Origin of the sequence: Calidifontibacillus erzurumensis, from assembly GCF_013303125.1 — a bacterium.
Taxonomy (GTDB): Bacteria; Bacillota; Bacilli; order Bacillales; family Bacillaceae_J; genus Calidifontibacillus; species Calidifontibacillus erzurumensis.
The window spans coordinates 230686-288356 of sequence record NZ_JABTTE010000002.1; the positions used below are offsets into that span (position 1 = coordinate 230686).

Here is a 57671-nt window from a genome sequence, read left to right on the forward strand (position 1 = left end):
TCCAGGAATGAGAATTGGGATTCCAGGTGGATACACCATAATAAATTCAGCGCTAATTCTTCCGATGGATTCTTCTATCGGCACAACTTCTGTCTCCGCGTAAAATGCATCCCGAGGTGACAAAGCTAGACGTGGAATAGCTGGAACATGCACTTCAATCGCTTTTGTCTCTTTTGACGAAGACCTTCGACTTTCTGATAGGTCTCTTAATGCCTTGACTAAAATTTCAGTTTCTCTTTCAGTATCTCCTATTGTAATAATGCAAAGAATGTTATAAAGATCTGAAAGTTCAACTTCAATATTGTAATTTTCTCGCAGCCAAATTTCCGCTTCATAACCGGTCATACCTAAATCTTTAACAGAAATTATTAGTTTAGTAGGATCATAATCGTACGTCGCTTTCGTTCCAAGAATTTCTTTGCCAGCACAATAAAGATATGGTATTTCATTAATTTGCTTTCTTGTTGATTCAGCAAGACGAATCGCTTTATCGATCAGTTCCTTTCCTCTTGTTGCAAGCTGCCTGCGAGCACAATCGAGAGATGCTAATAATATATAGGAAGTTGATGTAGTTGTTAGCATGCTAATGATTGTTTGAACATGCTTGGCCGAAATCAAACCTTCCTTCACATTCAAAATGGAGCTTTGTGTCATGGAGCCGCCAAGTTTATGAACGCTTGTTGCTGCCATATCTGCACCAGCTTGCATGGCTGACATTGGCAAATCTTCGTGAAAATGAATATGAACACCGTGCGCTTCATCCACTAATACTGGAACATTATAAGAATGGGCGATGTCAACAATTTCTTTTAAATTAGCAGCAATGCCAAAATAAGTAGGATTAATGACTAATAGACCTTTGGCATCTGGATGAGCTTTAATCGCTTTTCGAACTGCATCTGTTGTGATGCCATGGGATATTCCCAAATTTTTATCAATGACTGGATGGATAAAAATAGGGGTCGCACCAGAGAAAATGATGGCTGACATAATTGATTTATGCACATTTCTAGGTACGATAATTTTGTCTCCCGGCTTACACACAGACATGATCATTGTCATAATTGCACCGCTTGTCCCTTGGACGGAAAAGAAAGTATGGTCTGCACCGAATGCTTCAGCTGCAAGTTTTTGTGCCTTTTGAATAATTCCATGCGGATGATGCAAATCATCTAAAGGTCCGATATTGATTAAGTCAATTGACAGTGCATTATTACCGATAAACTCTCTAAATTCAGGGTCAATTCCAGTTCCTTTTTTGTGACCTGGAATATGAAATTGAATGGGATTTTTTTTGGCATGTTCTAATAGTCCTGTAAAAAGGGGAGTTTCATTTTGATTCAAGTTAGACACCTCAATACGTTCAAGTTACATAAAACAAATAAATTTTATCAAATGCAATAAAATTTTCAAGAACAATTATTTTCCTCTATGTATCTTTTAAGAAATGGTAAGAAATACAATTCATGAAAGGAATTTTTATATACATATAGAACAATTAAAGAGAAAATTGTTATAGTTGAATTTTAAAGGGGGCCAATAAGTTGAACTGGAAAACAAAAATAACAGAAATGTTAGAAATTCAATACCCAATTATCCAAGGTGGGCTTGCATATTTGGCGTATTCTGAATTAGCTGCTGCTGTATCGAATGCCGGCGGTTTAGGGCAAATTACGGCAATGTCTCTTGAAACTCCAGATGATTTAAGAGAAGAAATCAAAAAAGTTAGAAAAATTACAGATAAACCTTTTGGAGTAAATTTTGCAATTGGCCAACATGGAAGAAGATTTGATCATATGCTTCAAGTAGCTATTGATGAAAAGGTCCCTGTCATCACGATGACGGGTGGGAATCCTGCACCAATGTTTGATATGTTAAAAGGTGTATCAGTCAAAAAGCTTGTATTAGTTGCTGCACGAAGGCAGGCAGAGAAAGCAGAAGAATTAGGAGCGGATGCTGTTATCGTTGTCGGTCAAGAAGGTGGGGGGCATCTTGGCAAAAATGATACGGGAACATTTGTATTGGTACCGCAAGTCGTTGATGCAGTGTCCATTCCAGTTGTTGCTTCAGGCGGAATCGGCGATGGCCGCGGTTTAATGGCAGCCTTAGCATTAGGTGCAGAAGGAATTGAAATGGGAACTAGATTTATTGCAACGAAAGAATGTGTACATGCCCATGAAAATTACAAAAGAAAGCTTGTTGAAGGAACGGAAAATGATACAATCGTTATTAAGCGTTCAATTGGCGCTCCGGCAAGAGCAATAGCGAGTGAGTTCACTGACAAAATTCTTGAACTTGAACAAAAATTCGGTGATTATGAGCATTTAAAAGATTATATTAGCGGTGAAGCTAACAAACGGTATATCTATGAAGGAAATGAAAAAGAAGGCTTCGGCTGGGCAGGTCAAGTGATGGGATTAATAAAAGATATTCCAACAGTGGACGAACTATTTAAACGGATGATAGCAGAAGCTGAATCAATTCGAAAAGTCTGGGCACAATGAGAAAAAGTAGAATTTTAAAAGCGTGGTGAAATCATTGCAGCAATATAGTTATCCTTTATCGGAAGACTGGTCTAAACAGGAAGTGATTGATGTTATTTATTTTTTTCAATGTATTGAAGAAGCGTATGAAAAAGGTATTATTCGTGAAAAACTGCTTGCCGCATATAGGCGTTTTAAAGAAATTGTGCCTTCCAAAGGGGAAGAAAAACAATTGTGCGGAAAGTTCGATAAGGCGACAGGATACTCTTGTTACCATACAATAAAAGAAGCTAGAGAAAAAAATGACGGACAAAAAATTAAAATGGAAGTTTAAGAAGGAGTGAAAAAGTGAGTTTACCAAGTTTTACAAAAGATGATTTTCAAATTTTTACTGTACCAGGCCTAGAACAAAGAATGGAATTGATCCGTTCTCATATTCAGCCGAAATTTCAAGCAATTGGTTCCAATCTTGTTAGTGAGCTCGAAATGAAATTGGGAAATGATATGTATTTACATATTGCCAAACATGCAAGAAGGACGGTTAATCCGCCAAATGATACGTGGCTTGCAATTGCCCATGATAAACGAGGATACAAAAAGCATCCTCATTTTCAAGTAGGCTTATTTGATGATCATGTCTTTGTGTGGCTTGCTTTTATTTATGAATTACCTAATAAAAAACAAATTGGTCAAGCTCTCTTAGATCAAATTCAATTAATTAAAGAACTTCCTGAAGACTATGTTATTTCTGTTGATCATACACAAAAGGATGCATTTCCGGTTACAAATGCAGATGAGATGGTTAAAGCTTTGGAACGTTTCCGAGATATTAAAAAAGGTGAATTTTTAATTGGAAAACTATTTTCTACTGATGACCCTATCTTACAAAATGGGGATGAATTTATAAACACGGTAAAAAATATATTTTTTACACTACTACCAATATATAAAGTTTCGATGTCTGCTTAAAGTAGAAATGAATATGAATTATTTATTCACTTAAAAGATTGCCGCTTGCGAAAAACAAGCGGCTTTTTGAACTTCATAAAAAATTTCTTTTATGTTCAGATTCATATTCGATTCTTCCCTATTCTGTACTAAAAAACAGCTTCTGAATTTAGAAAAACCTTCCTACTCAATCCCTACAATTATGTAGACGTTATCCTTCACAATATTAAATTTGATAATAAGGAATGGTTCTATTGTCCCACGATCACCACTTGCAAATGATTCTAGTAAGATCCAAAAAGGAATCGGCATAGGTGAATCCATTAATTTTGTTCCAAATCATTGTAGAAATTCATACTATATATCAAGAAAAAAAGTATTCATAAGAAATCGGCAATCATGAATAGTCAATAATTTTTCGAAAAGGGGTGTTGCGTGGTGAAGCAAGTGGTTAGGGTTTTAAAAAGAAATGAAGCGGAAAAAAGACTGCCAGTGTTAAAGTTAGAGATTGATTATGAATTGGCAACACTATATGATGCGATGATGGCGAATGATGAGGCACAAATTAGAAAATCAAAACTAATATTGGAACAATTCCGGCAAGAATTGCTCCGTTTACAAGCATAGACATTTTTTGACGAACCTAAAAATGGTTCGTTTTTTATGGACTGATCTGTGAAAGATTATACATATCGTAAAATTTCCTATATAATGAGAATTAATGGTAAATTCGATTTAGGAGGCAACAGTTTTGCAAAAACGCAATTTTGAACATCTTTTTAAATTTGCACGTGATTTGACAGTAGATGCTGGGGAACAAATTCGAACGTCTTTTCAGAAAGAGATAACGGTCGACTTTAAAGAAAATAGATCTGATCTTGTTACGAATATGGACAAGCAAATAGAAAGATTTTTCATAAAAAATATTCAAAAATCTTATCCGGATCATCGCATATTAGGTGAGGAAGGGTTTGGGGATAAAATTACTTCTCTCGATGGTACGATTTGGATTATCGATCCGATTGACGGAACGATGAATTTTGTTCATATGCAGCGCCATTTTGCCATTTCCGTAGCGATTTATCATAATGGTGAAGGAATTATCGGTTTGATTTATGATGTTGCTCAAAAAGACCTTTATTATGCAGTAAAAGGTCAAGGCGCTTTTTTGAATGATCGGAAGCTTCCGGCTTTGGGGTCAATTGACGTAGGAGATGCGGTAATTGGAGTCAATTCTGCTTGGGTTTTTGAAAAAAAACGGATTAAAGAAGGCATTATTCCGCACCTTATTAATAATTTAAGAGGGACTCGGTCATTCGGTTCCGCTGCTATTGAATTGGCTTATACTGCTTCAGGGAAAATTGATGGTTATATTTCATTGCGCCTATCACCATGGGATTATGCTGCTGGAAAGATCTTAATTGAAGAAGTGGGAGGAAAAATAAGTACGATCAACGGGGACCCTTTAACAATATTAACGAAACAATCACCTGTATTTGCAGCAAAGCCGGGGTTACATGAATCCATATTGAAAAATTTTTTAATAAAATAAGGGAGTTTCTTCTTAAATATAGAAAAGTAAAAAAGGAGCAGTTCATGATCCATTTGTGATCTGAACAGCTCCCATTTTTATAATTTATTGGCTTGGCGCATTTTTTTCTTTAACATAAAACCAAATCCAATAATGGTAATGGATGCCAAACAAGAAATGATAATTCCAAAGAAGCTTCCTTCTGCAATAGCAACACCAATGGATCCTAACGAAATGACACCAATGATTGCCAAGCATAAAAATAAAAAGTTGATATTTTTCATATTGGTCAACTCCTCATTTCATTCAGTTAGTACATTTTTTTAATGTTATGTTATAATTTTTTAGTTGCAAATAATCAAACAATGTAATTTTAACTATAACACAAAATTGTATGAATATATAGGAGATGACTAGTTTGAAATTAAGAGAAGATATTAGAAATATTGCAATTATTGCCCACGTAGACCACGGAAAAACAACATTAGTAGACCAACTTTTGCGTCAATCCGGAACATTTCGTGCCAATGAGCAAGTGGAAGAAAGGGCTTTGGATTTTAATGACTTAGAAAAAGAACGCGGTATTACGATTTTGGCAAAAAATACGGCCATTCACTATAAAGATACGCGCATTAATATTTTAGATACACCAGGCCATGCTGATTTTGGCGGTGAAGTTGAACGGATTATGAAAATGGTGGATGGTGTCTTGCTTGTTGTAGACGCTTTTGAAGGTTGTATGCCGCAGACGCGCTTTGTATTGAAAAAAGCGTTGGAACAAAAATTGACGCCAATTGTTGTTATCAATAAAATTGACCGTGATTTTGCAAGACCGAAAGAAGTTGTGGACGAGGTCCTTGAATTGTTTATTGAGCTTGGTGCTGATGAAAATCAAATTGAATTTCCGGTCGTATATGCTTCTGCTATAAATGGGACAGCAAGTATGGATCCTGATAAACAAGATGAGGACATGACAGCGTTATTTGAAGCGATCATAAAATATATACCAGCTCCGATTGATAATCGAAAAGAACCTCTTCAATTTCAAGTTGCGCTTTTAGATTACAATGATTATGTAGGAAGAATTGGAATTGGACGTATTTTCCGCGGAACGATGAGAGTTGGACAACAAGTGGCTTTAATGAAGCTAGACGGATCAGTTAAGACGTTCCGTGTGACGAAAATGTTTGGCTTTATTGGTTTAAAACGGGTTGAAATAAACGAAGCTTATGCGGGTGACCTTGTTGCTGTTTCCGGAATGGAACAAATTAATGTTGGAGAAACAGTATGCCCAATTGAACATCAAGAAGCGCTGCCTCCTTTAAGAATTGATGAACCGACTTTGCAAATGACCTTTTTAGTAAATAACAGTCCATTTGCTGGCCGTGAAGGGAAGTGGATTACAAGCCGAAAACTGGAAGAAAGACTGCGCCAACAGCTAGAAACGGATGTTAGCTTGCGTGTCGAAAATACGGAATCACCAGATGCATGGATTGTTTCCGGAAGAGGAGAGCTCCATTTATCAATATTAATTGAAAATATGCGCCGGGAAGGGTATGAACTGCAAGTGTCCAAACCTGAGGTTATTATTCGTGAAATAGACGGCACCCTTTGCGAACCGGTTGAACGTGTTCAAATCAATGTACCCGAAGACTTCACTGGGGCTATTATTGAATCATTAGGTTCAAGAAAAGGCGAAATGTTAGATATGGCAAATGACGGGAATGGACAAGTTCAGTTGGAATTTATCGTCCCATCTAGAGGATTGATTGGTTATACGACTGAATTTTTGAGTCTCACACGCGGTTTAGGTATTTTAAACCATTCGTTTGACAGTTACCAACCGATTATTCCAGGTCAAGTAGGGGGCCGCAGACAAGGGGTTCTTGTGGCGATGGAAACAGGTAAAGCAACTGCTTACAGCATCCTTGCCCTTGAAGATCGTGGTGTCATTTTTGTAGAACCAGGTACGGAAGTATATGAAGGAATGATCGTTGGTGAACATACGCGTGAAAATGATTTAACCGTAAATATTACAAAAACGAAGCATGTTACAAATATTCGTTCATCAACGAAAGAATCAACGGAAAATATTAAAAAGCCAAGAATTATGACCCTAGAACAGTCGCTAGAGTTTTTAAATGATGATGAGTATTGTGAAGTTACACCTAAGTCAATTAGACTACGTAAAAAAATATTAGATAAAAACGAGCGGGAAAAAGCTGCTAAGAAAAAGAAATATGCTCAAGTAGAGTAAATAAATTTTGGGAAAAGGAAGGAGTGGTGGAGATGGAGGAAGTAACGAAATTGGATCCTTCGATGTTGTCGGCTTTTGCGGAACTCGTTGGTGTCCACCAAAATATTGAAAGGGGAATGCTTCTCCTTTATATTGCGATTGTCATTTTGTCAATTATCGTTTTTAACCTTGGTTTTGCCCAAAAACTTCCGATTTTAAAAACAATTATTATTTATATTTTATTACTGATCGGTTGTGCGCCCCTTACTTTATTAGGTGTGCGATTGCCAGTTGCTGAAGGTTTATTTATTACAGCCATCGTTTTAGGGATCTATAGATATCGATTGCACCTTCAAAGAAAAGATCAAAATAAAGCCTAAAATTGCTAAGGAGTTTTTGTTATGAAAAATTTACAAGATGCTTTTTACAACTGGTTAAGTATAAAAGTTGTTAGCAATGCAAGGCCAAATGATAAAGCAGCCCAAGAAACACTTGCATATTTTGACGCTGTTTTAAAGGAAGATTATCATGTAGAAAAAATTCTTCAGATAGAGGAAAAAGAAGATTTATATTATGTTCATTACATGCATCAAGGTGAAAAAAAATCGATGCGGTTTCCGAAAGAATTGGTTGATTTCATGCTGCAAGCGATAGAAAAAGAACCTCATAAATACCCTATTATTGAATAATAAAAGCTGGCAGGCGCAAATTTGGGTCTGCCAGCTTTTTTAGTCTAAAGATTGAAAGTCTGAGGCTGAGTTAGCAGTAAATAAAGGTGTTATTGCTGAAGGAATTTAAAGAAAGCACGTAACCACTTTAAATACTCATGCAACAGGAAATTCTAAAAAGGGTGCATCATAGGATGAGTTTACACAACAATACTAAAATCAAAATCCTTTTTGAGGGAATAAGGAAGTCAACTGGATTAAGAAATTGCTTTTTATATGGGTTGGGTTTTAATAATCATCCATTCGATAAACTATAAGCGGTTAAAATACTGCGGCATAAAAGCAATCTTGTAATAATAGAATTTGCTGTCAAAAAAAACAAGTAACGTACTAAAAATTAGTAAAGAAAAAATAATTTAGGAAAATATTCTTATTTCAAATTTTGAACTAATAAATGAACATAATATATTTAAAGCTGGGATCCAGCAAATAAAAATCAAAATATTATTTTTCGTAAGCCCGCCACCTTTCAATACTTCATTGCTTCCTCTATTCCCTAGTTGGACTTCGTTTTGCAAATTTTGTATTAGCGTAATTCCGGCAAAGTAAAAGAACTTCTCTATTATTTTGTTTATGCGTTAAAGAATGAATGATGTTACCATTCCTCTTTATCAATCCGATGTTTGTAAAGATTAAATTTTCCAGTTTTCATACGGTTTTCCGTTTTTATTCGAATTCTTTCGTTGCATTCATCACACATATATGTATGAATGGGTCTATTTCTTAATCTCTTTGCAAGCGGTAATTCGTCGTCAAGGATATCTATTTTATCGCAAAGAACGCATTTTACTCTCATATTTTGTTCACCTCGTTTTTATTATAAGTGAAAATAATAAGAAATTTAAGCAAATGGTTTTATTTGTTGGCAAAAAAGGTATAGTATGTAAATGTACAAATTTTGTGGAGGTAAGGTTATGGCACAACAAGTAGAACAACAATTAACAAGTGAACTTTTGGGTATTTTACAAAAGGAAAGATATGCAACGATTGCAACAGTGGATTTTGAAACTGGCGGTCCAAATGTGAATGCAATTTCTTGGGTATATGCACCTGGGCCAGAAAAAATTTATTTTGCTGTTGATAATCGATCTAGAATTGTTCAAAATATTAAAAATAATCCTAAAGTTGTTTTGACAACAATTGCTTTTGGTACGACATTTTCAATTAGTGGTGATGCCAATGTTAAAGTTGAAAAACTTGAGGGTGTACCTCTAAAATTGGCATTGATTGAAATCAAAATTCATGAAGTTCGTGATGTAATGTTTTACGGTTCAAAAATTTCTGCAGATGTTTCTTATGAAAAAACATATGATAAAGAAGCTGCTGAAAAATTAGACCGTCAAGTCATGGAAGCAATGAAAAAAGCTTAGATTGTGTAGTCTAGGGTGTTCCTAGACACACAAATCTAAGCTTTCTTTTTACATTTTAGAAGATGATTGTTCTTTTTTAATATTTTCTAATTGTTTTTCCTGCTTGTTTGACAGCTGTTTGTCATTTTGTTCAAGCGGATCTTCATTTTTATTGAGGTCTTGAGGAATTTGTGGCATCATTCTTCCGACTATAGCCGCTAATTCATTGATAATGCCTTCAATCGGTCTGCCATTTGCAATTTCATCTCTCATTTCCCTAAGTCTTTCTACAGTATCGGGATCGGCAACAACAACTGCGTTTGCACCTAATGGATCGTCTTTCAAAGCTTCAGCAACTGAATATTTAATCGAACCGACCCGTGACCGATCCAAATCTTTATCAACGTCAATCCCAATAACCGCATAGTCGCCTGCCACAACAACAGTTGCATCTTTCACATCAGGAACTCTTGCTGCTAAATTTGCTAAATATTCCGCCCTTTCTTCACCGTTTAATGTGTGGCGATTGGCATTATTCGTTTTTTGGCTAATTTCCATTGCATAATTTTGGTTATTTTCCCCTACAGATTCCTTTGATTCGTTTTGGGCACAACCAGCTATGATAAATAGCGCTAAAGCTAATATCCATAATTTCTGCACCGTTTCTCCAACCTTTCCATATAATTTAAATAATAATGGTTTTGGTTTAGTGTTTAATAATTCGTCTAAGTTTATTCAAGTTTTCATATATTTTAACGAGAGCGTCCGTCTACAAGATCTCCTTTAAACGAAAATAGAAAACAGATGGTCAGGAGGAGAAGCATTGAAAAAAATTTACGTCCTCGATACAAACGTATTACTTCAAGATCCACGTGCAATCTTTTCTTTTGAAGATAATGAAGTTGTCATTCCAGCAGTTGTTCTAGAAGAAGTTGATTCTAAAAAAAGAAATATGGATGAAATTGGAAGAAATGCTAGACAAGTATCCAAATTGATCGACCGTCTTCGAACTCAAGGAAAAATCCATCAAGGGATTCCTCTTGAAAATGGAGGGAGTTTTCGTATCGAACTAAACCATCGGTCGTTTATAAAGTTACAGGAAATATTTGATGAAAAAACAAACGACAACCGCATTCTTGCAGTTGCGTTAAATTTATATTTGGAAGAGCAAAAAAAAGAAAATGGGAGGCCTGTTATCCTTGTTAGCAAAGATGTATTAGTTAGGGTTAAGGCAGACGCAGTTGGATTAATGGCAGAAGATTTTTTAAGCGACCGTGTTGTAGAATTTGATGATAATATTTATTCAGGTTTTCAAATGGTTTATATTAGTCAAGATTTAATGAATGAGTTTTATGAAAAAGGGCAAATCGAAGTAGGTAAACTTCCTGCGTTTCATTATTATCCTAATCAATTCATTATTATGAAAGATGCTTTAGGGACATCACAATCCGCACTTGGTGTGATTGATGAAAATGTGAAATTAGTGAAAAAATGTTTGTACGAGAAAGAGCAAGTTTGGGGTATTAAAGCGCGAAATGTTCAACAAGTGATGGGAATTGAATTATTGCTTAGGCCGGATATCCCGCTTGTTACTCTAACAGGCAAAGCTGGTACAGGGAAAACGCTTCTAGCATTAGCAGCTGGATTATACCAAACTGAAGATTTAGGGCTTTATAAAAAATTATTGGTTGCTCGGCCGATTGTCCCAGTCGGAAAAGATATCGGATATTTGCCGGGGGAAAAAGAAGAAAAATTAAGGCCGTGGATGCAGCCGATTTACGATAATTTGGAATACTTATTTAATACAAAAAAACCGGGTGAGCTTGATGCCATATTGGCTGGCATGGGTTCTATCCAAGTGGAAGCCCTCACCTATATAAGGGGAAGGAGCATACCTGAACAATTTATTATTATTGATGAAGCCCAAAACTTATCGAAACATGAGGTAAAGACAATATTAACAAGGGTAGGAGAGAAAAGTAAAATTGTATTAATGGGTGACCCGGAACAAATTGACCATCCATACTTGGATGAGTATAATAACGGTTTAACCTATGTTGTCGAAAAATTTAAACAAGAAAAGATCAGCGGTCATGTGCGCTTCGTAAAAGGTGAGCGATCGTCGTTGGCTCAATTGGCAGCTGATTTACTGTAAATGGCCGCTAACATTGGGTCTTGAAAAGTGGAGGAAACGCCTGCTGTCTAAGAAGCGGCAGTCGTTCCTTCCCGTGAGCGCGAGTCAACCATAAGTTTACTTTACGATAAACTTTCTTATTTCCTTAATTGGGTCATTTAAATTGGAACCGTCACGGTAATATAAATAAATTGGACCATCTTCTTTTAATGGTTTACCGTTTATTGCAAAGCAGAGAATGGAATTTTGAATTTTTTCGATCGGTACTTCAATAGTTTTATCAGAACTAGTTTCAACAATGACGCTGCTGGCATTTTCAAGCGGCTCAGCATTATTGAAAAATGGTTTAAACTCCATTCCTAAATGATCCTTTAAACTTTCATCATTAAAATATTGGCCAAGGTCGAATTTTCGATCATCGAAAATCCATACGCTTGGATCAATCGTAAGTCTAAATTTAACATTCCCTTGAATTAAAACGATATTTTCCACTGTCAATCCCCACTCTCCATTTGTTCTTTAAAATACTTTCTTCCTAAAGTATAGAATGAATATGTTTGTTTGTCACATCAACAAATAGTACTTCCCTCTTGTTTTTTTCTATGATGGCAAAGTTCGCCTTCTAAACGTTATTTCTTGCAATTTTACCGATAAAACGATAAGATTTAAAGATAGAATGGACTTGTTTTTTATTGGAGGGATGTACGTGTCTTCAGATGTTGCCTTAAATCACAGAGAAAAGGCATATGCCCTTCTTAAGGCTGATGCTGATAAAATTTTAAAGTTAATAAAAGTACAAATGGACCATTTAACAATGCCTCAATGTCCTTTATATGAAGAAGTATTAGATACCCAAATGTTTGGGTTATCAAGGGAAATAGATTTTGCCGTTCGACTTGGGTTAGTTGATGAAATAGATGGAAAAAGGTTGCTTGAGTCGTTGGAAAGGGAGCTTTCAGCCCTTCATGAAGCTTCTTTAAAAAATAAGGAATAGGGCTGTCTTACAAGTACCTGCATGATTTAAAAAAAAAAATGAAGATCGTGGTGGATAGTGCTGGTACTATTTGAAAGACAGTCTTTTTTCTTTTAAAGAGTTTAGTAGGAATGAGGAAAGATGAGGAAAAAAATTATTAAATCATATGATTATGCACTAGTTTTAGCACCGCTTATTTTAAGTTTATTTGGAATTATTATGATTTATAGTTCCAGTATGGTTGTTGCCGTCGATAAATATGAAGGTACTCCTGATTTGTTTTTTATAAAACAATTGAAATGGTTTTTACTTGGAATCTTTGTATATATTTTTACCTTAGTCTTTCCTTATAAAATTTATAAAAAATTATTGAAACCTATTTTTTTTGGAGCACCATTGCTTTTAGGTCTTGTATTGCTTTTCGGAAAAGCGACTAATAATGCGCAATCTTGGCTTAATTTTGGTGGAATCGGCTTTCAACCAGCGGAATTTATGAAACTTGGCGTGATTATATACTTAGCGGGAGTCTTTTCAAATAAACAATCTTATATTAAAAAGTTTCTTCCTGCATTTGGGCCACCGCTCCTTTTTATCTTTTTCATATTTTTTCTTGTTTATAAGCAGCCGGATTTGGGAACAGGTTTATTGATTTTGGCGATTTCTGGATTGATCATTATCTGTTCAGGCATACGTATAAAACACTTGAGTCGCTTAGCCCTCGTTGCTGTCATTGGTGCTTTTCTTTTATATCCGTTGTTGACAGAAGAACAATTAAACCGGTTTGCAGCAGCCTACAATCCATTTGATGAGGAAATTGCTGAAAGTGACGGATACCAATTAATTAATTCTTATATTGCAATTGCTAATGGAGGAGTAACTGGAGAAGGTCTTGGTAAAAGTATCCAAAAATTTGGTTATCTTCCTGAACCACATACCGATTTTATCATGTCAATTATATCGGAAGAATTAGGAATTTTTGGAGTTGGCTTTGTATTATTTATGCTCGCCTTCATTGTTTGGAAAGGATTTAGTACAGCTATTAAAATTAATGACCCTTTTGGAAGTTTGATGGCGATTGGGATTTCGGGAATGATCGGTATTCAGTCATTTGTTAATTTAGGTGCCATCACCGGTTTACTTCCAATTACTGGTGTTCCATTGCCATTCGTTAGTTATGGCGGCTCTTCTTTACTACTTTTAATGATTTCTATGGGAATTTTAAATAATATTGCGATGTTTTCGAGATTTCATCAATTAACAATTGATAAATAAAAAAGATTGCCTAATGGACTTAGGCAATCTTTTTATTTATTTGTTCATTTTTCTTACTCCTCGTTGATAGGAGAACAAGGTAACAAAGTACGCAGAATAAAATTGTAATAAAAGTAGCATGTGCTAAAGCAACATATAAATCAACCTTTGTAAAGATAATGAGAGCACCAGAAAGTCCTTGTAATGTAATTAACGTTGTAATCGAAATAGCGCTCCAAAAAATAACACGTTTCGTACGGTATTGTTTAATCATTCTAATTGAAAGATATACAATCCATAAAAAGATAATTAGTGCAGCAAATCGGTGTGCCATTTGCACCCATTGGTACTGGTTTCCTGGCAAAGAGAAAATTGCATCATTGTCACAAAAAGGAAAATCTAAGCATGCCAAATGAGCCTTTTTATGGCGGACCAATGCACCTGTATAAACAACAACATAACTATAAATGCTTAATGCATATATTTGTTTTCGTAAACCTTTGTCAAGGATTAATGATTCGGCATCGAATTTTTTGTCTACCTCGAAAATTAGCAACATTAGTAGAAAAACAGCTGCTACAGATACGAGGGAAACACCGAAATGCAGAGCCATAATGACCGGATCTTGTCCCCAAATAACAGCACCTGCACCAAGTAATGCTTGGACGACTAAGAAAAATACAGATAAAAACGCAAGAAACTTAGTTTCTCTAATATGGCCAATTTTACGCCATGACCAAATGGCTAGCCAAGTCACAAGAATGACGGATAAACCGGAAAAAAGACGATGGGAAAGTTCAATTATTAATTCTTGTGTTATTTCGGTAGGAAGAAATTTCCCATGACAGAGCGGCCATGATCTTCCACAGCCCATGCCAGACCCCGTTTTTGTAACAAGGGCGCCGCCGATTAATACGAACAACATTACTATTGTAGAAGCAACCGACAAAATTTTTAATCCTTTATTCAAATTCATTTCACCTTCTTTTAAAATAATATATTAAATGATAAACCCTTTTTATATACTCTTAATGTAAAATATATCACACTAAAAGAGATGGAAACAGGTTGACTTTTTGTCAAATATGTGAATATATAATATAGGTTTTTAAGATTCTTGACGATTTGTAAAAATAATTTCATTATTAATTAACAAAATCTTCACGTTTTGTGGTTTAATATATGGTGAGGATTTTTTCTATGATTTTTATCACAAGATAAAAAATTTGAAGGGATGGACTATTAATAATTCGATAGAGGTGGTTTAGCATTAAGTTAAAGGAGGAAGAGTTGATGGACAACTCGAGAATCATAAATGGGCCCACAAGCCCCGTGTTTGAAACAACTACCTGTACAGAACGAGATCTTCAATCAACTTCCTTGTGGAATGATTTTTTATCTCTTGTTAAAATTGGGATTGTGAATTCAAATTTAATAACAGCATTTACCGGCATTTGGCTAGCGCTTTATTTCACGAATCAAAATTTTATTGATAGTATAGATAAAGTTTTATTAGGAATGTTAGGAAATGCGTTTGTTATTGCAGGAGGATGCGTATTAAATAACTACATTGATAGAGATATAGACCATATAATGGAGCGTACAAAAACAAGACCTACTGTAACAGGAAGCATTAGTCTTATAAAAATTTTATTAATAGGTCTTGCTTTTTCATTGCTTGGTTTAATATTATTGCTATGTGCTTCAATTCCTGCGGCCGTTTATGGATTTCTTGGTTTATTTACGTATGTTGTCCTTTATACCCTTTGGACAAAGCGCCGCCATCCAATAAACACAATCGTAGGTAGTTTTTCTGGTGCAGCTCCACCTTTAATTGGTTGGGCAGCGATTGATCCAAATCTTTCAATTGAAGCAATCATTTTATTTTTAATTATGTTTATTTGGCAGCCACCGCATTTTTATGCGTTAGCAATGAAAAAATGTGAAGAATATAGGAAAGCGGGCATCCCTATGTTGCCAGTCGTGCGCGGATTTGCTGTAACAAAGAAGCATATTGTAGTCTTTGTTGCCGCTCTGCTTCCTTTACCGTTTTTCTTGGCATCACTGGGCACCGTCTTTTTAACAGTATCCATTTTATTAAGCGTAGGTTGGTTTATTCTAGGTCTTTATGGTTTTATAATGAAAGATGATTTAAAATGGGCTAAATGGATGTTTATTTATTCTCTTAATTATTTAACGATTATTTTTGTATTAATGGTTATAGTTACAATTTAATAGAATGCTAGTGAGGTTTCCTCACTAGCTGTTTTTCGACAAATTTTTTAAACATTTATGCTTATTAAATATAAAATAATTAATAGTCCACAAAATATTAAATGGTTTTAATTTACATTCTTTTTACATAATTTGTTATAAAATACCTTTCAATTTGTTCATACTGTTGAGAGGTATTTTATTAAATAAATTTTAGAAAAAAGAAAGAGGGGTTAGGATGAAATGATTCGACTAGGAGGTAAAAGGTGTTTGTTTGTTGGATTAGCTTTGCTAATGCTCCTATTAGCAGGCTGCAGTGGGGAGCCGTATTTATCGACTCTAACGCCACAAGGTGAAAATGGCGAAATGCTGTTGGATTTGATGTTGTTAACAACGGCCCTCATGTCTTTAGTAACAATTGTTGTTGTTATTATTTTTATTTATGTATCAACTAAATTCCGTAGAACTAAAGCTAAGGAAAATTTAATTCCTAAGCAAGTGGAAGGAAACCACAAATTGGAGATTACTTGGACTGTAATCCCTATCATTATTTTGCTAATCGTTGCTGTACCAACAGTTTCAGCAACATTTAAATTGGATGTAAACCAAGAAAAAATTCCAGAAGATGCTATTCAAATTAATGTAACAGGAAAGCTTTATTGGTGGGAATTTGAGTATCCAAATGAACAAATTGTCACATCTCAAGATTTAGTGATTCCTACAGGTGAGAGAATATATTTGAAGCTTAAAGCTGGAGATGTAAAACACGCATTCTGGATTCCTGCATTAGCTGGAAAAATTGATACAAATACAGATAATGAAAACTATATGTGGATTCATGCTTATAAAGAAGGCGTTTATTATGGAAAATGTGCTGAACTTTGCGGTCCGTCTCACGCATTGATGGATTTCAAAGTGAAAGCAGTATCAAAAGAAGAATATGAAAAGTGGATTGCTAATATGCAAAAACCAACAGAAGAACCTACAGATGCAGTTGCAAAAGCTGGACAAGAAATTTTTGCGAAAAGCTGTGTAGGATGCCATGCTGTTGATTCAAATGATCCACGTCCTGAAGCGGCTAGAATTGCTCCAAATCTTTCTAATTTCGCTGATCGTGAGCGTGTAGCTGGAATTAAGGATTTAACGCCGGAAAATGTAAAAGCTTGGCTAACAGATCCTGAAGCAATGAAGCCGGGCAATAAAATGACTGGAACTTATAACTTATCTGCTGAAGAAATCGATGCAGTAACAGCATATTTGCTCACGCTTTCTAAGGAAAATCAATAGGGTTAGGGAGGTATAGGTAGTGAGTACTTTGGCACAAAAAAGAGGTATTGGTGCAATCATTTGGGACTACTTAACAACAGTAGACCATAAGAAAATTGCACATCTGTACTTTTTTGCAGGATTATTGCACTTTGTAATTGCCGGTTTACAAGCCCTGTTTATTCGTATTCAGTTAATGTATCCGGAAAATGATTTTTTAGTCGGTACGGACTTTAATGAAGCATTGACTGCACACGGAACAGCAATGTTGTTCTTTGTAGCGATGCCGCTTATCTTTGCGTTTGCGAATGCGGTTGTTCCGCTTCAAATCGGTGCGCGTGACGTTGCTTTTCCATTCTTGAATTCACTTGGATTTTGGCTTTATTTCTTTGGTGCTTTGTTTTTTAACTTAGGTTGGTTTTTAGGCGGAATGCCTGCAGCTGGTTGGACGAACTATGCATCACTCGCAATGGCCGATCCAACTCATGGTGTTGATTTTTACTTAATCGGATTGCAAATTTCTGGTTTTGGTACGTTAATTTCTGCGATTAACTTTCTTGCAACAATTATTACAATGCGTACTGCCGGTATGACATATATGCGCATGCCGATGTTTACATGGACAATTTTTGTTTCATCAGCATTAATATTGTTTGCGTTCCCACCGCTTACAGTTGCGATCTTCTTAATGACATTTGATCGTTTATTTGGTTCAAAGTTTTTTGATATCGCACTAGGTGGAAATACAATTATTTGGGAGCACTTATTCTGGATTTTCGGACACCCTGAAGTATATATTTTAGTGTTGCCTGCATTTGGTATTTTTTCTGAAGTTATTTCAACTTTCTCAAGAAAAAGAATTTTCGGTTACAACTCAATGGTTTTTGCCGTTGCTTTAATCGGTTTCCTTGGATTCATGGTTTGGGCACACCATATGTTTACAGTAGGTATGGGTCCAGTTGCTAACTCAATTTTTGCGGTTGCAACGATGACAATTGGTGTCCCTACTGGTATTAAAGTGTTTAACTGGCTCTTTACAATGTGGGGAGGCAATATTAATTACAAAACACCAATGCTTTACGCTGTATGGTTTGTACCAACGTTTGTTATGGGCGGGGTTACAGGTGTCATGCTTGCCTCTGCTGCTGCCGACTATCAATTCCATGATTCATATTTCGTTGTAGCACACTTCCATTACATTATTGTCGGTGGTATCGTATTAGGTTTATTTGCAGGTATGCATTTCTGGTGGCCAAAAATGTTCGGTAAAATGATGAACGATACATTAGGAAAAATTACATTCTGGATTTTCTATATTGGCTTCCATTTAACATTCTTTATTCAACATTTCTTAGGTCTTTGGGGTATGCCGCGCCGTGTATTCACATACTTGCCAAATCAAGGTTGGGATACAGCGAACTTTGTAAGTTCAATTGGTGCATTTATGATGGCTATTGCTGTTGTCTTGCTCGTTGTTAATATGATTATGTCATTCTTTAGCAAAGAGGAAGTTGGACCAGACCCTTGGGGAGATGGCCGTTCATTAGAATGGATGGTTGCTTCACCACCACCTGAATACAACTTTAAACAATTACCTTTAGTTCGCAGCCTAGATCCAGCTTGGTATGAGAAAATGAACGGAAATAAAGAAATGGTTCCAGCTGAACCGCTTGGAGATATTCATATGCCAAATAGTTCAATCCTTCCGTTTATCATGTCAGTTGGATTGTTTATCGCAGGATTAGGGGTCACGTACCATGATCTTGGAACGAATACAACTGCATTGGCTGTAGCGATCATCGGCGGATTAATTACATTTGGAGCAATGTTTATCCGTTCAATTAAAGATGACCATGGCTATCACATTCATAAAGAAGACCTTGAACGTGAAGGAGGTTTAAAAGCATAATGGCAGCAGAACAAGTATTGACAACTGAAAATTTCCCTGCTGAGCCTGAAAAGGCAACGATGGAAGGGAAAAATAAGTTTATCGGTTTTTGGTTGTTCCTTGGCGGCGAAACAGTAATGTTTGCCTCTTTGTTCGGAACATTTGTTGCGTTGCGTAATTCAACAATGAATGGCCCAACGCCAGAAGAATTGTTCTCTTTACCTTTAGTATTCTTAGCAACAATGTTTCTATTATTCAGTAGCTTGACGAGTGTGTATGCGATCTACCAAATGAAAAATAATAATTATAAAGGCCTGTTAACATGGATGTGGATTACAGTTCTTTTAGGTGCAGGATTTCTAGCCCTTGAGATCTATGAATTTAATCATTATGTCCATGAAGGGTTAAAGTATACAACAAATGCGTTTGCATCTTCTTTTTATACATTAACTGGATTTCATGGTGCGCACGTTGCTTTTGGATTGCTTTGGATTATCACTTTATTAGTTCGAAATGCCAAACGGCCACTTAGTCTTTATACTGCGCCAAAATTTTATGTAGCAAGTCTTTATTGGCATTTTATCGACGTTGTTTGGGTTTTCATCTTTTCAGTCGTTTACCTAATGGGAAAGGTGGGCTAATTCAATGACAATGGATTCAAACACACAATCAAAGTTTGAAGTACGGAAAGAGATGAATAAGGAAGATATGAAGCAGCAATTTATCGTATTTGCACTGACAATCTTCCTTACAATTCTTGCGTTTGCAGCTGTACTTTTTGCTGACACAATTAACACGTGGTTTATAGCTCCATTTATCTTAGTGTTAGCCATCGTACAAGTCATGTTTCAATTATTCTATTTCATGCACATGAGCCACAAAGGGCATGAAGCACCAGCGTTATTTATCTTTTCAGGCATTTTATTCGCAACTGCAATTATTGCTGGCTTGTCAACAATTGTATGGTGGTAACAGCAAAAATTGGGACCTAGCTTTATGCAAGGTCCCTTTTCGAATATAAAACCCTTGCATTGAGGTGAAAAAAATGTTGGAGAAACTGTCCATCTTTGGATTTCGAGCAATGTGGAGTCCTTTGTTTTTTATTTTTATAGTCGCAATTGGGATTATTTATATAATGGCAGTAAAAGGCTATTTTAAAAAATTGCGTAGTCCTAATGAAGAGGCCGTTACAAAAAAACAAATGTTTTTATTCATACTTTCCCTTTTCATATTATATATTGTTAAGGGAAGCCCTGTTGATTTGCTTGGTCATTTAAATTTTAGCATCCATATGGTGCAAATGTCAGTTTTGTATTTATTTTTGCCACCATTATTTATGATTTCCATTCCAAATTGGATTTGGAGAAAAATTATTACATTTAAGATGATTCAACGCCCTTTTAATTTTTTTACAAAGCCATTGATCGCACTGCTTGTTTTTAATACTTTGTTTTCGCTTTACCATTTTCCGTTTATATTCGATATTGTAAAAACAAATATAGTACTTCACGCAACAGTTACGGTCCTTATTTTTATTGCTGCGTTTATTATGTGGTGGCCGCTTGTATGTCCGCTTCCGGAATACAGGCAACTATCAGGTTTGCAGAAGTTGGGGTATATTTTTGCTGATGGCGTTTTGCTGACACCTGCTTGTGCACTAATTATATTTGCAGATACTGCTTTATATGAAACATATACAAACCATACTGCATGGCTAAAAGCACTTGAATTGTGCGTACCGTCTTCGATGTTAGCGGCGGTTGATATTGGTGGAGGTCCGCAAATGTTTTCATGGTTGTCTCCAAAAAATGATCAGCAATTAGGAGGAGTCATCATGAAAATAATGCAAGAGATATCTTATGGAATTACACTTGGCTATGTATTTTTCCAATGGGTACGTGAAGAAAAAAAGAAAGAACAGCAACAAACGACTGCTTTTCCATCTCCACAACCGAGTAAATAATAGAATACGGAGACTGGAAGCACAATTCATTGAATCAAACAGCTAGCCCCAAATAACAACGGGATGTTTTATAAAAAAATTCTTTTTATTAAATCATTTGATGGAGGAATCATAATGATTATGAAAATGTTGGATAAAGGGGCATTGCACATCTCTGAAGATGTTTTTGCGATTATTACATCCATCGTAATCAATGAAATTGATGGTATAGCTTCTACAGTCTCTGATTTGAAAGATGATTTTATTCGGGTTGTCCATAAAAAAGGAAATCAAAGAGGAATTGCAGTTCATCAAAATGACAATGAACTGTACATTGACGTTAAAGTTTCAGTTTATCTAGGAGAAAATATTCTTGAAGTATGCAAACAATTGCAAAAACAAATAATCGCAGAAATTAAAATAATGACCGGAATTGAAGTAACGGGCGTAAATGTAATTGTCGATTCTGTCCGTTTAAAAGATGAAAATTAAAATATAAAACGCATGGGTAACCCATGCGTTTATTTTGTAGCTTCAGCTAATTTTTTACTTACAGCTTCAAGAATAGATCTTGATTTTTCAACGATGTTTTTAGGGAAAACTTCATCTTCACCGTATTCAACACCATGTGGATAGTAATGTTTTCCAAGAATTGGTTTCAATAATTTGATTTTTGCATGTTTAGAATCAACATTTCCTTCAACTGCATAACCTTGAACACGTAAATAATATACTTCTTTCGTATCCACAAGTTCAAATTTGCGGTCAAAGGAAACTCGTTCATAATCCCATTGTTCTCTTTGAAGCAAATGGAATTCTCCAAGCACTTTTTGCAAAAGTGTAATATCGTATACTTTGTCTTCAAGACCCGTACCTTCAAATTTCACGTTGTAATCCCTCCTAATATTCAAAAACACTCTAACTTCTATAATAGTATGAAAGAGTAGAAGATGCAATAAAGCTATTCTATTATTTTTGTTTAAAATTGGATAAATAAGAAAATAGATATTATATTAATGTTAGTTTTTTGTTTAATTGGTCATAATAATAACGTTAATTTTTGTAAAATACTTAGTTCCCTTAATAGATTTAATAAGGACGATTGCTGTTTCAACCTTTACAAAAATTTACTAATATTCGTCGTTAAACCAGGTGATTTCTTGTGGAAAATTGCTGTTAAAAATTTAATTGAGTGGAACAAGCATACCAGAGCGAAGAGGCAAATAAAAATTTTAAAACAAAATTACGTTCCAATGTACGATTGTCTTAAAAATATTGAAGCACAAGTAATACAATTAACCAACCTACAACGAGCCAAATATGGATTACCTGCCTTAAAAACTGATTGGGAGTTATCAAGAACTGAACGATTGAAGTCGACAGACATTAGGGATCGCGACTATTTTAGCCATACATCTCCAACTTATGGTTTACCTTTTACAATGATAAAAATCTTTGGAATACACTACACTTGTGCTGCAGAAAATATGCTTGAGGACATGTAACACCTCAGCAAGTTGTTAATGAATGGATGCAAAATCCTGGACACCGTCGAAATATTTTAGATTCGCGTATGACCCATATAGGTGTTGGTTATGCTAAGGGTGGAACATATGGTCATTATTGGACACAAATGTTCGCAAAAAAATGAGTGGAGGGAAAACAATGAAAACTGTTCGCGATATTATGTCTACGAATGTTGAATATTGTACGCCACAAGACAACGCTTATGAAGTAGCTTCTAAAATGAAAGATTTAAACGTTGGAGCAATCCCGATTGTTGAAAATGGCCAACTTATTGGAATGATTACTGACCGCGATTTAGTCGTAAGGGGAATTGCTGAAAAAAGATCAGGATCCAATGCTGTAACGAATTTAATGACAGATGAACTCGTAACCATTTCCCCGTCAGCAACTGTTGAAGAAGCTGCACGATTAATGGCAGAAAAGCAAATTCGCCGTCTTCCTGTTGTTGAAAATGGTCAATTAGTCGGTATCGTTTCATTAGGAGATTTGGCAATAGAAGAAGAATCAGATCAAAAAGCAGGTTATGCTTTAAGTGAAATATCCGAGCCACCAGAACTTCACTCTTAATAAATCATATACCTTTTTGTAGTTGAAAGAAGGTACCTTCCTAAAGGAAGGTGCCTTTTTTTATTTGTAATAGGCATATTAATAATGCTCGTAAATATATATGGTATAAAAACGGACAAGCAGGGGGACTTGTAATGAGGAAAAAAACGATCCAATATTCTTTTATATTTGTATTTGTAATCTTAGCAATCATAGTAGGGGCAAATATTTTTCAAAAGAATTTATCGCAAATTTCGAACGAAGATAAAGATATGATTGATAGTTCTGTATCAAAAATAATGACATTAAAGACTGAAAAAAATAAATCTTTTCCCAATGACAAAATAATAATTTATGATTTGATCGGTAAAGACTCTAAGAAGGTTTTAGAACTATTCGGCAAGCCTGTTCGAATTGATCAGTCGGAATATGATTATGAATGGTGGATCTATAATGAGCCGATTGAAAAATATTGTCAAATTGGAATTGAAAATGGGAAAGTTGTAACAGTCTTTGTGATGGGGGATCAAATAGATATCACACCTTTTAAAATTGGAGGGTCTGTTCGATCTCTTCAATCAATTGTGGATATAAATGAAGAAGTTGATTTCGAAGTAGACCAAAATTTGTATCAGTTCGAGCTTACTGAAGAAGAATTGGCAACGGTTCCCCTTGTTCGTTATAAGGACTTTTTTGCACAAATTTATATCGATCAGTTTAGCGACAAGGTTTCAAGCATTCGGTTTCTTGATGGTAAAACACTCGTGAAAATGAGACCATATGCCCTTATTTACCGAGGCAAACTGCTGTCAAGTGAAGAGTTGGATAGAGATCTACTTTCTATCGTCGAAAAAGGGAAAGAGCAACAAATATTTGATATGACCAATGTTATTCGCATTCGGAATGGATTAACACCTGTCGAATGGGATCAAGCGACGGCTGATGTGGCCTATAGCCATTCAAAAGAAATGCATGATGAAAAATATTTTTCTCATGTCTCCCCTAATCATGGTGACTTAACGAACCGTTTATTAAATGGAGGTGTTACTTTTTTAGCGGCTGGCGAAAATATAGCCGCCCGGTATGTGGATGCAATTTCCGTTGTTGAAGGATGGCAAAATAGTGAAGGACATCGTACAACATTGCTGCATAAAGAATTTACACATTTAGGTGTGGGTGTATATGGAGATTATTATACACAAAATTTTATAAAAGCATGGTAAAAAATGGGCGGACATTTTCTAGCAACAGATAGTAACCTATATAGTAGGCAAAACAAGCAATTTTTTTCAAATGAAGTTTGTTCGAGGTGAACATGATGGGAAAATTGCATCCGAAAGTGTCCGAGTTCAAAAAATTTGTACAACGTCATCCAGGTATTATAAAGGAAGTTCGCTCTAAACAAAAAACGTGGCAAGAGTTTTTTGAAGACTGGTACATGTTTGGCGAAGATGACAGTATGTGGGATAAATATAAATCAACTGATGTTGAATTACCTGCTGATTCCAGTAAAGATTCCTTCAAAAAAAATAACTCAGATTTTATGTCTCAAATTTTTTCACTATTAAAAAATATAGATATGAATGAAGTTCAGAAACATTTATCGAATGTGAGCAATGCAATTGCAAATGTACAACAAATCATTGAACAATTTCAAGGATTTAAACAACCGAACAATCATCCGAGACTGCCAGGACCAGGGCCTAGGCCGCCGTTTTTTTATCATAAAGATTAATCCTTTTTGGAGTTGTTAACGCAATGCGTCGTGAAATTCAAAACTATTTGGCTCACCGGCCAGATTTGCTAGCGTTTATTAGGGAGAACCCTTTTTGGTATCGCGTTTTAACACGCAATCCAGAAAAAATATATGAAATTGAGGAAGAAGCAAAAATCTTTTACGGTAGAACATTTCCTCAACGAATCGATCGTTTAAAAGAACAATTGGACTTTGTTCATATGATATTTAGTCTTTTCCAAGTAATGGGCAACGACAATCATTCATAAGGGCCAAGTGCCCTTTTTTATTTTTTATGAAAGATTATTTTTTTTAGGGAAGGTCACAATATGGATAAATAAAAAATGGACAAAATCTTGTTGAAGGTGGGTATTAATATGACTAAATTATTCATTTTAATTGGTTCGTTTTTCTTGTTCATAAATCATATAACTGTTGATGCAGAAAATCTTTGGGAACAGTCTGCTGTAATGAGTAATTGGCAAAGAGGGATTGAAAATGATCCAATTACCGTCAAACATTTTGTAAAAGGTAATGATATTTATGTGGAATGTGTTATTTCAAATTTTGTATTCTCAAAACGGAATGACAATAAAATTAATAAAAAAGGTTATGGATATTTGCAGCTTTATTTAGATGGCAAAAAAATCGATGATATTTATACTGCAGCTTTTATTATTAAAGGTTTGTCAAAAGGTAATCACAAAATTACTTTGCAGCTTGTCCAAAATGACGGAACACCATACAATATTAAAAAAGAATTTGATGTGACAATTTAGCTTAATTAAGAGGCCGACAAGTATTTAAAGTGTGTCGGTCTCTTCTATTAGTGTTAGATGTTCTTTCATGATATGATAAAATTGGAGGTGGAAAAATGTTAGTTACGGAAGAAAGGGTAAATATTTTAAATGTAGCTGATGAACTATCGATGATGATTCTTCAGTCGGATGTCGTTGAAGAATATTATCAACGTTTATATAAATTAAGAAATGACGAGAAAGCCATACGTTTAATTAAAAAATTTGTTAAACAAAAGGAAAAATATGAGGAAGTTCACCGTTTTGGTAAGTATCATCCCGATTATTTTAAAGTCATAAAAGAGACGAGGGAATTAAAAAGGCAAGTGGACCTTTTAGAGAGCGTTTATGAATTTAAAAAAGCTGAAAATGCACTACAAAGTTTATTGGATGAAATCAGCGTATTAATTGGCCATGCCGTTTCGCCTCATATTAAAGTTCCTACTGGCAATCCGTATTTTGAATCATCTTCGGGGTGTGGAGGATGTTCGGGCAACCATGGGTGTTCCTCATAGGAATGCTTGCAATATTATTCATTTTCATGCTATTCTGACTAATGAAGGCAATAGTGTTCTTGAACAAGGGTGATAAAAATGAATTTTAGTAATCGACAAGGTGTTATCGTGTGGATCCATTCGTTAAAACAAGTGAAACACCTGAAAAAATTTGGAAATATTCATTACGTATCCAAAAAGTTGAAATATGTAGTCATTTATATGGATATGGAACGAGTGGAAGAAACAGTCGAAAAAATTGAATCTTTACCATTTGTAAAAAAAGTAGAGCTTTCATATAAGCCTTTCTTAAAAACAGAGTTTGAAAACTCAAAACCGGATAAAGCAAAAGAATATGATTATAAAATTGGCATTTAAAATAATACCCCCTTTGCATTCATGATAGATGCAAGGGGGTTTTTTAAATTCTACTATCCCAAAGGAGGAATGTAGCGATTCATACGAAGAATTCCGATTAAATGTTGATAATATAGTTCGGTTTCTGCAAAAAATGTTGATGGTTTTACTTGTAATGAAATAATTTCTTTGTTCAATTCTTTTGCTAAATCTGTAAATAATTCGTACCGTTTTGTAAGTTTTTTTGCAGGATTTGGAATGCCTTCCCTGCAAATATAGATAGGTTGAAAGTCACCAGATTCAGCAGGTTGTAGGACAATGGCAAGAGAGGTTACGTCATTGTTATTAATTTTTGTATGAAACTCCATTAAATGGAGAACTCTATGTTTATTAGTTTTTGCAATTTCTAATAATTCATAAATATCAGAATAACCTTGTCCAATTTCTATAAAGCGTTGAATCATAAACCCCCACTCCCAACAATAAACATTGTGCAGCCATTCTCACTTTATCAATTGAATAGGAAAACGTCAAAGGATTTGATTAGAAGAAAATAAAAAATCCCTGCTTTCGCAGGGTCCTTCCATATTCTTGGACGCTAAACTTCATCCAAGAGCGAAGAAGGAAAAGGGAGAGGAGAAACCGGAGGAAGAACTTATGGGGAAACGTAAGTCTTCTCCGCGGTTGGCAACAACATCATTTCACCAAATAATGTTGTTACTATTAATTATGACCAAAAGTTTTTTTACTATACATAGAAATTTAATTACATATATTGTTGACTATGTTTTTTTTATGGTAGGATAAAGTGAATCTTTCTAATTATTACAAATACAGGGCAAAGTTTCAGAAAAATAAACTGGGTGATAAAAAATGAGAGTGATTGCTGGAAAATGCAAAGGAAGACCTTTAAAGGCTGTTCCGGGGATGACAACGAGACCAACAACAGACAAAATAAAGGAATCACTTTTTAACATGATCGGCCCTTTTTTTGAGGGCGGTAATGGACTAGATTTATTTGGAGGCAGCGGCGGATTAGGTATAGAAGCCCTAAGCAGAGGACTTGACAAAGTTATCTTTGTCGATTACGACCGAAAAGCAGTTGGAGTAATTAAAGATAATATAAAGACATGTGGTTTTGAAGAGAAATCAGAAGTTTATTGCAATGATGCCAATCGGGCTTTAAAAGCGCTTATAAAGCGTGGATTGCAATTTACACATATTTTTTTAGATCCGCCATATAAACATAAAGATTTGCCAAAATTAATTGAAGTAATAGATATTGGGGGGTTGTTAACGGAAGACGGTGTCATTATTGCAGAACATGAGGGAGATTTAGAACTCCCATCAAATATAGGCAGGTTGCGTTTAGTCAGAAGGGAACGCTATGGCAGTACGACAGCGATTTCATTATTTAAATATGAATAATAAACTGAAAATTCAAAATGCTTGTTGAAAGGGGAGGACTAAATGGCTAGTATTGCAGTTTGTCCAGGAAGTTTTGATCCAATTACATATGGACATTTAGATATTATTAGACGTGGAGCAAAAGTGTTTGATACAGTTTATGTAGGTGTTTTAAATAACTCTGCAAAAACCTCATTATTTACTGTTGAAGAAAGAATCGATCTTATTAAAAAAGCAACGAAAGATATTCCGAATGTAATCGTCGAATCATTTAATGGCCTGTTAGTTGAATATGCACGCAAGAAAAATGCTACAGCAATATTAAGGGGATTGCGTGCTGTATCAGACTTTGAGTATGAAATGCAATTAACATCAATGAACAGGACATTAGGGGAAGACATTGAAACATTTTTTATGATGACGAATAATCAATATTCTTTCTTAAGCTCAAGCATTGTAAAAGAAGCTGCAAAGTATCATGGGAATATTTCCACGCTTGTACCTAAAGAAGTGGAAGAAGCATTAAGAGAAAAATATAAAGATAGAGGCTGAATATCCATTCAGCCTTTTATAATTTTATCCTTTGTCTGTCTGTCAGTTTTTATCGAAATTAGTATACAAATGATTAAAGAGAATATCGTTACAAGGGCTCCATATTGCAAGATAAAATCCCAATAGGAATAAACAATAGAAAGTCCCATTCCACCTGCAGCAGGAACCGCATTGTCGTTTCCGAATACATACATATCAACGTAAAGAGGTTTCCATAACAAATAGGCAAAAAATGCTGAAAAGAAACCGTGCATGACTCTTGCTAGGAAAAATGGCTGAAAACGGATATCTGTTTGTGCCAAAATGCTGGCAACTTGAGCTTGCACTGAAAAACCGCTAAAAGCCAAAATAAAGCTAGTAATAACAACTTTATAATACAAATCAACATCTTCTACCTGACTTGTTAATTGGCTTCCTAATGTTATTTCAAACATGCCTGAAAAAAGTGGCAAGGCAAGTTCAGTTGAAAAATGAAATATGGCAAGAACAAAGCCAAGAAAGTGTGCAGCCAGTTCTGTAATATTCACTATGTATAACAAGCGATTAAATACTGAAAAAAGAATGATAAACCCGCCGATTAATAATAATGTTTGGATAGAAGAGGTAACTGCATCACCTAACATTTTTCCGATTGGTTTTTGATTTTTCATTCTAGTTTCATGAAGGATTTTAAAAGCTTCTTTAAGGGAATAAGTTTTTTTTGTTATAGAAACATCTTCTTCTTTTTCGTTTCTTCCATAAAATCGCATCATTAACCCAACACAAAAGTTGCCTAAATAATGAGAAATTGCTAACAAAATGCCAATATTAGCATTATTAAAAAAACCAACCGATACAGCTCCAAAAATAAATAAAGGATTCGAAGAATTCGTAAATGACACTAATCGTTCTGCTTCAATTCGTGTCAACAGTTTTTCTTGACGCAGCCTCGTGGTTAGTTTCGCCCCAGCCGGAAATCCGGATGCCATCCCCATTGCCCAAACTACTCCGCCAATGCCTGGAACTTTGAATAACGGCCTCATAAAAGGTTCCAATAAAAATCCTATAAATTTTACGACACCATAGCCGATTAATAATTCGGATACGATAAAAAACGGCAATAACGATGGAAAAACAACTTCCCACCACATTTGCAGACCGCGTTTTGAGGCTTCTAAAGATTCTTTCGGAAAAAAAATTAAGCCAAATGCAACAAGGGAGATGGAAATTGCAAGTAGAATAGTTTTAAGTTTAGAACGCGTCACGTATAGCCCTCCAACGAATCTTGAGTTCTTATTTCTATACTTGGTGAATATAGAATGGTAAAATAAGGTCAATTAAATCCTGTCTGTTACTAATATACGATAGCTTGGCTGGAATAGACCTAAAATAAGGAAAAGGATAGATGGGGGGAAGCTCTTGCAAAGACCAAAAATAGGCTTGGCGCTTGGTTCTGGAGGGGCTAGAGGCTTTGCGCATCTTGGTGTATTAAAAGCGTTGCGTGAAGCAAATATTTCGATTGATTTCATTGCTGGCAGCAGTATGGGTGCATTGGTAGGTGGTTTTTATTGTGCAGGACACGATCTTGATAGGCTATATAAATTAGCAGCTGCTTTTAGACGAAAGTATTATCTTGACTTTACAATTCCGAAAATGGGTTTTATTGCAGGACAAAAAATTAAGGAATTTATACGTATCTTTACAATGCGGAAAACGATCGATCAACTTTCACCGAAACTTTGGATTGTTGCAACAGATATAAAAAACGGCGAAAAATTTATTTTTAAGGAAGGACCACTTGCGGAAGCTATTAGAGCGAGCATATCGATACCAGGTATATTTGTTCCGGAAAAAATCGGTGATCGTCTTTTTGTTGATGGAGGTGTTGTGGATCGGGTACCAATATCGGTTGTAAAGGAAATGGGGGCGGACATTGTAATTGCTGTAGATGTTTCTCAAATTAAAGGAGCTGCTGAAATTACTTCAATCTTTGATGTCATCCTCCAAAGTATTGACATTTTGCAAGATGAGTTGGCTCGCATTAAGCAAATTGATGCAGATGTTTTAATCAAGCCGCGTGTAGAGCAATATAGTGCTAAGGCTTTTACAAATACTGAAGACATTATCCGTATTGGGGAAGAAGAAGCGAAAAAGCAAATTCCGTTAATTTTAAATGCAATTCAGAAATGGAAGGAGCAACGGCGTTGAATAAGCGCAAAAAGATTTTAAAACCGTTCATAGCTTTTGCTATCGTAACGCTTTTTCTAACATTTTTTCCATTGCCTTATTACATTTCAGCACCTGGATCAGCCATGGAATTAAATGAAATTGTGAAAGTTGAGGGTGGAAATAAGGAACGGGGCAGTTTTTCATTAACAACTGTACGAATTGGCAAAGCAACCTTTGTTCAATATGCATGGGCAAAAATGAATAATTACTATGAAATTTATCCGGAAAGTTATATTATCCCCGAGGGTGAGTCAGAAGATGATTATTCCCATAGGCAGCTTCATATGATGGAAAATTCAAAGGAACAAGCAACCGTTGTTGCCTATACGAAAGCGAAAAAAGATATAAAAATTGATTATAATGGCGTTTATGTCATGAGCCTTGTTGCTGGTATGCCTGCGGAAAAAAAGCTAAAGGTTGGCGACCGTTTGTTTTCTATTGATGGGCAAAAGATGAAATCAGCGGAAGAATTTACGAACTATTTATCTAAAAAGAAAAAAGGTGATATTGTTACTCTTAAATTAGAACGCGATGAAAAAATTATTGAAGTTAAAATCCCAATCGCTGTTTTTCCAAAAGAGAAAACTGGAGACGGACAAGATAAAGTTGGATTAGGAATCATTCTTGTTACTGACAGAAAAGTTACTGTAAACCCACCTGTTGAAATTAATACGGATAAAATCGGTGGCCCATCTGCTGGTTTAATGTTTGCACTTGAAATATATAATCAGCTGATCGATGAAGATTTGACAAAAGGGTATAAAATTGCTGGAACTGGAACGATTGGATATGATGGAAAGGTCGGCCGTATTGGCGGAATCGCTCAAAAAATTGTTGCAGCCGATAAAGCAGGAATTGAAATCTTTTTTGCACCTAATGAACAAGGAAAAAAACGAGTCGATCCAACTGGAAAGCCTATACTGACGAATTATCAGGAAGCATTACAGACGGCAAAAGAAATTCACTCACAAATGAAAATTATACCGGTTGATACATTTGATGAAGCTGTTCTTTATCTTCAAAAATTACAGCCAAAAGATTGAAACAGCCGTTTTTCATTTATAAAAAACGGCTGTTTATTTGATCATAGCGGATCGGTGGTTGCGCAAATTCATTCCTAATCATTTTTGAACGTTGCTTTTCACGTAAACATGATGCGTATATATTGGCTGCTCTAATGTCAAGGGCAATTTGTTCGTTAGAAAAAGATGCTAGTCTTGATACAATAGGCAAAGAAATATTTTTTTTAATTTTGTTTAAATATGCCTGACCTATTAAATTTGTGCCTAGCAAACGAATGTAAGTAGGATGAATTGCAACTGCCTTCATTTGTTCTTTTGTTGTATTTGTTAAAATATGCACACATATGCGTTGTAATCTTGTCCATGTATACCGTTTTGTTTTTAGTTTTGTCATAAATTCATGAAAAGTAGCAGATTCAGAAATTAAATGGATCAATCGATGTTCTAGTCCTTCTTCGATTTCATAAATTTGCCTTAGTTCAGCAGCTGTAGTTGAGAGAAGCCGGTATTTTAAGAAAGGAAAATAATCTTCCCAAAAATGATACATTTCAAAATCTTGATAATAATTTTGTAAATGATTATACGTCGTTTTTGGAACGACATCTTGAATTTCTTTTAAATAACTACCATTAGCAATTAACGCCTTACGGATGCTTGTTGCACTCGCAAACCTATTATCAGCAAACTCGTGATCATGATAATTTGCTTTTTTCCTTTTAATCGTAAACGGGTTAATATGACTTTGAAGCCGATCGAGCGCTTCTAAGTAATGGTACCCTAAAATGTTGTTCGGTTGTGAAAGGTCGACGACATTATTTGAAAGTTGCAATGATTGATAAGCTTCTGAAGCGAGTCGTGGATAGCTTTTTCCTTGTTTTTTGGCATTTTGGATATAGTCGTCGATTTCTTTTTTTTTCGCTTTTACCATTTTTACGGTATGTTTAAAAGCATTAATATCGCCACTTTCACTGCCAAAACAAAGACAATCAACTTGTAGGGCATCTAAAAGGAAAGCAGCACCATATGCAAAAATTTCAGCTTTTTGTGTAGCAAAAGCATACGGAAGTTCGATAACAAGATCGACTCCGCCTTCAAGAGCCATCTTCGTCCTAGTCCATTTTGATACTAGTGCAGGTTCACCGCGTTGCAAAAAATTCCCACTCATCACTGCTATAACGACGTCTGCTCCTGTAACTTTTCTAGTTTCTTGGACATGATAATAATGTCCATTATGGAAGGGATTGTATTCTACAATAATACCAACAGCTTTCATATTGCATCCTTTCTTTAAATTTTTTATATGAAAAATAAACTTTTTTATTTATTGTACTTTAAAGTAGTATTATTAGTAAAAAATTCTTTATTAGTTGATTTTTACTTCATCTGAAATATTAGCCACGTAGGAATTCCAAAGGGATTTTAATTCTTAATAGATGTAGTGTAAAGGTATAATATTGACAAATAACTGTTTGACAGCTATAATAACCTTTGTTGCCTTGAGGTGAGAAGATTGAAATGGTATTTGAATCAATTGCAACAATACAGGAATAAAGGACAAATGATTGTTGATGAAATTGTTGATGTAAGTGAACTAACGGGAATTTCTGAAATACGGAAAATTTCCCCGGTTCAAGTGAAAGGGCACGGAGATTTTGTCGCTAATAAAATTGTTTTTACATTGACAATTGAAGGAACAATGGTACTTCCTTGTTCTCGGACACTAAAAGATGTCCCTTATTCATTTTCGATTGACACAAAAGAAACGTATCTTTTATCCGACGAGGATTACTGCGATCATGATGAAGAAAATATTCATCATATTAAGGGAGAAGTTCTTGACTTATTCCCAATGATCAAGGAAAATATCCTCTTAGAGATACCTATCCAAATTTTTTGTGATGATGCCTCTTTAGAAGGTGGAGCACCACAATCAGGAGAAGGCTGGGAATTAATAACAGAGGAAGCAAAAAAGGATCGTATAGATCCACGTCTTGCAGCCTTAAAAGATTTCTTTAAAGAAAACAAAGAAAATGACTAGTTAACCTTTTAAGGAGGTGGGAATAATGGCTGTACCTTTTAGACGAACTTCAAAAACTGCAAAAAGAAAACGTCGCACGCACTATAAATTACAAGTACCTGGCATGGTTGCTTGCCCGAACTGTGGAGAATTAAAAATTGCTCACCGTGTGTGCAAAGTATGCGGTACTTATAAAGGTAATCAAGTTGTAAATAACTAATGAAAAAACGCGGAGAATTAATCTCTGCGTTTTTTCTTTTTTATATTTTAAGAAAACTTGACTCATTAAAGGTTTAAAATAAAAGAAAAGACATCGCAATTTGCCATTGTGGGTAAATTACGTGTTTTTTTAATTTTTGCAGGAAAAAAGTATGGAAATGAAAAATAATAAAAGGGTGTTGAAAAATTAGAAAGAGGGGCATGGGAATGGGAAAAGTTTTAGTTGAACGAGATGAAAAAGGTATTGTTTGGTTAACGATTAACCGTATGGAAAAAAGAAATGCGATTGATTATGAAGTGATGGATATTTTTAAAGCAACGATTGATGAAGTTGCGGCCAATAAAGATGATAAAGTGTTAGTAATTACAGGGGCAGGTAATCGTGCTTTCTGTTCAGGAGGAGATTTATCCGTCTTTCATAACTTGCATACGAAAGATGAGGCATATGCCATGCTTTCGAAAATGGGAGAAATTTTATACTCTCTAATGACACTTCCGAAGCCGACTGTTGCTTTGTTAAACGGCACAGCTATTGGAGGAGGTTGTGAAGTTGCGACAGCATGTGATTTTCGCTTGGCAAATGAAAATGTTAAATTTGGTTTTGTGCAAGGAAAGTTAGGAATTACGACTGGATGGGGCGGCGCTTCCATGCTTTTCGAGAAATTGCCTTACGATAAAGCGATGACGTTATTGATGACTGCAAAACAATATTCCGCCCGTGAAGGATATGAACTTGGCTTTATTCATAAACTTTTTGATGAAAATGAAATTCGCGAACAATGCGAAGCTTACCTTGCGCCTTATCTTTCCCAAAGTACAGGTGTGTTAGAAGCTTATAAAAATGCTGCTATTAGAAAATGGAAAGAGGTAAACTTGCGGGAGCGAATGTTTTTAGAAATTGAGCAATGTGCTGTTTTGTGGGAATCTGATGAACACCATGAGGCCGTCAAAGCATTTTTAGAAAACAAGTAAAATTTATTTGCAATCACTAGATTTTTAGATTCTATCTTTTCTATTGTTTGCATAAATATAGTAAAAAAAACAATAGGAGAGGTAGAGAGATGTCTACAATAAGACAGGATGCATGGACGGAAGATGAAGATTTATTATTGGCGGAAGTAGTTTTAAGGCATATTCGTGAAGGGAGCACCCAATTGGCTGCTTTTGATGAGGTAGGAAAAAAGCTTTCTCGAACAGCAGCGGCATGTGGATTTAGATGGAACTCAACAATTAGAAAACAATATAAATCTGCCATCGAATTAGCAAAAAAACAGAGAAAAGGTGAAGTCCAAGATCGGCCTTTAAACGAGGTTTCAACAGGCAATGATGAAAGAAAAAATATTTTTGAAAAAGAAAATAATGATCATAACCAGGCAAATATCCAAGGAATCACTTTTGAAGGTGTTATCAGTTTCTTGTCATCACTTGAATCTACAATAAAAAATGTAGAAAATTTAAAGTTAGAAAATGAAAAATTGAAAAGTCAAATAAATGCTTTACAAGAAGAAAAAAATGAGTTATTAGGAAAAATTGATAAACTAACCGAAAATTATAATTTAATTGAAGAAGACTATAAAGCATTAATCGAAATTATGGAAAGAGCTCGTAAAATGGTAGTTCTGCAGGATGAAGGGACAAAATTCAAGTTCCAAATGGATAAAAACGGAAATTTAGAAAGGATACAAAAATAAAAGCTGACAATTATGTCAGCTTTTATTAGTTAATTTTAGAATCAGATAAATGTTCAGGATACCAAACTAATAGTTTTTCACCAACATCTTTAACTGGTTTAAAAGGCATAAAACCCATTTTTACCCAAAAACCTTCAGAATTCACACGTGGTTTAGTAACAATTGGAAGGTTAAAGCTTTTGGCAAAATCAATCAGTTGTTTACCAAAACCTCTGTTCCGGTATTGGGGCAAAACTTCGAGCTTCGATAAATAAAGATGTTCTCTTTTCGGTTCAAAAAGATAGTCAAATTTTTTATCTGTATGATAGAGGCTCATCCGTGCAACTAATTTATCCCCGTAATAAATACCATAAAAAGGCGAATTGCAATCATTTTCAATAATGCTTCCTTGCAGATCATCAATCATTTGCAATTCTTGGTCTCCGAATTCTTTAAAACTCTTAAAATCTTCAAGAGTTTTAAAATTAATGGATAACCTTTCAATTGGTACGAATTCCATAAGAGAATCCTCCTTTTCCACGCTTTTCTACATCCATTATAATATATTGTAAAGAAAAATTCTTCTAATAAATGGTCTTTTTAAAAAAGTTTCATTTTTCTATAAATTTATAAATTAATCAAAATAAAACAAAGCTGTTATTTGACGAAGCCTTTGCTAAAATAAGGTTATGTTATAGCATGTCTTGCATTAGGAGGTTACAATGAAAGTTGCAATTATTGGCGGTGGAGCGGTCGGTTTGTTAATAGCAGCATATATTAGCAAGGCTAAAATGGAACCGATTATTTATACTAGAAGAGAAGAGCAGGCATTAGCCTTAAATGAACAAGGATTGAAAATGTATAAAAACGGCATTGCCGAAAATTTTGCAATAAAAGCTTTGCCAATCTCTAAAGGATTGAGCGGCGAGGAAGAGATTGTTATTGTCACAGTAAAACAGTATGATGTAAAAAAAGTGATTGATTTTTTATCTAACAGTCAAATTACAAAGCCAATATTATTTTTACAAAATGGAATGGGTCATCTAACGTATTTGAGTGAACTGTCTTCACCTTCTATATATGTAGGAATTGTTGAACATGGCGTTTTGAGATATTCAGACACTTGTATTGCTCATACAGGTGAAGGTCAAATTAAAGTTGCTCCTTTTAAAGAAAAGACAGCCTCTTTTGACCGTTTTGTTAAAGAATTAGATGCGATAGGGTTTCGGACAATAATGGAGGAAAATTGGTATCCAGTCTTAGTGAAAAAATTGATTGTTAATGCAGTTATTAATCCATTAACTGCACTTTATAAAGTGAAAAATGGGGCGCTGTTAACCAATCAATCTTTTTACAACAATATGATAGCTATTTTTCAGGAAGTTACTTGTGCGGTAGAATTAAAGGACGTTTCGAAAGTATGGGATGAAGTGGTTGCGATTTGTAAAAAAACTAGTGAAAATTTTTCATCCATGTATAAAGATATAGAAAACAACCGTCCAACAGAAATTGATTCAATATTAGGGTATTTACTTGCGGAAGGAAAAAAGAATAGTATGAATATGCCGTTAACTTCTTTTCTATATAACAGTATTAAAGGTATGGAAAATAAAAGAGAGGGGGAGGGAAATGGTTGATTTCATTGCTGCAATGATCGCAACAATTATCACCATTCCAATTTTTGCAATATTAATCGTCTATTGGGTTACCCGCTGGATCACTCATAGTAAAAAGAAATCGTTTCATTTATCAGTTGACATTTCCACCCTCTTTTTTATCACAGCTGTCCACTATTTAATTATTGCGATTTGGGGTCAATCGTTTCTATGGATCATTTTATTGTTACTAATTGTAATTGCTTCTGTTTTTGTTTTTTTACAATGGAAAATGAATAATGAAATTATTTTTAAAAAAGTTTGGAAAGGTTTTTGGAGATTTAATTTTTTGGTTTTTTCATTCGGCTATTTTACGTTAATCATATACGGTTTATTTAAACGGTTAACAGATTTATAAACCACTTTGTAAACGATGCAAATTTCATAGGCATAAATATTGGGGGAGTGCCCGTTCGTCTGTTATACTCTTAAATAAAGTCATTGTTATTGATGTATATTAGAAAGGAAGTATATACATGGAATTATTGGATGTCTCCTCTTTGCCGACGAATAAAATTGCATCGCATTATATGAAACAAAATGATGCAGTTCTAAACTTTTTTGATTATCCCGATATTGAAAATAAAGAGACATATATAAATCGTTTAAATGAGTTATATCATAAGACATTCCCAAGGCAAAAATTAGTCAATTATTTGATGGAGTACAATAAAAAATTTACAGCGGATAAAGAAACTTTGCAAAACATTCAAAAATTGGCTGATGAAAAGTCGGTTGTTGTTATCGGTGGTCAACAAGCTGGTTTGTTAACCGGTCCGCTATATACGATACATAAAATCATTTCGATCATTTCATTTGCTAAAAAAGCTGAAAAACAATTACAAGTTCCTGTTGTACCAATTTTTTGGGTTGCAGGGGAAGATCATGATTTTGCCGAGATCAACCATACATTTGTCTTAAAAAATGGAAAGATTGAAAAACGAATAATTGGCCAAAAGGTATTTAAAAAATGTCCGGCATCTATTTTGAACATTGATCAACAGAAAGCAAAAGAATGGATCAAGGAAGTTTTCAGCACATTAACTGAAACAGAGTATACGAACGACCTTTTAATTCATCTTGATGAAGATTTAAGAGGTTCCAAAACATATGTAGATTTTTTTATAAAAATTGTTTTTCGCTTGTTTAAAAATCAAGGATTAGTCATTGTTGATTCAGGTGATGTTGGTTTTCGTCAAATCGGACTCCCGTTTATTAAAATGCTTATAAAACAAAATGACGAATTAGCTAAACAAGTCTTCACGAGCCAATTGGCGGTTTCTGAATTGGGATTTGGTGAACCAATTGAAATTCATGAACAGAATGCCCATCTTTTTTACGTTAAAGATGGTGATAGGATTTTACTGGAAAGAAAAAATGGAAAATTTGTTGGAAAAAATAATGAATGTTGTTTTACCGAAAATGAATTATTGACAATTGCTGAACAAAATCCGTCATCAATAAGCAACAATGTTGTAACAAGGCCGCTTTTACAAGAATATATTTTTCCAACGTTAGCATTTATTGCAGGTCCCGGTGAAGTTGCTTATTGGTCTTTATTGAAAAAAGCTTTCCATTTATTTGGATTAAAAGTTCCGCCTATTGTACCTCGTCTAATGATGTCAATTGTTGATCGAAAGACGAAAAAATATTTAACAGAATTCAAATTGGATCTTGAAGAAGTACTGCAAAAAGGCTGCGGACAGATGAAAGAGAAATGGTTTGAAAGTAGAAGACCTGATTCAATCGACAAAACAGCTCTACAAACGAAAAATGCGATAAAAAAAGCGCATGATCCATTGAAAGAATTGGCTATTCAAATTGACCCAGGTTTAAAAGATTTGGCAGAAAAAAATGCAGCTATCATCGAAAGACAAATTCAATTTTTAAAAGAAAAAATAGAAAAATCAATTCGATTGAAATATGAAGTTGAAATGAATAAATTTAATCATATCGAAAACTCATTAAAGCCACTTCAAGCTCCCCAAGAACGGATTTGGAATATTTATTATTACTTAAATGAGTATGGATATGAATTTATCGAGCAATTATTGCACTTGGATTATCGATGGAACGGAAATCATAAAGTTATCTTTTTATAACGATTTTCAGCACAGTATGACGAGAAATAACAAATATAAAATATAGATTTGTCGAGCAAAAACTTGCCTTAAAGGCAGGTTTTTTTATTTTTTTCACGAATAATTTCTTAAGTGAGTGGTGAAAAGTGGTGGGTTGTGGTATTCTAGTGTCAGAAAGTGGGGAGTAGCATATGTTCATGGGTGAATACCACCATACGATTGATCAAAAAGGCCGAATAATCATACCGTCTAAGTATAGAGATCTCCTTGGGGAGACGTTTGTCCTTACGAGAGGCCTTGATCAATGTTTGTTTGGATACACCCATGAAGAATGGAAAATGCTTGAAAATAAATTAAAAGCGCTCCCTTTCACGAAAAAAGACGCTCGCGCATTTACCCGGTTCTTTTTCTCGGGTGCTACTGAGTGTGAATTTGATAAGCAGGGCAGAGTAACGATAGCTGCACCGCTTCGTGAATATGCCAAACTAGAGAAGGATTGCGTCATCATTGGCGTATCCAATCGGTTTGAAATTTGGAGTAAACAAAGTTGGGAATCTTATTGCGAATTATCAGAAGATACTTTTGCGGAGATTGCAGAAAGTTTGGTTGATTTTGATATATAAACGCAAAATAAGAAGTAAATAATACGATTGAAATAAAGTACGAAAACGAGTAGGTGTCTAGATGTTTGAACATGTAACAGTTTTAAGAGAAGAAGCTGTTTCTGCATTAAATATTAAGCCAGACGGGATTTATGTAGATTGTACACTTGGTGGTGCGGGACATAGTGAATTGATATTGTCCAAACTATCAAACTCTGGGCGGCTGTACGCATTTGACCAAGATGATATGGCTTTACAATATGCGAAGGAGAAGCTTGCTCCTTATAAAGACCAAGTAACATTAATTAAAAGCAATTTTCGTTACTTGAAAAAAGAGCTGGAGGATCGAGGCGTTCAAGAAGTGGATGGACTCTTATTTGATCTAGGGGTTTCTTCACCTCAGCTTGATTTAGCAGAGCGGGGATTTAGCTATCATCAAGATGCACCGCTAGATATGAGAATGGATCAATCTGCACCTATTTCTGCTTATGATGTTGTAAACAATTGGGATTATGAAGATCTTGTGAAAATTTTTTTCAAATATGGTGAAGAAAAATTTTCAAAACAAATAGCTAGAAAAATTGAAAGCTATCGAAAAGAGAAAAAGATTGAAACAACTGTTGAGTTGGCAGAATTAATTAAAGAAGCAATTCCTGCTCCAGCGAGAAGAACGGGAGGGCATCCTGCAAAAAGAGTTTTCCAAGCGATTCGGATTGCTGTCAACGATGAATTAAAAGCTTTTGAAGAAGCGCTCGAAGATGCTATCTCAATTACAAAACCAGGGGGTAGGATTGCAGTTATCACCTTTCATTCACTAGAAGACCGCATTTGTAAAACAATTTTCAACAAATGGAGCAAAGGCCCAGAATTACCGCCAGGCTTGCCTCTAATTCCGGAAGAATATAAACCAAAATTAAAAATTATTACTAAAAAGCCGATCCTTCCATCGAAGGAAGAAGTTGAATCTAACAATCGTGCCCGTTCCGCTAAATTAAGAGTAGCGGAAAAACTATAACAGTCGATTTAAGGAGGTATTTTTGTGAGCAACCTTGCCTATCAAGTGAGCCCGAAAAAAAATCAGCATAAAAATGTAAAAGTAAAGGCACGCCTAAAAAAGAAAAGTAGTCTAACAGTAGGGGAAAAATTTCTTATCACATTTTTGGTATTCATGAGTGCATTAGGTTGTATGTTGATTATCTCCAAACAAGCTGCAATCATACAAATGAATAATGATATACGGGCTTTGGAATCCGAAATTACTGCGCAAGAGAAAGTAAACAGCGGATTGTATGAAGAAATTACTGAATTATCAAAGCCTGAGCGAATTTTACAAATAGCCAAACAACAAGGTTTGACGATCAATAATAATGTTCAAGTGATTGGGGATTAGTCATAGGTGTGGTGGAACAATGAGCAAAGGGAAAAATGTACATATTAAAATTGGAGCGAGGATTCTTTCGTTATTTTTTGTCCTGCTCTTTTTTATTTTAGCAGGACGGTTTCTTTATTTACAGACGGCTAAAGAAGTGGATGGGCATGATTTGACGGTACTTGCGGTAGATAAGTGGGAAAAAGAACGGACAATTGAAGCATCCCGAGGACAAATTTTAGATCGAAATGGGGAATCAATTGCCAAAGATGTGCCTACATATACACTTTACGCAGTAGTTGATGAAAATTATTCAAAAAATTCAAAAACACCTCTTCATATTGTAGATGCCCGTGATGCAGCCAAGAAGCTTGCACCGTTACTGAATATGGAAGTTTCAGAGATTGAGAGAAGATTAACACCTTCTAAACCGAATCTATTTCAAGTTGAACTAGGTCCAAAAGGAAGAAATATTAACCATCAATTAATGGAAAAAATAAAAGAGTTAAATATCCCTGGAATTTATTTTAAACGTGAGAAAAAACGTTTATATCCAAACGGTATTTTTGCTTCACATGTGATCGGTTTTGCTCAACTTGATGAAAATGGAAAGTTAGTTGGAAAAATGGGGATTGAAAAAACGTTTGATGATTTATTGCAAGGAAAAGATGGCCGCATTACCTATCAAAGCGACCGCCGTGGCATTAAACTTCCTGATCCAAAAGAAATGATAATACCTCCAGAAAATGGCAAGGATGTCTATTTAACCATAGATCAAAAAATCCAAACATTTTTAGAAGGGGCATTGAATTATGTCGAAAAAGAGTATGAGCCGGAAAATATAATAGGTATTGTTGCTAATGCAAAAACGGGTGAAATATTGGCAATGGGAACGAGGCCAAGTTTCGACCCAAATACGCGAGAAATTTCGAATTATATGAACGAAGCTATTTCATCCCGCTATGAACCAGGATCGACAATGAAAGTATTTACACTTGCAGCTGCAATAGATGCTGGAGTTTTTAATCCAAATGAGACATTTAAGTCAGGATCGTACAGGATATCAGACAAAGTAAAAGCGATCAGGGACCATAATCGTTCTGGATGGGGAACGATTACCTACTTAGAGGGTGTTCAACGATCTTCCAATGTTGCTTTTGCGAAAATTGTCAACGAAAAACTCGGTACAGATCGATTCTTTGATTATTTGCAAAGATTTCATTTTGACCAAAAAACGGGAATAGATTTGCCTTATGAAGTTGCAGGAAATATTTTGTTCCGATATCCGATTGAAAAAATTACAACAGCTTTCGGCCAAGGGACTACAGTTACGCCGATCCAACAAATTCAGGCAGCAACGGCAATTACAAATGGAGGTAAAATGCTGAAACCGTATATAATTAAAAAAATTGTTGATCCAAAAACAGGAGAAGTCATAAAAGAGCAAAATCCGACGGTAGTGAATGAACCTATCAAAAAAGATACAGCACAGCAAGTATTAAATATTTTAGAAACGGTTGTTTCATCGGAAGCAGGAACAGGGAAACCGTATGCGATCGAAGGATATAAAATTGCTGGAAAAACTGGAACAGCGCAGATTCCTGATCCTAAAACCGGCAAATATTTGACTGGTCATGGCAATAATATTTTTTCATTTCTAGGTTTTGTCCCAAAAGATGATCCAAAATTGATCGTATATGTTTCTGTCAAACGGCCGAAGCTAGAACCAACTGAACTTGGTTCAGCCCCAGTTAGCTATATATTTAAAACAGTTGCCAAAAACAGCCTTCATTATTTAAATATTGCACCGTCTGAAAAAAGCGAAACAGAAAAGCCGGTTAGTAAAGAAGGAATACAATTGCCAAATGTCGTCGGTTTACCTGTAAATGAAGCGGAAAAAGAACTTGAAAAACTAGGATTATCTATTATTAAAATCAATGAAACTGGTAAGATTAAGCAGCAAATTCCGATGCCAGGAACAAAAGTATTACCTAACGAAAAAATCATTTTAAAGGCGGACGGTAAAATGAAAATGCCAGATTTATCAGGTTGGGCGCTTAGGGATGTTACAAAGATTGCACAAATGGCTCATTTAAAGTTAAACATTATTGGCAGCGGTTATTTGAACAAACAGAGTATTGAAGCAGGATCTGAGTTAAAAGAAAACGATTATTTAGTTGTCGAGTTACTGCCGCCTAATCCGCAAGAAGTCCCAGTAGAAGAAGAGGTAAAAGATGAAGAAATTAAATTCAAAAATAAAGATGATGAACAACTGTATCAACAATTAAATGGTCTGATCCGCGATTAATAAAATAGTTAAGAAAGAGCACATCTTAAGATGAATAAGCGCAATAAGTTCTAATCGTTTCCGTACAAGCATAAGATGAACCAAGCTATATCAAGGAGGTTCAGCGGTTTGAGAGTTTCAAATGTTACGGTGCGGAAACGATTAGTAACAGTTCTCATGGTCGGTTTACTACTTTTTTTCATAATAGATGTTAGGCTAGGCTATGTGCAGCTTGTGATCGGCGATTGGTTAAGTGAAAAAGCAATGGATTCATGGGGGAGAAATATTCCTTTTGAGCCTAAAAGAGGAGAAATTCTTGACCGCAATGGCATTCCTTTAGCAACAAATGTCAGCGCTCCAACGGTTTATGTCATTCCAAGGCAAATTGAAAATCCTGCAGAAACTGCAAAAAAGCTTGCAGCTGTTTTGGATGCACCGGAAGAAAAAATATATCGAATTCTAACGAAAAACTCCTTAAATGAGCGCATTCCAGAAGGAAGGAAAATTTCTAATGAAAAGGCAAATGAAATTCGTGCACTTAATTTAAAAGGAGTTTATATAGCTGAGGATTCAAAAAGGCATTATCCTTATGGGAGCTATTTATCCCATGTATTAGGTTTTACTGGGATTGATAATCAAGGGCTTATGGGACTTGAGCTCTATTATGATGATAAGTTAAAAGGCTCTCGCGGCCATATCTCATACATAGCCGATGCGAAAGGGAGAAAGCTGCCGAATTCAACGGACCAATACAGTCCACCAATAGATGGTTTAAATATGAAACTGACCATTGATTCCCGTATCCAAACGATCATTGAGAGAGAATTGGATATTGCTGAAGCAACTTATCATCCAGATGGAGCGATTGCAATTGCAATGGATCCGAATACTGGGGAAATTCTTGGTATGTCATCAAGGCCGAACTTTAATCCAGAAGATTATCAAAGTGTACCTCCAGAAGTATACAATCGCAACTTGCCGGTATGGATGACATATGAACCAGGTTCGACTTTTAAAATAATAACCCTTGCCGCAGCATTAGAGGAAAAATTAGTTGATCTTGATAAAGACCATTTTAATGACCCAGGTGCCATTAAAGTGGAAGGGGCTACATTGCATTGTTGGAAAAGGGGGGGACATGGATCTCAAACGTACTTGGAAGTTGTACAAAATTCCTGTAACCCTGGTTTTGTGAATTTAGGCCAAAAGTTAGGAAAGGATCGTTTATTTCAATACATTAAAGATTTCGGTTTTGGACAAAAAACTGGAATCGACTTGCAAGGAGAAGGTACAGGAATTCTCTTTAAATTAGATCGAGTAGGTCCAGTTGAATTAGCAACAACTGCATTTGGCCAAGGTGTTTCTGTTACTCCAATTCAACAAGTTGCTGCGGTTGCGGCAGCAGTCAATGGTGGTTATCTCTATCAGCCATATATTGCTAAAGAGTGGATTGATCCTATTACAGGTGAAGTAATAAGCCGCAATACGCCAGTTATGAAGAGAAGGGTTATTTCTGAAGAAACATCGAAACAAGTTCGCTATGCATTAGAAAGTGTTGTTGCCAAAGGGACTGGTAAGGGTGCGTTTGTTGATGGGTATCGAGTCGGTGGAAAAACAGGTACAGCCCAAAAAGTTAAAGATGGACGCTATATGGAAAATAACCATATCGTCTCTTTTATAGGTTTTGCACCAGCCGATGATCCTAAAATCGTCGTTTATACGGCTATTGATAACCCGAAAGATACGATTCAATTTGGTGGAGTTGTTGCTGCACCGATTGTAGGAAATATTTTGGAAGATAGTTTACGGGCGCTTGGTGTGAAGAAACGTACCGGGCAAATTCCGAAAGAGTATACGTGGCCAGATCCGGTGATGGTGGAAGTTCCAAACATCGTTGGATTAAAAACGAGTGAGTTGCACAAATACTTAGTCGATTTAAAAATAGAAAAGAGCGGTGAAGGACCTATTGTCATTGACCAAACACCAGAACCTGGAGAAAAAGTTGAATCTGGTGCGACAATCCGCATATTACTGGGTGGAGAATAAGAATAGCGGAAGCGCCTAGCCAAAGGAAATGCTAGGCGCTTGCCATTTTTTTTAAAACATATATTTCAGACAACCTTTCTTTTGCTATAATGGGTAAAGTGATTTTATATTTTATTATGATAACTATTAACTTTTAATAGAAAGGAAATCCAACATGGAATTAAAGAATTTACTTGCCTGTTTACCTCATTTTCAACAAATACATAATGGAAATCCGCAAATTACATCTATTGAAATGGATTCAAGGCAGGTGGTAAAAGGCAGTTTATTTGTTTGTATAAAAGGGTATACCGTCGATGGACATGACTTTGTTTCCCAAGCAATTAAAAATGGTGCAAGTGCCATTATTGCTGAAAAGAAAATCGATAATATTGATCCTGCCATTCCATATATAATTGTCAGCGATACAAAAAGAGTATTAGCACAATTGGCTGATTATTTTTATGGTCAACCTACGAAAAAACTGCGGTTGATCGGTGTTACAGGAACAAACGGTAAAACGACGACAACTCATATCATTGAAGAGATATTTAAAACAAACGGGGAGAAAACTGGTCTAATTGGAACAATGTATATTAAAATTGGCGACCAAAAATATGATGTAAAAAATACGACACCAGAATCATTAGTTTTGCAAAAAACTTTTCATGAAATGGTTCAAAATCATGTTTCGACAGCGATTATGGAAGTCTCATCCCATGCGCTTGATATGGGCCGCGTACGTGGTTGCGATTATGATATTGCCGTGTTTACAAATTTAACACAAGATCATTTAGATTATCATCAAACGATGGAGGAATATGCAAAAGCTAAAGGTTTGCTGTTTGCTCAATTAGGCAATTCAATTGACTATCAAAAACCAAAGTTTGCAATTTTAAATAATGATGATCCTGCTTCCGAAATGTATAAAAAAATTACAGCGGGAGCACATATTTTGACTTATGGAATTGATAAAGATAGTGATGTAAGAGCAACAAATATTAAAATGGATAAACAAGGAACGTCGTTTACATTAACTACTCCAATTGGCGAAGAAAATGTATCGATCAAACTTTTAGGCAAGTTTAGCGTATATAATGTTTTGGCTGCTGTAACAACTGCCATTGCAGCTAATATTCCGCTCAAGGTAATTATCGAAACTGTCGAGAAAATCAAAGGGGTTGCTGGACGATTTGAATTAGTCAATGAGGGCCAAGATTTTACTGTAATAGTCGACTATTCACATACACCTGACAGTTTGGAAAACGCGTTAACGACTGTGAAGCAATTTGCTAAAGGGAAGGTGTATGTCGTTGTTGGCTGCGGTGGCGACCGCGACAGAACGAAACGTCCAATCATGGCTAAAATTGCGGCAAATTATAGTGATTTAGCAATTTTTACCTCTGATAACCCAAGAACAGAAGACCCTGTTCAAATTTTGAAAGATATGGAAGCAGGAGTTGCTGGAGAAAAGGATAATTACATAATATTTGTTGATCGAAAAGATGCCATTTCCTATGCTGTGAAAAATGCACAAAAAGATGATGTCATCCTAATTGCAGGAAAAGGTCATGAGACGTATCAAATTATTGGAAAAGAAATGTTTGATTTTGATGATCGCGAAGTGGCAAGAAACGCGATAAAGGAGCGAGGTCGATGAAACTTTCATTGGCGGAGATTTCAAATATTTTTCCTGAAAACTTGGGAGCAGCAAAAGAGGAGCTGCTAATTATCGAAGAAGTAATGACAGACAGCCGAAAATATGCTAGAAAAGGGCTGTTTGTTCCAATCGTTGGCGAACGTTTTGATGGGCATGAATTTTTAAAAGATGCGATCAATCATGGAGCTATCGCCAGTTTTTGGCAGGAAGATAAAGAACGTCCTTCTTTTTTGCCGAATGATTTTCCTTTATATATTGTTAAAGATACGACGGCTGCTTTACAGACGCTTGCAAAATATTACTTACAAAAGATAAAGCCGATTGTCATCGGTATTACTGGTTCTAACGGGAAAACAACAACGAAGGATTTAGTATCTTCCGTTTTGCAAACGAATTTTAAAACCCATCAAACAAAGGGGAATTTCAATAATCATATTGGCTTGCCACTGACAATATTAACAATGCCAGAAGAAACCGAAGTAGTTATATTAGAAATGGGGATGAACAACTTTGGTGAAATTGCTTTATTAAGCAAAATTGCCGAACCGGACATTGCTGTCATTACAAATATTGGCGAAGCACATATTGAGTTTTTAGGGGATCGCACAGGCATAGCGAAAGCAAAGCTTGAAATGATCGAAGGCCTTCGTTCTAATGGCAAGTTAATTGTTGATGGAGACGAACCTTTACTTCAAGGGATACCTAACCATATCGCTGTTATCCGCTGCGGTTTTAATGAAGACAATGACCTTGTCATCCGTAACGTGCAATTTGAAGTGGGAAGCCATTTTTTCCAAATTAACGGGGAAAAATATGAGCTTCCTCTATTAGGGCGCCATAATGTGAAAAATGCAAGTTATGCAATAGCTGTCGGACGCACGTTAGGTCTATCTGAAGAACAAATAAAAACTGGACTGAAAGAAATTAAGCTCACTGGTATGCGGCTTGAGCAAGCAGAAGGAAAAAACGGAGCATTGATTATTAATGATGCGTATAATGCCAGCCCGACTTCAATGAAGGCTGCGGTTGAAACGATTAAAGATTTTGATGAGTACAGCCGAAAAGTAGTTGTTTTGGGTGATATGTTTGAACTAGGGGCCAATGAAGAAGAACTTCACCGAAGTGTAGCTGAAAAGATCACTCCGCCAATTACTGATTTAATTACTGTAGGTGAAAAAGCCAGCTGGATTTCTGATGAAGTTCGAAAACGTGGAACTTCTATTTCAGTATACAGCTTTTTAAGAAAGGAAGAAGCGCTTCCTTTTATTATTGAGTTATTATCTAAAGACGTTGTAATTCTTTTTAAAGCATCAAGGGGAGCTAAGCTTGAATTTTTAGTTGATGCTTGTAGAAAGGAGGATTAGAGGTGCTTGAAAAGAGCATATTAATGACGCTTGTGATGGCTTTTCTAATCGCTTCTTTATTATCACCCATTCTTATACCCTTTTTAAGACGTTTAAAATTTGGGCAAAGCATTCGCGAGGAAGGTCCGAAATCACATCAAAAGAAATCAGGTACACCGACGATGGGTGGAATTATGATTATTCTTTCAATAGTTGTTACAACCATCGTCATGACGAGTAAATTTCAATCCCCGACAATGGTTACATTTTTGCTTTTGTTTGTAACGATTGGTTATGGGATCATAGGCTTTCTTGATGATTTTATTAAAGTGGTCATGAAAAGAAACCTTGGCTTAACATCAAAACAAAAGCTAGTAGGACAGCTAATTGTTGCTATCATTTTCTTTTACTTTTTAAATAAAATGGGTTTTTCTACATATATCAATATTCCGGGGACGCACTTTTCGATTGATATTGGTTGGCTGTATATTATTATGCTCTTTTTTATCCTTGTAGGAGCATCCAATGCAGTCAATCTTACAGATGGTCTGGACGGCTTATTGGCTGGAACAGCAGCGATAGCCTTTGGTGCTTTTGCGATTTTAGCTTGGCATTCGTCCCAATATGAAATTGCTCTATTTTCCATTGCTGTAGTAGGTTCCGTATTAGGCTTTTTAGTTTTTAATGCCCATCCCGCAAAAGTGTTTATGGGGGATACGGGATCTTTAGCATTAGGTGGTGCGATTGCAGCTGTAGCCATTCTATTAAAACATGAAGTATTACTTGTAATTATTGGTGGTGTTTTCGTTATTGAAACCCTATCGGTAATCATTCAAGTCATTTCTTTTAAAACGACCGGAAGACGAGTATTTAGAATGAGTCCATTACACCACCATTATGAATTGCTTGGCTGGTCAGAATGGCGCGTTGTCACAACATTTTGGTTTATTGGGCTGTTATTTGCTTGTATAGGAATTTATTTAGAGGTGTGGATTTAATTGAAAATGAAAACAGAGTTTAAAGGGAAACACGTATTAGTTTTGGGACTTGCAAAAAGCGGATTTGCCGCTGCAAAGTTACTGCAAAAAATGGGTGCTTACGTTACAGTCAATGATAAAAAAAGTACTGATGACAGCCCGGAAGTAAAAGAGCTTCTCAATTTAGATATTGAGGTTATTACAGGTGGACATCCAGAATCATTAATGGACCGCCATTTCGATATTGTAGTAAAAAATCCGGGTATTCCATATTCAAATCTGATACTACAAAGAGCAATGGAAAAGAAAATTCCGATCATTACTGAAGTGGAAATTGCTTACCTGATATCTGATGCGGATATTATCGGCATTACAGGTTCAAATGGCAAGACAACGACGACTACATTAATTTATGAAATTTTAAAAACTGCAGCAAAAAGTCCTCTAATTGCAGGAAATATTGGCACAGTTGCTTGTGAAGTGGCTTCAAAAGCTAAAAAAGAAGAAGTGATTGTCATGGAACTTTCTTCTTTTCAGCTCATGGGTACAAATATGTTTAAGCCCAAAATTTCCGTATTGTTAAACATTTTTAATGCACATTTAGATTATCACGGTACGAAAGAAGCTTATGCCCAAGCAAAAGCAAATATTTTTAAAAATCAAAATGAAAAAGATTTTGCCGTTGTCAATGCCGATGATTCTTTCGTAATGGAGATTGCAAAAAATATAAAAGCAACGCTCGTTCCTTTTTCTTTGAAACAATTATTAGAAAATGGAACTTGTATAAAAGACGGAACTATTTATTTCAAAGGCGAACCGATTATTCATACGGCAGATATTGTATTACCTGGAAAGCATAATCTCGAAAATATTTTAGCAGCCATAAGCGCTGTGAAACTCTATGGTGCATCCAATGAAGCTATAAATAAAGTGCTTACAACTTTCACTGGGGTTGAACATAGGCTCCAATATGTGGAAACAATACAAGGACGGAAATTTTATAATGATTCAAAGGCAACAAACATTTTAGCAACGCAAAAAGCGATTGATGCATTTTCTGAGCCGACGATTTTATTGGCAGGAGGACTTGATAGAGGGAATAGCTTTGATGAATTAATTCCTAGCTTAAAAAAATTAAAAGGAATAATCACATTCGGTCAAACGGCTGAAAAAATTTTGGATGCGGCCAAAAAAGCAGGACTACACCTCATGAAACATGTCGATAATTTAGAACAGGCGGTAAAACTCGCTTATGACTTATCTGATGAAGGAGATGTCATTCTTTTATCACCAGCTTGTGCAAGTTGGGACCAGTTTAAAACATTTGAAGAACGGGGAGACATGTTTGTAAATTTAGTGCATAAACTTAAAGTAGACTAGTCCGAAACTTCTTGCATGAAAAAGATTTGAGGTGTGGCCAGTTGCAAACGAATAAATCTACGCCTGATTTTATACTTATTCTTACTGCGCTTGCGTTATTGGCTATCGGAATGATAATGGTTTATAGTGCAAGCGCGGTTTGGGCAAATTTCCGGTTTAATGATTCTTTCTTTTTTGCAAAAAGGCAATTGTTATTTGCAGGTGTTGGTGTTATTGCCATGTTTGCAATTATGAATGTTGATTATTGGACATGGCGTTCATGGTCAAAAGTACTTTTACTTACTTGTTTTGCTTTGCTTATCATTGTACTTATTCCTGGTGTGGGACTTGTGCGCGGCGGTGCTAGGAGCTGGCTTGGAATAGGCGCTTTTTCGATCCAACCATCTGAGTTTATGAAAATTGCGATGATTGCCTTTTTAGCTAAATTTTTATCAGAAAACCAGAAATTGGTCACCTCTTTTCGAAAAGGTTTAATTCCTTCGTTATCATTAGTTTTTTTAGCTTTTGGCTTAATTATGCTTCAGCCAGATTTAGGAACAGGTGTCGTACTGGTAGGCACGTGCCTTGTTATGATTTATGTTGCAGGTGCAAAAATCAGTCATTTTATTGGGCTTGGCTTGTTAGGCGTAATCGGTTTTGTTGCTTTAATCCTTTCAGCACCTTACCGAATCAAGCGTATAACAGCATTCCTTGATCCATGGCAAGATCCTTTAGGAAGCGGTTTTCAAATTATCCAGTCGTTATATGCAATCGGTCCTGGAGGTCTTTTTGGAATTGGTCTTGGGCAGAGTAGACAAAAGCACTACTACTTACCCGAGCCACAAACTGATTTTATCTTTTCTATTTTAGCGGAGGAGCTTGGATTTATCGGAGGGACTTTTGTCATATTATTGTTTAGCCTACTTCTCTGGCGGGGTGTTAGAATTGCCCTTGGTGCTCCTGATTTATTTGGCAGCTTTTTAGGAATCGGCATTATTGCGATGATTGCCATTCAAGTTATAATAAATATCGGTGTTGTAACTGGCCTCATTCCGGTCACAGGAATTACGTTGCCATTTTTAAGTTACGGTGGTTCATCGCTGACGCTTATGTTAATGGCTGTCGGTATTTTATTAAACATCAGCCGCTATGCAAGATATTAAGAAAATTTATTGACAATTGATTTGTAATTCGTTGTAATAAAGTAGATTGGAAGCTGCCTTCTAGTGTCTGCCATTTATTATCGGACACAATATGAGGCAGCCTTATTTCATACAGGGGGTTCTGCCATGAAAATCATTGTCAGCGGTGGAGGCACTGGTGGCCATATTTATCCAGCTATTGCATTTATAAAAGAAGTTAAAAAACATGAACCAGATGCACAAGTTTTATATATTGGAACTGAAAAAGGATTGGAAAAAGCGATCGTAGAACGCGAAAATATTCCATTTAAGTCAATTGAAATTACAGGATTCAAAAGAAAAATTTCATTTGAAAATGTAAAAACGATCATTCGATTTATAAAAGGTACAGCTTTAAGTAAAAAGTATATTAAAGAATTTCAGCCAGATGTCGTAATTGGCACGGGAGGATATGTTTGTGGACCGGTCGTATACGCAGCTGCTAAGTTAAAGATACCGACAATTATCCATGAACAAAATAGCATTCCCGGTTTAACGAATAAGTTTCTGAGCAGGTATGTTGATAAAATAGCTATTTCATTTGAGGAAGCTAGCTCGTATTTTCCGAAAGAAAAAACGGTATTAACTGGCAATCCAAGGGCAACGGAAGTTCTTGGAAATGACCGCTCAAAAGGCAAACAATCATTAGGTCTTGATGAAGACAAAAAAATTGTACTAATAGTTGGAGGGAGCAGAGGGGCAAAGCCGATCAACGATGCTTTCCTAGAAGTTTTACCAAAAGTGGGCAGCAAAAACTACCAAGTGCTGTATGTTACTGGAGAAGTTCATTATCAAGATGTATTACGCGAGGTTCAGAAGTTTGGTAATCCAAGAAATGTAATCATAAAGCCATTTATCCATAACATGCCAGAAGTATTGTCTGCAGTTGATTTGATTGTCGCAAGAGCGGGTGCAACAACTTTAGCAGAAATCACTGCACTTGGTTTACCTAGCATTTTGATTCCAAGTCCATATGTAACAAACAATCACCAAGAAAAAAATGCAAGAGCCCTAGGTGATAAAGGTGCAGCAATCGTTCGTTTAGAAAAAGAAATGAATGGAAATGTTCTTCTTGATGATATTGATCGCATTTTGTTAGATGAAAAGTTGCTCCTTGACATGAAACGTTCTTCAGAAAAGCTTGGAATTCCCCTTGCTGCAAAAAATCTTTATCAATTAACGAAACAATTAGTTAACAAGCGTACATGAGACGGTCCTATTGCATAGTGTATATTACTATGGCAATACTGTGTTACCGGTGAAATACCTGTTTTTGCTAATTGGATTGAGGATTGTGAGGAGGACATCATGGAAAGATTATTAAAAAAGCTTAAGGAAGCAAATGTTGGGAAAGTATTAGAAAACGAGCCTTTAAAAAATCATACAACAATGAAGATTGGTGGCCCTGCGGATATTTTTATTGAACCAGTAGGTATAGATGGTGTAATAAATACGATAAAAATAGTTAATGAAGAAGGGGCGTTGATGACCACGATTGGCCGCGGGTCAAACATACTTGTTCCTGATGAAGGAATTCGCGGGGTGGTAATGAAGATTGGTGAAGGATTAGACCATTTAGAAGTAGAAGGAACGAAAGTACGGGTAGGCGGAGGATACTCATTAGTCTCACTGGCAACTACAATTAGCAAAAAAGGGTTATCTGGATTGGAATTTGCTGGGGGCATTCCAGGATCTGTTGGCGGAGCTGTCTATATGAATGCAGGCGCACATGGTTCGGATATTTCAAAAATTCTTGAAAAGGCGCTTGTAGTATTTCGTGATGGTAGTTGTGAATGGCTTTCCAATACTGATATGAAATATTCATACCGTACTTCTGTTTTGCAGAAAGAAAGACCGGGCGTTGTAGTTGAAGCAGTTTTTCAACTTAGGGCCGGTGACCGTGAAACGATTGTAAAAGAGATGCAAAAAAATAAAGATTATCGTCGTGAAACACAACCATGGAATTATCCATGTGCCGGGAGTATTTTTCGCAATCCTTTACCAAATTATGCTGGTCAACTCATTGAAAAAGCTGGGCTAAAAGGATATAAAATAGGCGGGGCAAAAGTTTCTGAACTTCATGGGAATTTTATTGTAAATACTGGAAACGCAACAGCGAATGATGTTATTCAATTAATAAAATATATCCAAGATGTCATTTTTGAAAAATTTTCTATTCGTTTAGAAACAGAAGTAGAATTTATTGGAAAACTTAAGCAGAATTAATAACAAAAATGGATAAACTTTGTTATAATAATACTACTATACATTTATTGTTTATAACCAATAGAAACGGCATATTTTTTGTGCCGTTTATCTTGTTTTAGTGTGAAGGTTATTTCACGCTAGGGGGAACTGGAATGTCGAATAACAAAGTTATTGCCATCGAAGATCGAATTCCTAAACTAAAACAAATGCGAAGGCAAAAAGCAAATAGGAGATTTATTTTATATATTTCGTTATTTTTTGTACTTATGTTAATTATAATTTATTTCCAATCTCCTTTAAGCAAAGTGCAATCCATTCAAGTGTCCGGAAATATTCATGTTCGCTCAAATGAAATTATTAAACTAAGCGGTCTTCAAATAGGCACAAACTTTTGGAAAATTGATCTTGATGATATTACAAAAAAAGTAAAGGAACATGAGGAAATTTCCTCAGTAAAAGTGACAAGGAAATTTCCAAATGAAATACAAATCGTTGTAAAAGAATATGAAAGGGTTGCTTATTTAATAAAAGGGACACACTATTTTCCGATATTAGAAACGGGAAAAATCTTAAAAAAGGACAAGCTCGAAAATATACCTGTAGACGCACCTTACTTAATGAACTGGGATCAAAGTGAGGAACTTCAAGAAATGGCTGCTGAGCTTCGACTTGTTCCACCGAGTATTTTAAATCGTATTTCCGAAATTCATCTGACTCCTGAAAAAGCAGATCCTCTTCATATCACCCTTTTTATGAACGATGGCCATGAGGTGAGTGCAACGATTCGTGATTTCGCCAACAAAATAAAAAATTATCCAATGATCATTGAACATTTGCCGAAAGGACAAGCTGGTATTATTCACCTTGAGGTCGGCTCTTATTTCGAAGCTTACGGGAAGTCAGGAGATGAAGAAATTGAGAGTGAACGGTAAATATGCAATTCTCTCTTTAGTAGCACTTGTACTTGGATTTTTAATTTCATTCTCCTATCAATTGACAAATAAACAGTCAGGGACGATCGTCGAAGGAAAACAATGGCAACGGGAATATGAGCTTCGGGAAAAACTGATCAGACTAGAAGAAACAACAAAGAGGCTTCAACAAGAACTGGTAGAAAAACAACAAAGCATTCGTGAAATTGAAGCAGAATTAGCCAATCAGGAAAAATCGTTTAAAACATTACTGGAAGATGTAGAAAAATTAAGAATGTTCGCAGGTGAAGTGAAGGTTAAAGGTCCAGGTGTTGAAGTCACTTTATCAGATGCTTCTTATGTGAAAGCTGTAGATAATGCTAATAATTATATTGTCCACGAAGGTCATGTACATAAAGTCATTAATGAGCTTCTAACCGCTGGTGCAAAAGCGATAGCTATAAATGGTCAAAGACTTGTCCAAAATAGCTATATTGCTTGCATTGGTCCTGTCATTAGCGTTGACGGGCATGAACATAGCGCCCCATTCATCATTTCTGCTATTGGTGATCCCGAAGTGTTATATAGTGCTTTGACGATATTGCATGGAGTGAGAGATCAACTTGTGATGGAAAATATCGAAGTAAAAATTGAAAAGAAAAATGAATTAATTTTTGAGCCATACTTTGGTGTAACCGAAGATTAAATGTTTGCTTGTTTGAAGGGTGAGTTTATGAGTAATAAACGCAAAGGCACGCTCACAATCATCACGATAATATTGGGGTTCATGTTAGCTGTTCAATTTCAAACAATTAGAGAACCGATTGAACGGGATACGAGAGATATTTGGGAAATCCGCGAAGATATTGAACATGAACAACGGTTAATTTCAGAATTATATAAAGAGATCCGTGCAAAAGATGAAGTGCTCAGGAAATATGAAGAGGCAGCTTATAATAAAAAATATGAGGGAATTACGAAACAATTGGAAGAATTGAAGGAGAAAATTGGCCTGACTGAAGTGAAAGGACCAGGAATTATTTTAACGATTCAACCATCCTTTACACAATCATTAATAGGTGAGCCTTATCACTCTGTTCCTCCAGAGTTGCTTATTCGCTTAGTTAATGAATTATTCCGATATAAAGCGTTGGCTGTTGCCATCGATAATGAAAGGATCATTGTAACAACGCCAATTCGCGATGTTAATGGGCAAACTTATATAAACAACACACCGTTAGGTCCTTTTCCAATCGAAGTAAAAGTCATTGCTGAGAATGCGGAAAAGCTGCATAATCAAATGCAAGTTTCGCAACTCGTTGATGAGTTTTTTGCTTTAGAGAGCTTGGAGTTAACATCGACTTTACAAGAAGAGGTTATTTTACCTGCTTATGATGAAGTTATAAGAAATACGTACATGAAACCAGTTGAATCTGCGAATAAAGGGAATGAGATGAGCTAGGTAAAGGGGAACTATACATGTGGTTACCAGTATTAGGATTAATTATTGGTATATTTTTAGGATTATTAACAGATATTAGAATTCCAAATGAATACTCCAGTTATCTTTCCATAGCAGTTTTAGCAGCTATTGATACGTTATTTGGAGGAATCAGGGCCCATTTGCAAAATACTTATGATGATAAAGTGTTTGTAACTGGATTTTTCTCCAATATTTTACTTGCCGCAAGTTTATCTTTTCTAGGTGTCCATCTTGGTGTAGACTTATACTTAGCCGCAGTTTTTGCCTTTGGAGTACGTTTATTCCAAAACATAGCGGTGATTCGACGAATACTTTTGTCAAAATGGTCAACATCGCGAGAAAAGTAGAAAAAATATTGATTGATTTTAAAGGGAAACTGCTGTTCATGTTGAATATTTTTAATGTTAACCAAATTTATGAAAAAATAAAATTTATGAAACTATTACTCTAAAAGGAGGTGCCAAAGTATGAACAACAGTGAAATAATTGTTAGTTTGGACATCGGTACATCCAATGTTAAGGTAATCATTGCGGAAGTATTGAACGATTCTTTAAACATTATCGGTGTAGGAAATGTAAAATCTGAAGGTATAAAAAAAGGTTCAATTGTTGATATAGATGAAACTGTACAATCGATTCGAAAAGCTGTTGATCAAGCTGAAAGAATGGTTGGAATGAATATTGACCACGTGGTAGTAGGTGTTGCAGGAAATCATGTCCAGCTTATCCCCTGCCATGGTGTAGTTGCAGTTTCTAGTGAAAATCGTGAAATCAGTTATGAAGATATCGTGCGAGTCATTGATGCCGCTCAAGTCATGTCGATTCCTCCTGAAAGGGAAATCATCGGAGTTGTTCCACACCAATTTATTGTCGATGGATTGGAAGGAATTAACGATCCCCGTGGGATGATTGGCGTTCGTTTAGAAGTAGAAGGAACGATCGTGACCGGATCGAGAACGATTTTACATAACTTGCTACGGTGTGTAGAAAAAGCAGGTCTTCATATAACTGATATTTGTCTACAGCCTTTGGCAAC

The 57671-nt window shown here is 35.6% G+C and carries 67 protein-coding genes (2 of these 67 only partly in view); 56 read left to right on the forward strand and 11 right to left on the reverse strand.

Features of this window, described 5'->3' with window-relative positions:
- Positions 1-1344: the 5' portion of an aminotransferase class I/II-fold pyridoxal phosphate-dependent enzyme gene (locus tag HR057_RS02960; protein ID WP_173729912.1), read on the reverse strand. The gene continues 129 nt to the left of window position 1, outside the view; only the first 1344 of its 1473 coding nucleotides appear in the window; it begins with the start codon at positions 1342-1344; its stop codon lies beyond the left edge, outside the window.
- A gap of 200 nt (positions 1345-1544) precedes the next feature.
- Here HR057_RS02960 and HR057_RS02965 point away from each other — a divergent pair, with 200 nt between their 5' ends.
- The 5 genes from HR057_RS02965 to HR057_RS02985 all read left to right on the forward strand — a co-directional run bounded on the left by HR057_RS02965 (position 1545) and on the right by HR057_RS02985 (position 4983).
- Positions 1545-2504, forward strand: coding sequence for an NAD(P)H-dependent flavin oxidoreductase (locus HR057_RS02965; protein ID WP_173729913.1), 960 nt, complete (start codon positions 1545-1547; stop codon positions 2502-2504).
- A 34-nt stretch (positions 2505-2538) separates the two neighbouring features.
- Complete coding sequence (locus tag HR057_RS02970; RefSeq protein ID WP_173729914.1) at positions 2539-2817, forward strand: UPF0223 family protein; 279 nt, start codon at positions 2539-2541, stop codon at positions 2815-2817.
- A gap of 14 nt (positions 2818-2831) precedes the next feature.
- The gene (locus tag HR057_RS02975; protein WP_173729915.1) at positions 2832-3452 is read left to right on the forward strand and encodes a YktB family protein; all 621 of its coding nucleotides are present in this window, start codon (positions 2832-2834) and stop codon (positions 3450-3452) included.
- Positions 3453-3869: 417 nt separating this feature from the next.
- Complete coding sequence (locus HR057_RS02980) at positions 3870-4058, forward strand: hypothetical protein (RefSeq protein WP_173729916.1); 189 nt, start codon at positions 3870-3872, stop codon at positions 4056-4058.
- A gap of 124 nt (positions 4059-4182) precedes the next feature.
- Positions 4183-4983 carry an inositol monophosphatase family protein gene (locus tag HR057_RS02985; protein WP_173729917.1) on the forward strand — a complete coding sequence of 267 codons (801 nt, stop codon included), beginning with the start codon at positions 4183-4185 and terminating at the stop codon, positions 4981-4983.
- Between the two features lie 77 nt (positions 4984-5060).
- Here HR057_RS02985 and HR057_RS02990 read toward each other — a convergent pair whose 3' ends face one another.
- Positions 5061-5246: a YlaF family protein gene (locus HR057_RS02990; protein WP_173729918.1), complete on the reverse strand. Its 186-nt coding sequence runs from the start codon at positions 5244-5246 to the stop codon at positions 5061-5063.
- Positions 5247-5380: 134 nt separating this feature from the next.
- Here HR057_RS02990 and typA point away from each other — a divergent pair, with 134 nt between their 5' ends.
- The 3 genes from typA to HR057_RS03005 are packed head-to-tail and all read left to right on the forward strand — an operon-like array spanning position 5381 to position 7887.
- The gene (typA, locus tag HR057_RS02995; protein ID WP_173729919.1) at positions 5381-7219 is read left to right on the forward strand and encodes a translational GTPase TypA; all 1839 of its coding nucleotides are present in this window, start codon (positions 5381-5383) and stop codon (positions 7217-7219) included.
- A 32-nt stretch (positions 7220-7251) separates the two neighbouring features.
- Entirely contained in the window at positions 7252-7578 is a 327-nt protein-coding gene (locus tag HR057_RS03000; RefSeq protein ID WP_173729920.1) for a YlaH-like family protein, read from the forward strand.
- A gap of 21 nt (positions 7579-7599) precedes the next feature.
- The gene (locus tag HR057_RS03005; protein WP_173729921.1) at positions 7600-7887 is read left to right on the forward strand and encodes a hypothetical protein; all 288 of its coding nucleotides are present in this window, start codon (positions 7600-7602) and stop codon (positions 7885-7887) included.
- A 634-nt stretch (positions 7888-8521) separates the two neighbouring features.
- On the opposite strand, the gene HR057_RS03010 is transcribed toward HR057_RS03005, so the two are convergent.
- A complete protein-coding gene (locus tag HR057_RS03010) occupies positions 8522-8722 on the reverse strand; it encodes a YlaI family protein (RefSeq protein ID WP_173729922.1) in 201 nt (66 codons plus the stop codon).
- A gap of 118 nt (positions 8723-8840) precedes the next feature.
- On the opposite strand from HR057_RS03010, the gene HR057_RS03015 reads away from it, so the two are divergent.
- Positions 8841-9296 (forward strand): pyridoxamine 5'-phosphate oxidase family protein, encoded by a 456-nt coding sequence (locus tag HR057_RS03015; RefSeq protein ID WP_173729923.1) that lies wholly within the window; start codon positions 8841-8843, stop codon positions 9294-9296.
- A gap of 48 nt (positions 9297-9344) precedes the next feature.
- Here the strand turns inward: HR057_RS03015 and HR057_RS03020 are convergent, their stop codons facing one another.
- Positions 9345-9935: a YhcN/YlaJ family sporulation lipoprotein gene (locus tag HR057_RS03020; protein WP_173729924.1), complete on the reverse strand. Its 591-nt coding sequence runs from the start codon at positions 9933-9935 to the stop codon at positions 9345-9347.
- 163 nt (positions 9936-10098) lie between these two features.
- Here HR057_RS03020 and HR057_RS03025 point away from each other — a divergent pair, with 163 nt between their 5' ends.
- Entirely contained in the window at positions 10099-11430 is a 1332-nt protein-coding gene (locus tag HR057_RS03025; RefSeq protein WP_173729925.1) for a PhoH family protein, read from the forward strand.
- A gap of 96 nt (positions 11431-11526) precedes the next feature.
- On the opposite strand, the gene HR057_RS03030 is transcribed toward HR057_RS03025, so the two are convergent.
- Entirely contained in the window at positions 11527-11901 is a 375-nt protein-coding gene (locus HR057_RS03030; RefSeq protein ID WP_173729997.1) for a peptidyl-prolyl cis-trans isomerase, read from the reverse strand.
- Positions 11902-12109: 208 nt separating this feature from the next.
- Here HR057_RS03030 and HR057_RS03035 point away from each other — a divergent pair, with 208 nt between their 5' ends.
- Both HR057_RS03035 and HR057_RS03040 read left to right on the forward strand, forming a co-directional pair.
- Positions 12110-12403 (forward strand): YlaN family protein, encoded by a 294-nt coding sequence (locus HR057_RS03035; RefSeq protein WP_196237828.1) that lies wholly within the window; start codon positions 12110-12112, stop codon positions 12401-12403.
- A 120-nt stretch (positions 12404-12523) separates the two neighbouring features.
- On the forward strand, positions 12524-13654 hold the full coding sequence (locus tag HR057_RS03040) for an FtsW/RodA/SpoVE family cell cycle protein (RefSeq protein WP_173729927.1): 1131 nt from the start codon (positions 12524-12526) through the stop codon (positions 13652-13654).
- 19 nt (positions 13655-13673) lie between these two features.
- Here the strand turns inward: HR057_RS03040 and HR057_RS03045 are convergent, their stop codons facing one another.
- Positions 13674-14603, reverse strand: a complete 930-nt coding sequence (locus HR057_RS03045; protein WP_173729928.1) for a COX15/CtaA family protein — start codon at positions 14601-14603, stop codon at positions 13674-13676.
- Positions 14604-14926: 323 nt separating this feature from the next.
- Here HR057_RS03045 and cyoE point away from each other — a divergent pair, with 323 nt between their 5' ends.
- The 7 genes from cyoE to HR057_RS03080 all read left to right on the forward strand — a co-directional run bounded on the left by cyoE (position 14927) and on the right by HR057_RS03080 (position 21435).
- Positions 14927-15868 carry a heme o synthase gene (cyoE, locus tag HR057_RS03050; RefSeq protein ID WP_173729929.1) on the forward strand — a complete coding sequence of 314 codons (942 nt, stop codon included), beginning with the start codon at positions 14927-14929 and terminating at the stop codon, positions 15866-15868.
- A gap of 222 nt (positions 15869-16090) precedes the next feature.
- Positions 16091-17134, forward strand: a complete 1044-nt coding sequence (gene coxB / locus HR057_RS03055) for a cytochrome c oxidase subunit II (protein ID WP_173729930.1) — start codon at positions 16091-16093, stop codon at positions 17132-17134.
- 19 nt (positions 17135-17153) lie between these two features.
- The gene (locus tag HR057_RS03060) at positions 17154-19022 is read left to right on the forward strand and encodes a cytochrome c oxidase subunit I (RefSeq protein ID WP_173729931.1); all 1869 of its coding nucleotides are present in this window, start codon (positions 17154-17156) and stop codon (positions 19020-19022) included.
- Positions 19022-19642 carry a cytochrome (ubi)quinol oxidase subunit III gene (locus HR057_RS03065; RefSeq protein WP_173729932.1) on the forward strand — a complete coding sequence of 207 codons (621 nt, stop codon included), beginning with the start codon at positions 19022-19024 and terminating at the stop codon, positions 19640-19642. Before HR057_RS03060 ends, HR057_RS03065 begins: the two co-directional genes overlap by 1 nt.
- 4 nt (positions 19643-19646) lie before the next feature.
- Complete coding sequence (gene ctaF / locus HR057_RS03070; RefSeq protein ID WP_173729933.1) at positions 19647-19973, forward strand: cytochrome c oxidase subunit IVB; 327 nt, start codon at positions 19647-19649, stop codon at positions 19971-19973.
- Between the two features lie 73 nt (positions 19974-20046).
- Complete coding sequence (gene ctaG, locus HR057_RS03075) at positions 20047-20964, forward strand: cytochrome c oxidase assembly factor CtaG (RefSeq protein ID WP_173729934.1); 918 nt, start codon at positions 20047-20049, stop codon at positions 20962-20964.
- Positions 20965-21078: 114 nt separating this feature from the next.
- Positions 21079-21435, forward strand: a complete 357-nt coding sequence (locus HR057_RS03080; RefSeq protein ID WP_173729935.1) for an Asp23/Gls24 family envelope stress response protein — start codon at positions 21079-21081, stop codon at positions 21433-21435.
- 29 nt (positions 21436-21464) lie between these two features.
- Here HR057_RS03080 and HR057_RS03085 read toward each other — a convergent pair whose 3' ends face one another.
- Positions 21465-21830 carry a YugN family protein gene (locus HR057_RS03085; RefSeq protein ID WP_173729936.1) on the reverse strand — a complete coding sequence of 122 codons (366 nt, stop codon included), beginning with the start codon at positions 21828-21830 and terminating at the stop codon, positions 21465-21467.
- Positions 21831-22103: 273 nt separating this feature from the next.
- Here HR057_RS03085 and HR057_RS03090 point away from each other — a divergent pair, with 273 nt between their 5' ends.
- The 9 genes from HR057_RS03090 (at position 22104) to HR057_RS03125 (ending at position 26420) form a co-directional block, all read left to right on the forward strand.
- Complete coding sequence (locus HR057_RS03090; RefSeq protein ID WP_329955822.1) at positions 22104-22448, forward strand: CAP domain-containing protein; 345 nt, start codon at positions 22104-22106, stop codon at positions 22446-22448.
- 26 nt (positions 22449-22474) lie between these two features.
- Entirely contained in the window at positions 22475-22594 is a 120-nt protein-coding gene (locus HR057_RS17295) for a CAP domain-containing protein (RefSeq protein ID WP_329955823.1), read from the forward strand.
- 14 nt (positions 22595-22608) lie between these two features.
- Positions 22609-23037 (forward strand): CBS domain-containing protein, encoded by a 429-nt coding sequence (locus tag HR057_RS03095; RefSeq protein WP_173729937.1) that lies wholly within the window; start codon positions 22609-22611, stop codon positions 23035-23037.
- A gap of 134 nt (positions 23038-23171) precedes the next feature.
- A complete protein-coding gene (locus HR057_RS03100) occupies positions 23172-24239 on the forward strand; it encodes a CAP domain-containing protein (RefSeq protein ID WP_230474332.1) in 1068 nt (355 codons plus the stop codon).
- 95 nt (positions 24240-24334) lie between these two features.
- The gene (gene ylbD / locus HR057_RS03105; protein WP_173729938.1) at positions 24335-24751 is read left to right on the forward strand and encodes a YlbD family protein; all 417 of its coding nucleotides are present in this window, start codon (positions 24335-24337) and stop codon (positions 24749-24751) included.
- Positions 24752-24774: 23 nt separating this feature from the next.
- Positions 24775-25020 (forward strand): YlbE-like family protein, encoded by a 246-nt coding sequence (locus HR057_RS03110; protein ID WP_173729939.1) that lies wholly within the window; start codon positions 24775-24777, stop codon positions 25018-25020.
- A gap of 108 nt (positions 25021-25128) precedes the next feature.
- Positions 25129-25530: a hypothetical protein gene (locus tag HR057_RS03115; protein ID WP_173729940.1), complete on the forward strand. Its 402-nt coding sequence runs from the start codon at positions 25129-25131 to the stop codon at positions 25528-25530.
- Positions 25531-25625: 95 nt separating this feature from the next.
- Positions 25626-26063, forward strand: a complete 438-nt coding sequence (locus HR057_RS03120; RefSeq protein ID WP_173729941.1) for a YlbF family regulator — start codon at positions 25626-25628, stop codon at positions 26061-26063.
- A gap of 78 nt (positions 26064-26141) precedes the next feature.
- Positions 26142-26420 carry a YlbG family protein gene (locus HR057_RS03125; protein WP_173729942.1) on the forward strand — a complete coding sequence of 93 codons (279 nt, stop codon included), beginning with the start codon at positions 26142-26144 and terminating at the stop codon, positions 26418-26420.
- Positions 26421-26473: 53 nt separating this feature from the next.
- Here HR057_RS03125 and HR057_RS03130 read toward each other — a convergent pair whose 3' ends face one another.
- Positions 26474-26863 carry a DUF7147 family protein gene (locus HR057_RS03130; RefSeq protein ID WP_173729943.1) on the reverse strand — a complete coding sequence of 130 codons (390 nt, stop codon included), beginning with the start codon at positions 26861-26863 and terminating at the stop codon, positions 26474-26476.
- Positions 26864-27272: 409 nt separating this feature from the next.
- Between HR057_RS03130 and rsmD the strand changes: the two genes are divergently transcribed.
- The gene (gene rsmD, locus HR057_RS03135) at positions 27273-27827 is read left to right on the forward strand and encodes a 16S rRNA (guanine(966)-N(2))-methyltransferase RsmD (RefSeq protein ID WP_173729944.1); all 555 of its coding nucleotides are present in this window, start codon (positions 27273-27275) and stop codon (positions 27825-27827) included.
- A 42-nt stretch (positions 27828-27869) separates the two neighbouring features.
- The gene (coaD, locus tag HR057_RS03140; protein ID WP_173729945.1) at positions 27870-28358 is read left to right on the forward strand and encodes a pantetheine-phosphate adenylyltransferase; all 489 of its coding nucleotides are present in this window, start codon (positions 27870-27872) and stop codon (positions 28356-28358) included.
- Positions 28359-28366: 8 nt separating this feature from the next.
- Here coaD and ylbJ read toward each other — a convergent pair whose 3' ends face one another.
- The gene (gene ylbJ, locus HR057_RS03145) at positions 28367-29602 is read right to left on the reverse strand and encodes a sporulation integral membrane protein YlbJ (protein ID WP_173729946.1); all 1236 of its coding nucleotides are present in this window, start codon (positions 29600-29602) and stop codon (positions 28367-28369) included.
- A gap of 154 nt (positions 29603-29756) precedes the next feature.
- On the opposite strand from ylbJ, the gene HR057_RS03150 reads away from it, so the two are divergent.
- Entirely contained in the window at positions 29757-30545 is a 789-nt protein-coding gene (locus HR057_RS03150) for a patatin-like phospholipase family protein (RefSeq protein WP_173729947.1), read from the forward strand.
- The gene (locus tag HR057_RS03155; protein ID WP_230474333.1) at positions 30542-31609 is read left to right on the forward strand and encodes a SepM family pheromone-processing serine protease; all 1068 of its coding nucleotides are present in this window, start codon (positions 30542-30544) and stop codon (positions 31607-31609) included. Before HR057_RS03150 ends, HR057_RS03155 begins: the two co-directional genes overlap by 4 nt.
- A gap of 16 nt (positions 31610-31625) precedes the next feature.
- Here HR057_RS03155 and HR057_RS03160 read toward each other — a convergent pair whose 3' ends face one another.
- Positions 31626-32861, reverse strand: coding sequence for a nucleotidyltransferase (locus HR057_RS03160; RefSeq protein WP_173729949.1), 1236 nt, complete (start codon positions 32859-32861; stop codon positions 31626-31628).
- A gap of 237 nt (positions 32862-33098) precedes the next feature.
- Here HR057_RS03160 and HR057_RS03165 point away from each other — a divergent pair, with 237 nt between their 5' ends.
- From HR057_RS03165 to HR057_RS03180, 4 genes are all read left to right on the forward strand, one after another.
- Positions 33099-33626: a YceD family protein gene (locus tag HR057_RS03165; RefSeq protein ID WP_173729950.1), complete on the forward strand. Its 528-nt coding sequence runs from the start codon at positions 33099-33101 to the stop codon at positions 33624-33626.
- A 25-nt stretch (positions 33627-33651) separates the two neighbouring features.
- On the forward strand, positions 33652-33825 hold the full coding sequence (rpmF, locus tag HR057_RS03170; RefSeq protein WP_173729951.1) for a 50S ribosomal protein L32: 174 nt from the start codon (positions 33652-33654) through the stop codon (positions 33823-33825).
- A gap of 206 nt (positions 33826-34031) precedes the next feature.
- The gene (locus HR057_RS03175; protein WP_173729952.1) at positions 34032-34796 is read left to right on the forward strand and encodes an enoyl-CoA hydratase/isomerase family protein; all 765 of its coding nucleotides are present in this window, start codon (positions 34032-34034) and stop codon (positions 34794-34796) included.
- Positions 34797-34885: 89 nt separating this feature from the next.
- Positions 34886-35515, forward strand: coding sequence for an RsfA family transcriptional regulator (locus tag HR057_RS03180; protein ID WP_173729953.1), 630 nt, complete (start codon positions 34886-34888; stop codon positions 35513-35515).
- A gap of 25 nt (positions 35516-35540) precedes the next feature.
- Here the strand turns inward: HR057_RS03180 and HR057_RS03185 are convergent, their stop codons facing one another.
- Positions 35541-36014 (reverse strand): N-acetyltransferase, encoded by a 474-nt coding sequence (locus HR057_RS03185; protein WP_173729954.1) that lies wholly within the window; start codon positions 36012-36014, stop codon positions 35541-35543.
- A gap of 202 nt (positions 36015-36216) precedes the next feature.
- On the opposite strand from HR057_RS03185, the gene HR057_RS03190 reads away from it, so the two are divergent.
- From HR057_RS03190 to ftsA, 20 genes are all read left to right on the forward strand, one after another.
- The gene (locus HR057_RS03190; RefSeq protein WP_173729955.1) at positions 36217-37131 is read left to right on the forward strand and encodes a 2-dehydropantoate 2-reductase; all 915 of its coding nucleotides are present in this window, start codon (positions 36217-36219) and stop codon (positions 37129-37131) included.
- A complete protein-coding gene (locus HR057_RS03195) occupies positions 37124-37507 on the forward strand; it encodes a DUF3397 domain-containing protein (RefSeq protein WP_173729956.1) in 384 nt (127 codons plus the stop codon). The genes HR057_RS03190 and HR057_RS03195 overlap by 8 nt, the downstream gene beginning before the upstream one ends.
- Before the next feature lie 118 nt (positions 37508-37625).
- A complete protein-coding gene (bshC, locus tag HR057_RS03200) occupies positions 37626-39251 on the forward strand; it encodes a bacillithiol biosynthesis cysteine-adding enzyme BshC (RefSeq protein WP_173729957.1) in 1626 nt (541 codons plus the stop codon).
- Between the two features lie 170 nt (positions 39252-39421).
- Entirely contained in the window at positions 39422-39853 is a 432-nt protein-coding gene (gene mraZ, locus HR057_RS03205; protein WP_173729958.1) for a division/cell wall cluster transcriptional repressor MraZ, read from the forward strand.
- Positions 39854-39914: 61 nt separating this feature from the next.
- Complete coding sequence (gene rsmH / locus HR057_RS03210) at positions 39915-40847, forward strand: 16S rRNA (cytosine(1402)-N(4))-methyltransferase RsmH (protein WP_173729959.1); 933 nt, start codon at positions 39915-39917, stop codon at positions 40845-40847.
- Positions 40848-40871: 24 nt separating this feature from the next.
- Positions 40872-41222, forward strand: a complete 351-nt coding sequence (gene ftsL, locus HR057_RS16950) for a cell division protein FtsL (RefSeq protein WP_173729960.1) — start codon at positions 40872-40874, stop codon at positions 41220-41222.
- A 19-nt stretch (positions 41223-41241) separates the two neighbouring features.
- Complete coding sequence (locus tag HR057_RS03220; RefSeq protein WP_173729961.1) at positions 41242-43509, forward strand: penicillin-binding protein; 2268 nt, start codon at positions 41242-41244, stop codon at positions 43507-43509.
- Positions 43510-43617: 108 nt separating this feature from the next.
- Positions 43618-45534, forward strand: coding sequence for a stage V sporulation protein D (locus tag HR057_RS03225; RefSeq protein WP_173729962.1), 1917 nt, complete (start codon positions 43618-43620; stop codon positions 45532-45534).
- Positions 45535-45688: 154 nt separating this feature from the next.
- Positions 45689-47173 carry a UDP-N-acetylmuramoyl-L-alanyl-D-glutamate--2,6-diaminopimelate ligase gene (locus HR057_RS03230; protein ID WP_173729963.1) on the forward strand — a complete coding sequence of 495 codons (1485 nt, stop codon included), beginning with the start codon at positions 45689-45691 and terminating at the stop codon, positions 47171-47173.
- On the forward strand, positions 47170-48537 hold the full coding sequence (locus HR057_RS03235) for a UDP-N-acetylmuramoyl-tripeptide--D-alanyl-D-alanine ligase (RefSeq protein WP_173729964.1): 1368 nt from the start codon (positions 47170-47172) through the stop codon (positions 48535-48537). The genes HR057_RS03230 and HR057_RS03235 overlap by 4 nt, the downstream gene beginning before the upstream one ends.
- Before the next feature lie 2 nt (positions 48538-48539).
- Positions 48540-49514, forward strand: a complete 975-nt coding sequence (gene mraY / locus HR057_RS03240; protein ID WP_173729965.1) for a phospho-N-acetylmuramoyl-pentapeptide-transferase — start codon at positions 48540-48542, stop codon at positions 49512-49514.
- Complete coding sequence (gene murD, locus HR057_RS03245; RefSeq protein WP_374723329.1) at positions 49515-50873, forward strand: UDP-N-acetylmuramoyl-L-alanine--D-glutamate ligase; 1359 nt, start codon at positions 49515-49517, stop codon at positions 50871-50873. It abuts the gene before it with no gap.
- A gap of 41 nt (positions 50874-50914) precedes the next feature.
- Complete coding sequence (gene spoVE / locus HR057_RS03250) at positions 50915-52015, forward strand: stage V sporulation protein E (RefSeq protein ID WP_173729966.1); 1101 nt, start codon at positions 50915-50917, stop codon at positions 52013-52015.
- A gap of 126 nt (positions 52016-52141) precedes the next feature.
- Positions 52142-53242, forward strand: a complete 1101-nt coding sequence (murG, locus tag HR057_RS03255; RefSeq protein ID WP_173729967.1) for an undecaprenyldiphospho-muramoylpentapeptide beta-N-acetylglucosaminyltransferase — start codon at positions 52142-52144, stop codon at positions 53240-53242.
- 99 nt (positions 53243-53341) lie between these two features.
- On the forward strand, positions 53342-54259 hold the full coding sequence (gene murB / locus HR057_RS03260; protein ID WP_173729968.1) for a UDP-N-acetylmuramate dehydrogenase: 918 nt from the start codon (positions 53342-53344) through the stop codon (positions 54257-54259).
- A 134-nt stretch (positions 54260-54393) separates the two neighbouring features.
- Positions 54394-55173 (forward strand): cell division protein FtsQ/DivIB, encoded by a 780-nt coding sequence (locus HR057_RS03265; protein WP_173729969.1) that lies wholly within the window; start codon positions 54394-54396, stop codon positions 55171-55173.
- A complete protein-coding gene (locus HR057_RS03270) occupies positions 55157-55858 on the forward strand; it encodes a DUF881 domain-containing protein (RefSeq protein WP_173730000.1) in 702 nt (233 codons plus the stop codon). The genes HR057_RS03265 and HR057_RS03270 overlap by 17 nt, the downstream gene beginning before the upstream one ends.
- Positions 55859-55885: 27 nt before the next feature.
- A complete protein-coding gene (locus HR057_RS03275) occupies positions 55886-56614 on the forward strand; it encodes a DUF881 domain-containing protein (protein WP_173729970.1) in 729 nt (242 codons plus the stop codon).
- 17 nt (positions 56615-56631) lie between these two features.
- Positions 56632-56982 carry a small basic family protein gene (locus HR057_RS03280; protein ID WP_173729971.1) on the forward strand — a complete coding sequence of 117 codons (351 nt, stop codon included), beginning with the start codon at positions 56632-56634 and terminating at the stop codon, positions 56980-56982.
- 120 nt (positions 56983-57102) lie between these two features.
- On the forward strand, positions 57103-57671 hold the beginning of the coding sequence (ftsA, locus tag HR057_RS03285) for a cell division protein FtsA (RefSeq protein WP_173729972.1). It continues 712 nt past the right edge of the window; the window shows 569 of its 1281 coding nt (coding positions 1-569); it begins with the start codon at positions 57103-57105; its stop codon lies beyond the right edge, outside the window.

Bases quoted from the DNA above. Each gene is read 5' to 3' on its own strand.
- HR057_RS03180 (WP_173729953.1), top strand. From the start codon at position 34,886: ATGTCTACAATAAGACAGGATGCATGGACGGAAGATGAAGATTTATTA.
- HR057_RS03235 (WP_173729964.1), top strand. From the start codon at position 47,170: ATGAAACTTTCATTGGCGGAGATTTCAAATATTTTTCCTGAAAACTTG.
- HR057_RS03125 (WP_173729942.1), top strand. From the start codon at position 26,142: ATGAATTTTAGTAATCGACAAGGTGTTATCGTGTGGATCCATTCGTTA.
- coxB (WP_173729930.1), top strand. From the start codon at position 16,091: ATGATTCGACTAGGAGGTAAAAGGTGTTTGTTTGTTGGATTAGCTTTG.
- HR057_RS03190 (WP_173729955.1), top strand. From the start codon at position 36,217: ATGAAAGTTGCAATTATTGGCGGTGGAGCGGTCGGTTTGTTAATAGCA.
- HR057_RS03010 (WP_173729922.1), bottom strand. From the start codon at position 8,722: ATGAGAGTAAAATGCGTTCTTTGCGATAAAATAGATATCCTTGACGAC.
- rsmD (WP_173729944.1), top strand. From the start codon at position 27,273: ATGAGAGTGATTGCTGGAAAATGCAAAGGAAGACCTTTAAAGGCTGTT.
- HR057_RS03230 (WP_173729963.1), top strand. From the start codon at position 45,689: ATGGAATTAAAGAATTTACTTGCCTGTTTACCTCATTTTCAACAAATA.
- HR057_RS03130 (WP_173729943.1), bottom strand. From the start codon at position 26,863: ATGATTCAACGCTTTATAGAAATTGGACAAGGTTATTCTGATATTTAT.
- HR057_RS03120 (WP_173729941.1), top strand. From the start codon at position 25,626: ATGTTAGTTACGGAAGAAAGGGTAAATATTTTAAATGTAGCTGATGAA.
- HR057_RS03280 (WP_173729971.1), top strand. From the start codon at position 56,632: ATGTGGTTACCAGTATTAGGATTAATTATTGGTATATTTTTAGGATTA.
- HR057_RS03275 (WP_173729970.1), top strand. From the start codon at position 55,886: ATGAGTAATAAACGCAAAGGCACGCTCACAATCATCACGATAATATTG.
- HR057_RS03040 (WP_173729927.1), top strand. From the start codon at position 12,524: ATGAGGAAAAAAATTATTAAATCATATGATTATGCACTAGTTTTAGCA.
- cyoE (WP_173729929.1), top strand. From the start codon at position 14,927: ATGGACAACTCGAGAATCATAAATGGGCCCACAAGCCCCGTGTTTGAA.
- HR057_RS03015 (WP_173729923.1), top strand. From the start codon at position 8,841: ATGGCACAACAAGTAGAACAACAATTAACAAGTGAACTTTTGGGTATT.
- ctaG (WP_173729934.1), top strand. From the start codon at position 20,047: ATGTTGGAGAAACTGTCCATCTTTGGATTTCGAGCAATGTGGAGTCCT.
- HR057_RS03115 (WP_173729940.1), top strand. From the start codon at position 25,129: ATGACTAAATTATTCATTTTAATTGGTTCGTTTTTCTTGTTCATAAAT.
- HR057_RS03000 (WP_173729920.1), top strand. From the start codon at position 7,252: ATGGAGGAAGTAACGAAATTGGATCCTTCGATGTTGTCGGCTTTTGCG.
- rsmH (WP_173729959.1), top strand. From the start codon at position 39,915: ATGTTTGAACATGTAACAGTTTTAAGAGAAGAAGCTGTTTCTGCATTA.
- coaD (WP_173729945.1), top strand. From the start codon at position 27,870: ATGGCTAGTATTGCAGTTTGTCCAGGAAGTTTTGATCCAATTACATAT.
- mraZ (WP_173729958.1), top strand. From the start codon at position 39,422: ATGTTCATGGGTGAATACCACCATACGATTGATCAAAAAGGCCGAATA.
- murB (WP_173729968.1), top strand. From the start codon at position 53,342: ATGGAAAGATTATTAAAAAAGCTTAAGGAAGCAAATGTTGGGAAAGTA.
- HR057_RS03065 (WP_173729932.1), top strand. From the start codon at position 19,022: ATGGCAGCAGAACAAGTATTGACAACTGAAAATTTCCCTGCTGAGCCT.
- HR057_RS03175 (WP_173729952.1), top strand. From the start codon at position 34,032: ATGGGAAAAGTTTTAGTTGAACGAGATGAAAAAGGTATTGTTTGGTTA.
- ctaF (WP_173729933.1), top strand. From the start codon at position 19,647: ATGACAATGGATTCAAACACACAATCAAAGTTTGAAGTACGGAAAGAG.
- HR057_RS17295 (WP_329955823.1), top strand. From the start codon at position 22,475: ATGCAAAATCCTGGACACCGTCGAAATATTTTAGATTCGCGTATGACC.
- HR057_RS03265 (WP_173729969.1), top strand. From the start codon at position 54,394: ATGTCGAATAACAAAGTTATTGCCATCGAAGATCGAATTCCTAAACTA.
- bshC (WP_173729957.1), top strand. From the start codon at position 37,626: ATGGAATTATTGGATGTCTCCTCTTTGCCGACGAATAAAATTGCATCG.
- rpmF (WP_173729951.1), top strand. From the start codon at position 33,652: ATGGCTGTACCTTTTAGACGAACTTCAAAAACTGCAAAAAGAAAACGT.
- ylbD (WP_173729938.1), top strand. From the start codon at position 24,335: ATGGGAAAATTGCATCCGAAAGTGTCCGAGTTCAAAAAATTTGTACAA.
- HR057_RS03185 (WP_173729954.1), bottom strand. From the start codon at position 36,014: ATGGAATTCGTACCAATTGAAAGGTTATCCATTAATTTTAAAACTCTT.
- HR057_RS03220 (WP_173729961.1), top strand. From the start codon at position 41,242: ATGAGCAAAGGGAAAAATGTACATATTAAAATTGGAGCGAGGATTCTT.
- murG (WP_173729967.1), top strand. From the start codon at position 52,142: ATGAAAATCATTGTCAGCGGTGGAGGCACTGGTGGCCATATTTATCCA.
- HR057_RS03035 (WP_196237828.1), top strand. From the start codon at position 12,110: ATGTACGTGTCTTCAGATGTTGCCTTAAATCACAGAGAAAAGGCATAT.
- HR057_RS03195 (WP_173729956.1), top strand. From the start codon at position 37,124: ATGGTTGATTTCATTGCTGCAATGATCGCAACAATTATCACCATTCCA.
- HR057_RS03100 (WP_230474332.1), top strand. From the start codon at position 23,172: ATGAGGAAAAAAACGATCCAATATTCTTTTATATTTGTATTTGTAATC.
- HR057_RS03080 (WP_173729935.1), top strand. From the start codon at position 21,079: ATGATTATGAAAATGTTGGATAAAGGGGCATTGCACATCTCTGAAGAT.
- HR057_RS03005 (WP_173729921.1), top strand. From the start codon at position 7,600: ATGAAAAATTTACAAGATGCTTTTTACAACTGGTTAAGTATAAAAGTT.
- HR057_RS02990 (WP_173729918.1), bottom strand. From the start codon at position 5,246: ATGAAAAATATCAACTTTTTATTTTTATGCTTGGCAATCATTGGTGTC.
- HR057_RS03095 (WP_173729937.1), top strand. From the start codon at position 22,609: ATGAAAACTGTTCGCGATATTATGTCTACGAATGTTGAATATTGTACG.
- HR057_RS03160 (WP_173729949.1), bottom strand. From the start codon at position 32,861: ATGAAAGCTGTTGGTATTATTGTAGAATACAATCCCTTCCATAATGGA.
- HR057_RS03110 (WP_173729939.1), top strand. From the start codon at position 24,775: ATGCGTCGTGAAATTCAAAACTATTTGGCTCACCGGCCAGATTTGCTA.